The organism is Clostridium disporicum (genome assembly GCF_001405015.1).
GTDB lineage: Bacteria > Bacillota > Clostridia > Clostridiales > Clostridiaceae > Clostridium > Clostridium disporicum_B.
This window is the reverse complement of the sequence record NZ_CYZX01000022.1, coordinates 1-57,671: the sequence shown is the minus strand read 5'-3', so window position 1 is coordinate 57,671 and position 57,671 is coordinate 1. Positions and strand designations below refer to the sequence as shown.

The window sequence follows — 57,671 nt, the reverse complement described above, 5'->3', positions numbered from 1 at the left end:
GAAAGGAGAAAAAAAATGAATTCAACTTTTTTTCAACAGTTTTTAATGATTTCAGATTTTAAAACTGTATTATTTATAGGAATTTTAGTATTAATTTTCTTTGGAATCAGTTTTTTAGGTAAAGGCAAAACTAAGCTTAAATTTTCTACTAGAATGATTCTATCCACTATAATAGGTTTATTATTAGGACTATTAATCCAACTTGTAGCTAAATTCCCTGCAAATCCATCTGAAATAACATGGATTAGTGAAGTTTCTAAATGGTATGGACTTATAGGTAATGGATTTATTGATTTATTAAAAATGCTAGTAGTTCCAATAGTATTAATATCTATCATCAGAGTAATTATGAATATGACTCAAGATGATAATATAGGTAAACTTACAGGAGTATCTATAATAAGTCTTTTATCTATTACAGCTCTATCTGCAATAATAGGTGTTATTGTAGCAAATATAATGAAACTAGGTGTCGGTGCAAATGTTATTGCTGGCTCTGCTACAATTAAAGAAATCGAGCCTATAGCAGATACATTAAGAGGTTTATTACCTTCAAACATTGTAGATTCAATGGCTAAAGGAAATGTTATAGCTATAGTTATATTTGCAACTTTTATAGGTCTTTCTATAAGAAGATTAAAAGTAAAAAAATATGATAAAGTTAAGGTTTTTATAGATTTCATTGAAGCTTCTTATACAATCATAACAAGTGTTGCTATAACAATTATTAAATTTATGCCTTATGCCGTTGTTGCATTACTATCAAATGTAATAGCTTCACGTGGTATAAGTTCATTAAAAGAAGTATTTGGTTTCATAATTGCAATATATATTTCTACAGCTATTGCATTTATATTACAAATGCTTATAGTTTCACTGTTCAAATTAAATCCATTTAAATATGTTAAAAATGTTTTAGAAGCACTTGTACTTGCTTTTACATCTCGTTCAAGCCTTGGAACTTTACCTGTAACTATTAAAGTTCTAACAGAAAATGCTGGCATAAAAGAAGGTACTTCTACTTTTGTTGGCTCACTTGGTTCTAATATGGGTATGAATGGATGTGCCGGTATCTATCCTGCACTTATGGCTGTAACTTTAGCAAATATGGTAGGAAGACCTTTAGATATATCTTTCTATGCAACATTAATAATTGTCATCGTTATAAGTTCACTTGGAATAGCAGGCTTACCTGGAACTGCTATCATGGCTGTTTCAGTTGTTATCAGCGGTGTTGGACTTGGAGAATTTTTCCCATTAGCTGCAGGTATCATAGCTATAGATCCAATTCTTGATATGGCACGTACTATGATAAACGTTAATGGAACTATGGTTTCAGCAGTTATAACAAGCTCTATAACAGGTGATTTAGATAAAAATATTTTTAATAATGATGATAAATCAAATTCTAATATTGAAGAATAATTAGATATTTATTTTTTCAGCTAGTTTATAAGATTCACTCTTATAAACTAGCTTTTTTTGTATATACATAGATATATTTGTCAATACTCTATAAAGAGGTGAATTACTATATGAGTTTATTAAAATATACTCCTTTTATAATTTTAATATATTTCTCATTAAAACTTCTTTCTAAGTTTATTGAAGAAAATATTATCTCTCTTAAAGAGCAAATATCAAATGAAAAAATTGAAAAAGGAATTCTTTCTATAAAAGATTTACAACAAAGTAATTATGATAGATTTCTTAAGGCAATTAAATTTTATCTTTCTACTCATAATTATGAAAATATTATTATTTTTAAAGATAACTCTCCTGAGTTAACAAATCTTAAAGGTATATTAAATGGAGAGAATATCTATATAACATGTATTCAAAATGAAACAGCTACTGATTCTACTAATGAAACTTTATTTACACTTACTACAAAGAAAGACATAGAATCATTCTTAGGAAGAATGATTTCTAATGGATGTAAAAAGGGTATTTTAATTAATAATAGTTCATTTTCTGAAGATGCCTGTAATTTTGCCAGAGAATTAAACGAATCATCTAACTATGAAATTAAATTAGTTGATGGTTATGAGCTTACTAAATCAATTAGATTATATAAAAATTGTAATATTGAATTGGAGGTAAGTAATGAGTTTTAATAATGTTTATTTTTTTATTATAATTATCTTTTTTTGTCCGTTAATCGGCAAAATAATTTTTGAAGCATTAGAGCTTTACAATTTATCAAAAGAATATAAAAATGGGAATTCATTAATTAATTCATTGATAAGACTAACTGCAAAAGAATTTCAAATCTGGTGTGGTGAATATTTAGTTTATTTAGGATATAGTAATATAATATTTTCTGATGTATCTAACTCAAATTCTTCAATAATATGTACTTTAGATAATACAAGCTATTATGTTTATTGTAAAAAGACTCCTAAAGAAAATATGGTTAGCGAATTCGAACTAGAAAGCCTTTTAGGCATTTTAATATCAAAATCATTATATAATGGTATATTAATTACCACTTCTCCTTTAAGTTCTAAAGCGCTTGATTTTTTAAAAAATCTTCCTCATCCATATACAATAAAAATATTATCACTAGATACAATTATAGAAAAAGATTTAGGCACCTACCCCTTACAACTAAATAACTTAAAATAAGCTAATCTAATAAAAGATTAGCTTATTTTAAAAGTATATATCTGAAAATTCTATTTCCACTTTAGATACAAGTGTGTTTTCAAAGGTAAATTCGTCTTGTAATCTATAATAATCTTCTACATTATATTGTACTACAGGAAATTCTACTTTTACTGTTGTGCCTTTTCCTATTTCACTATCTATAACTATATTTCCGCCATTAATTTCTACCATAGATTTAACAAGGTTTAATCCAATTCCACTTCCTTCTGTTTTCCTATACAAAGTAGTATCTCCTCTTTCAAATCTATTAAATATAGATTCTATTCTCTCATTTTCTATTCCACAACCATTATCCCTAAAAAATATCTTTACTTTATCATTATCTTTTTCTATATTTATAAAAATAAAACCCCCATATTCATTATATTTTATAGCATTAGATATTAAATTTAATACTATTCTTTCTAACGAATCTTCATCACAGTAACAAAAAATTTCTTCTTCAGTTGTGTCAAAAATAACCTCTATCCCTTTAAAAGAAGCATAATCTATTATAGATTCTGTAATATTCTCAACTTTTTCCACTATATTTACTATCTTTTTAGCAGGAGAATAGTACCCACTCTCTATCTTGTTTATATCTAATATATTATTAATTAATCTTATAAGTCTAAAACAATTTTGTCTTATTGATGATGTATATTTTCCACAACCTGTTAAATTACCTTCTTCTATACACTTTTCTTGCATCTGCATAGCAGAATATATTACGTTTACAGGTGTTTTAAATTCATGAGATATATTAGTAAAAAATTGATTTTTCAACTTTTCATCTTCTTCCTTTTGCTTTAATTTTACTATCATATTCTCATATTCTTTTCTATACTTTATATCTCTCAATATAAATAAATATAAATCCTTATATGTATCTTTTAATTTAACTCCAATCTCTTCACACTCTATCGTTATTCCATTTATAGTATATGTATTATGTCTTGGTTTCAAAATATTTTCCTTAGATAGTATTTTATCTTTTTCTTTAATTTTTTCATAAGAGGCGCTATCTACAATATCATATATACTCTTTCCCATAAGATCATTTTTATTTTTAATATTAAAGAAATTTTTATAACTATCATTTATGTATATTATTTTATCATTTTCTCTTATAGTTACTGCATCTGGCATATTCTCAAATATCCCTTCATACCAGGATAATATATATCTTAACTTTTTATTTAAATTATTTTCTGTATTTATTAAATTATTGATTATCAATACTTTTAAAAGTGAGTATTCACCTACAATAAAAACTAATAAGATTAAATAGAATTTATAATCTCCTAAATCATATCTTTTGAAATACATAAACAACAAATATATTACTTTTGAAATTAAATAAATTAAAATACCTTTATAAGCCTCTTTTTCAAAATTTTCCTTAGCTCTATATACAAGAAAAACTAAAAATATAAACCCACATATAAAAAATATAGTTCTAATGGAATAAGCTATTGTCCCAACACTTACTTTAAATATATTTATTGAAATAAAGTTTACTAATAGCCCTAAGGATAATATCTTTATAAAACTCCTAATATTTTCTTTGAAATTATTTAGTGTATAAGCTATTAAAATTATTTGTAGCAAATAATATATATTATTAATAAATACAGTTTTATTTGATATTAAATCTAAAGCTATATTATTACTATATGTTGAATAGAAAATTGCTGATTTAATCATTGTAATAATTGCTAAAAATCCACATCCAACTGATATTTGTAAATAAAACTTATCTCCGTAATCTTCTGATAAAATACTATTACACTTATATTTAATTTTGCTTAACGAATAAATCATTAGAACTATATAAAACATACTGATTATAGTTTTACATAAATATTCTATAAAATATTTATCCACAATTCCATTTATAACAAAAGATGTAAAAAATAAAAATGTTATTATACTTAAAATATTTATTATATCCCTTGTACTTGCTCTTTTTATCATAAACCCCTGATTCATATCTAAATTACCCCACTATAACTACTATATTTAAGCAAAACTTCTTATCATTTTTTATTTACTTTTTCATACTTATAAATTTTACATCATTCTCACTTTTATTTCAATTTTTTCTTTAAATTACTATTTTTATTTATTTTTCTTCTTTTTACCACAAAATTTCATTCTAATTATAAAAATGACCTCTCGCCATTCTTTAATTACTTTCCTAATAAAAAAAGATGCTACACTTTTGTAACATCTTTAAAATATAATCTAAATTAATCTGCATCCCTCTGAATCTTGCTCAATTCTACCTTCTTTCATAAGACCACCTAACGCCATCTTAAAGTAGTTTTTACTAGTTCCAAAAGTAGCTTTAATATCTTCTGGTTTAGATTTATCGTTAAACTCCATAAATCCACCATTTTTTCTCATATATTTAACTATCTTTTCTTTCAGTTCATCTCTTTCATTTAATCTAGTTTTTCTTGGAGTTAATCCTATAACTCCATCCTCATATATTCTTTTAACTCTTAACTTCATTTCTGTTCCTGGGAATATTTCTTCATAATATTCATTAGGTAAAACTAATCCTTTATACTTTCCATCTATAGCAACATTCAATGTTCCTGATGGAGTTCTTGAATAAACCATCGCAGTAACCTCATCTCCAACCTTGAATCCTACAGACTCATCAGCTATTTCTATGTAGTTTTCTACTTCAGTAGTAGCTGCTAATCTATTTGTCTTATCTAAGTATATATAGAATAAATACTTATCTCCAGTACGAAGTTTGAATCGTTGTTCTTTAAGTGGAACAAAAATATCCCTATCTAATCCAAAATCTATAAACGCACCGAATTCTCCTTGATGAACAACTTTTAAGTACGCCACATCATATACTTTAGCTAATGGCTTTTTAAAAGTAGCTATAGGTCTATCTTTAGAATCTCTATAAATAAAAACTTCTCTTTCTTGACCAACTTCAACATTCATTCCTTCAGCTAAAGATTTTGGAAGTAATACATCTTCTCCACTCTCTTTATCTACTAAGTAAAAACCAAAATCTTTCTCTCTATCAACTCTTAGAGTATTATAATCACCTATTTTTAACATAAGTCCTCCTATTTTTTATATTTATTACTTAAGGCCACATAATTATCAGCAGATTTTTGAATACTCTTTATTTCTTCATCTGTTAATTTTCTAATAACCTTAGCTGGATTTCCTAATACTAGAACCCCCTCTTCAAAGCTTTTGCCTTGAGTTATTAATGATCCTGCACCTATAATAGTATTCTTACCAATTCTAGCTCCATTTAATATTATAGACCCCATTCCTACTAAAACATTATCTGCTATATTGCATCCATGAATTATAGCTCCATGCCCAATTGTAACGTTTCTACCTATTATAGTCTCATAATCAACATCTATATGAATAACTGAATTTTCTTGAATATTAGTATTTTCTCCAATAACTATTTTATTCATATCAGCTCTTAGCCTTGCACCAAACCATATATTAACATTATCTTTAATTAAAACATCTCCTATAATATCTACAGATTCTGATATATATGCTGTCTCATTAATATTAGGATACTTTCCATAAAACTCCTTAACCATTACTATTAAACCTCTCTCATTCCAAAGTTTCACTTTATTTTATCATCATTTATAATTGTTGTCATTATTTTAATACTCCTAATACTATATATAAGTATGTAATAATTTATTAAGAGGTATACATTTTGGGAAAAAAGAAAAGTAAAAATAATATAGTCTTTGATCAAAATAAAATTAGATTTTATTACGGAATACCTCACTGTCATTCAAATTACTCTACTGGTAGAGGAACACCTACTGAGCTTTATGAATACGCAGCCAAATGTGGCTTAGATTATTTATTTATAACTGATCATAATGATTTTCTTAATAATAAATCATCTAAAGACGGTTCATCAACTAAGTGGCAAAGTTTAATTAGTATTTGTAATAAATTTAAAAAGTCTCATGATGATTTTCTTCCAGTTGTTGGTTTCGAATGTAAAACTCAATCATATGGTGATTTTAACGTAATAAATTCAAAAAATTTTTTTACTGGCACTCTTAAAGACTTAAGACTTTTAACACTATGGATGATAAATAATCCTACTGCTTTTATATCTATTAATCATCCACATAAAAACATAATGGATATACCCTATGATCCAATATTTAATAATATAATTACTTCAATAGAAGTTTGTAATGGGAATCCATCTGCAAAGATTACTTACCATGAAAAATACTTTTTTCAACTATTAGATTGCGGTTGGAAATTAGGTGCTATAAATGGTCAAGATAATCATAGAGTTAACTTCGATGAATCTGATAACCTTACGGTATACATTGGAAATGAGCTATCTAAAGAAGCTTTAATAGATGCATTTAGGATGCATAGAACATATTCTACTGAATCTCGTTTTTTGCGATTATATTTTACAATAAACAATAATTTTATGGGAGAAAGTATTGTTACTAACAATAAAAAATTAAAATTTTTAATTTTTGCTGAAGATGTTAAATATAGAATAAAAGATATAGAAATAATAACTAATGGTGGTAAACTTATTAAATCAATAAATAATATAAATTTAAATAGCATTAAGTATCTCTATGAACATATTCCTGCTGAAAACGAAAGTTGGTATGTAATAAAAGTTTATCAATCTAATGGAAAAATCGCTATTACATCCCCCATATTCATTTATCACTATAATATTATTGATGAAAACACCTTATAAAAAAGATGAGAAGCTATACTTCTCATCTTTTTACTTATTGTCTTTTTGATTTTTTAAATGCTTAACTCTATTTGGCTTAGCCTTAGGTCTAATTTCTATTTGTTTTTCTTTCTTCTTAGGCCCTCCAGTAGTTTGAATTTCTAAGAACCATAAGAAAAATGTTACTGTAACTATTGTAAGAATCATACTTAACCATAAATTTTGCTCTTGCATAATCTTTGGTAAAAACATTTGTAAAACAAATAATGCTATTGATATTCCTAGTGGTATAAACTTATTTATTCTTACCTTTGAGAAAACATATTTTCTACCTAAGAACAGAATTCCAAATGTGATTGCTAATAATATTACAAAATATAATACTGTAAATAAAATGCCCATCCTCTGTTTGCTCCTTCCATATATATATACACTTATATATTACTTTTTATTTAACATATTTTCAAGTAATATTATTTTTCCATATTTTGATAAAACGTTAAATATTGAGTTATTATTTAAAAGATTTTATTTAATACTTCTTTTTTCTTATATAATTTGATAAAATATATTAAAGATATTATAAATTTATTAAAAGGGGTGTTAGTTTTGAATCAGAGTTATCAATTAGATGAACTAGATTTTCAGATATTAGATATATTAGTTAAGGATTGTAGAACTCCTTATTTAGAAATTGCTAGACTTTGTCATGTTAGTGGTGGTACAATACATGTTCGTATGAAAAAGATGGAGGAACTTGGTATAATTAAAGGTTCTCGTATATTACTTGATCTTCCAAAGTTAGGATATGATGTTTGTTGTTTTGTTGGAATATATGTTGATAAAACATCTTCATTTAATGATGTTTTTGACGAACTATCAAAAATAAAAGAAGTTGTTGAATTGCATTTAACTACTGGTGATTATTCAGTATTTGCCAAAGTTATATGTAAAAACATCACAGATCTTCAAGATATACTTTTAAATAAAATTAATGTTATAACCGGAATTCAACGAACCGATACTATTATATCTTTAAATCAACCTATAGACAGAAATATTACTATTTAGCGAATAAAACCTCCTTTTTATGGTTACTATAGCAACAGTATCATAAATAAGGAGGTTTTTTATGAAATTATTAGATACTATAATACTTGCAATAATTATACTTGGTTCTATTAATTGGGGGCTAATTGGTATATTTCAATTTGATTTAATTTCCAACATTTTCGGTGATATGTCCGTATTTACTCGAATTATTTATACATTAGTTGGTATATGTGGTTTATATGCTATTTCATTTTTTATGAAAAGCAAAAGTACAAGTAATGACAAATAAAAAAAATCCTTCTTTTTATCGAAGGATTTTTTTGTTTATAATGTTTTTATAATATCAAATAACTCTATTGCAGCTCTTCTTGGACCATCTTTTTCTTGTCCTTTTATTCCTAAACAAGTTTTAATCTGTCCTACCTTAATATTATTTTTAAACATAAGATTGAAATATTCTTCTATTAATACATCAGTTTTCTCTTTCATTTGAACTGGCCCAAAAGGATTTGCAAAGTAACTTTCTACTAACCCTTTTTCAGATGTAGTCCCTTTTGCCATTCTTGCACCACTTTTAAACACATTAATAGCTTCATCTACATTTCCAAAGAACTCTATAGATTTATCCTCAGCTTCCACCGCTGTATAGTTATTTGCATAAAGCATCATATCTACTTTATAGCCTTTAACTATTTCAAAGTATGGAGTTATAGGCATTACCAATCTAGCATTTATCTTATCTGGATTCATAAATATACTTCTATCTATTTCATTAAATGCATAACCTTGCTCTAAATCATCTAATCTAACAAATGCTCCGATTTCTGTACCATATCCAACTACTTCATTATCTGTATTTTTAAATATACCCATATCATCGAATATCACTGTCATATCACTTATATTATCTTTACCAAGTGCTCTAAAAGCTTCTAAACTCTCTGATTTTCCTGCTCCACTATCTCCCATAATTACAACATTGGCTTCTTTACCACTCTTAAGCTTAATATTAACCATTGCACCATGTATTGGTAGATATCCTCTTTTTATCATAATCAAATTGTGAAGAGTTAAAATCATCTTTTTCATATATCCAAAATAATCAATTTGATCTGAATGATTAATGTATCCTAACATAATATCATTTTCTACATCATCATAAAATACTGTCTTGAAGTCATCTTCTTTATCAGTTCCTCCAAACACATAGATTATATCTGGTTTTCTATTTCTACATTCATCTCTTTTTGCCATTTCAAAAAGATTACATAGAGTTATTCCATGCTCCATAAAATCTCTATGGAAATATACATATGCCAACAATTCTCCTACTTTCGCTGGATAGCAGAACCAATGTTCTTTATTTATAACACAATTTTTTAATGGATTTTCAGTTACCTCTGAGAATATTCCCGTTCTTGTATTTCTTTTTGGATAAGTTATAAATGGAGGTTCAATTAAAATACAATCAATAAAGTTTATTTCTTGTAGCATTCTATAAGATTTAGGCATTGGCCAATTCACCTTATTTATCATTACACTACAATTTCCCCCAACTGGTATTTGTCTAAATACAAGCGGTTTTTCTCCTAAAACATTCTCTTCTACTTTTCTATATAACTTTAATATTAATCTTGAAAAATTACTATTTGCTTCAGTAAAGCTCATAGCCGCAAGCCCCTGTCTCACTCTATCCGTATGGATAATAGTATATCTTTCTAGCCTTCTCCAAAAACGATAAAAATCTTCTATTACTTTTATAAATTCATTTCTATCTTCAAATAACCCTTTATAATTTATATTTACTTCTAATATTTCTTCTACAGTCATTAATGTTAACCATTTAAACACTGTAACAAGATTTTTTCTTATATATTGTATATCATTACTCTCAAGGGCCTCTGTTAAATATCTATATGAGTTAGATCTCTTGTTTTGCGCCTTCTTTAAATAAACTTCTAACGTTCTTCTAAACCCATCACTATCAAGTACCATCTCATAAGTTGTACAATATTTCGCTGTAAAATTAATTAATACTTTATCATTATTGATAGAAAATTCTTTTCGCATTTAGCAATCTCCTCCCCAATGTGGCTTTATCTTATATTATTTATTCAAAAAATACTCTAATATGCAAAATAAATAAGAAATTCTTACTGAATATAACAATTTTCACTTAAGTTATTTAATTATTAAAGTATCTTCTAACTTAAATATGATTTAATAATGTTTCTAACATCTTCATTTAAAGTCTTTTCTTCTTCTTTAGTTAATTCAGCAGTACTAATTGCATTTCCAAAAGTAACTTTAATTTTTGAAGGTTTAAATTTTTTATCTTTTTCAAAACTAGTGTAAGCACGATCTATTGCAATTGGTACAATTGGTGCCTTTGCCTTTGTAGCAAGCTTTAAACTTCCTTTTTTAAATTCTCCTATATTTCCATCCTTACTTCTAGTTCCTTCTGGGAATATAGCCAACGAATATCCTTTTTTTAATAATTCTACTCCATAATTAATTGTTTTAATTGCTTCTCTTGGATTTTCTCTATCTAATGGAATACAATGTGCCTTTTCAAGCCACGTTCCAATAACTGGAGCTTTCAACATTTCTTTTTTAGCTACAAAACCAACTAATCTATCTATTGTATAAAACATAATAGGTATGTCTAATATACTTGTATGATTTCCAATAAAAACACATGCTTCATCAGGAATATTCTCTAATCCTTTTACCTCTAAATCTATCCCAATAGTTTTTATTGTGTATTTTGCCCAAAGATACGCAGTTTTTTGAGCATATTTATCTGCTTCTTCTTGCCCCTTATACTTTTTTATCCACGAATGTTTTATAGCTTTCACTCTTACATTTAACATGTACGCCCCGTATAAAATCCCTTTTATTATCATTAACTTTCTCACACCTTTTTTATTTAATTGTTTTAATTATACTATTTAAAAGATTTTACTTCAAGAAATATGTTAATAAGTTTGTATATTTTTTCGTAATATTGTTAAGCATTAGTAATACCCTGGAGGTTATTATGAAATTTTACAAACTTTTATTTCTTATTTTTATTATCCTATTATATAGTTGCTCTAATACTTCAGCAAATTCTAATTCAATTATGACCGTGCATTTTATCGATGTTGGTCAAGGTGATGCAATTCTAGTGCAAGTTAATGATAAAAATCTTCTTATAGATTCTGGTCCTAAGGAAAGTAGTTCTATTTTTTTCAATTATCTTAATTCCATAAATATAAAAAAACTTGATTATATTTTGGCTAGTCACCCTCACGAAGATCATATAGGAAATATGTATTCAGTTATAAAAAGATATGATATCGGTGAATTTTATGCCCCTAAGATAACACATACTTCAAAATCCTTTGAAAAAATGGTTGAATCACTTATATCTAAAAATAAAAAAATAAACGTATTTGATATAAATACAACATCAATTGATTTAGGGGAAAATGTAAATATAATTATATACTCCCCACTCTTGAAAGATTATGGTGATAATCTTAATCTTTACTCTGCTGTATTTAAAATTGAATATGGTAATACTTCTTTTTTATTTACTGGTGATGCTGAAAAAACTAATGAAGAGGATATTTTAAATTCAAATACTTCTATTAGATCTGATGTATTAAAAATTGCACATCACGGTTCATCTTCTTCTACTTCTACAGCATTTTTTAATGCAGTATCTCCTTATATAACTGTTATTTCAGTAGGAAAAGATAATAATTATAACCATCCAACTTCTAAAACATTAAACCTATTAAATTCACGCTCTAATAAAATTTATCGAACGGATATAGATAATACTATAGTATTAATTTCTGATGGTAATAATATCTATAAAAAATTCTCCTATAAATGATAGATGCTCCTAAATAATTAGGAGCATCTATCATTTAAGGATGTTATCCTTAAATCAATATATTGATAATAAACATTATGCTTCTTCGTTCATTTCTTCTATCGGGTTAATATATTTTCTCCATGAAATAAACATAGAATATAAACTTACAACATCTTGTTCATTATACAATAATATATTTTCTATTTTTTCACTTGGCATTCTTTCAATATATTCTTTATCCTTCAATACCTTATGGAAAGTTTTAGCTAAATTTGAACCACTGATTAATTCACTTTCTCTATGTATACCAAATACTTTTTCTAGGTTTTTTAATCCTATAGATGTCTTTTTATCCATCTCATACTCTTTTTGAATATCCACAGATTCATATTCTTTTGTAAAGTCATAATATATACCATACTTATTAAATAAATAATTAATTACTGTAAAGTCATTATTGCCTGAAAATGTTACTATTGCTTTTTTTCCCTCTTCTTTCATTTTTATAAAATACTTCTTTGCTAATATCAATATATCTACCACATCATTTTTTCCTTCTATCATATATTGAGTAACATGAAGTTTTTTATCTTTTTCATCAAATACACATGCACCAAAAACACCTACACATTTAGGTTTTTTATACACGTAATGTTCTAAATCGAAAAATATTAATTCTTCAGGCTTAAATTTAACATCATCTCTTTCTAGAATATAATCTAACTCTTGTTCCTCTAACTCTATTATATTTTCTCTAATTATCAAAAATATCACTCTTTCTTGTTTATTGTTTCTTCCCCCTCAATTCAAATATACCAAACTTTCTTTTTCATTATATCATCTTATTTTACAAGTGAATATATAATTATTACTATTAATACAGCATTTTAAACTAATGCGAGATTTTAATATATTGACCCCTTATTAAAGTTTTGATATCATAAATATGATAATGATTTTCAATTTGAGGTGGAATTTATGTGCATTTGTGATTTAAAACTTGGAGAAAAAGGTATTATAGATAAAATAAATGGAGATTCCAAATTAGCTAAAAGACTTTCCGCTTTAGGTTGTATTGAGGGAACAGAAATTGAACTAAAAAGAATTGCTCCTTTAGGAGATCCTATAATCTTAAACTTAAGAGGCTTTGATCTTGCAATTAGAAAGAAAGATGCAAAAAACATATGCTTGACTAAATAAAGGAGATGACATAATGAAGACTATTGCCCTATTAGGTAATCCAAATGTCGGTAAAACAACTCTTTTTAATGCCTTAACTGGTTCAAACCAAAGAGTTGGAAACTGGGCTGGTGTTACTGTTGACAGAAAAGAAGGAACATTTGATGATGTGAAAATTATGGACTTGCCTGGTATATATGCTATGGATACCTATTCTAATGAAGAAAAAGTTTCAAAAGAATTTTTAGAAACTGGTGATGTTGATGTTATTTTAAATATCATTGATGCTTCAAATATAGATAGAAATCTTTATTTAACCACTCAATTAAAAGCTTTTAAAAAGCCAATCATTTTAGCTATAAATATGATTGATGTAGCAGAGAAAAAAGGAATTCAAATAGATTATAATAAACTTTCAGAATTATTACAGGTAACAGTTATTCCTATACAAGCTGCCAAAGGATTAGGAATAAATGAAATTAAAGAAACTATAAAATCTGATAATTTCTTAAAGATAACAGATGATAATAATTATAAATTTTCTTCAGAAAAGGATGCTTATAACTTTATTTCATCACTTTTAGATAAATGTAACAAAATACATATTTCGGAGAAAAAAACTTTAAAAGATAAACTTGATAATATTTTATTAAATCCATGGTTAGCATATCCAATTTTCTTTATTACCATGGCTTTAATTTTCCAAGTAACATTCAGTTGGATAGGACAACCTCTTTCTGATTTACTCGATGGATTTTTAAATGATACTATTATTCCCTATGTATCAACTTTATTATCAAATTCTAGTCCTTGGTTTAGTTCTCTAATTGTTGATGGGATAATTTCCGGTGTTGGTGGAATATTAGTTTTATTACCAATAATTTTATCACTATTTACTTGCATAACAATTTTAGAAGATAGTGGATATATGGCAAGAGTTGCTTTCCTTATGGATAAAATAATGAGAAAGATGGGATTGTCAGGTAAAGCGTTTATACCAATGATAGTTGGTTTTGGATGCTCAGTTCCAGCAATTATGACTGCTAGAACTCTAGAGAGCGAAAAGGATAGAAAACTTACTGCTCTTCTTGTTCCATTGATGAGTTGTAATGCTAGATTACCTGTTTACAGCGTATTTGCTGCAGTATTTTTCCCAAATAATATTGGTATTATTGTAGCTTCCCTTTATTTCTTGGGAGTCCTATTAGCTTTTCTAATGGGGATATTATTTAAAAATACTTTATTCAAAAAAGATGAAGAGCCATTCTTAATTGAATTGCCTGAATATAAATTACCATCATTTAAAAGTATTTTAAATCAACTTTATGAAAAAAGTAAAAGTTTTATCATAAAAGCTGGTACATTAATCTTTGCCATGAGCGTAGTTTTATGGTTCTTATCGAACTTTAATTTTTCAGGCATGACAGATGTTAATAACAGTATATTATCATCTATAGGTGGTTTCTTAGCACCTATATTTAAACCGTTAGGTTTTGGTAACTGGCAAGCTTCTGTTTCGCTATTAACAGGATTAATTGCCAAAGAAACTGTTGTTTCATCTATGAGTGTTATATTCGGCGGAGACCTTTCTGTCTTATTACCACTACACTTTACAGCATTATCTGCACTATCATTTTTAGTTTTTGTTTTACTATATACACCTTGTATAACTGTTTTAGGTACTATGAAAAAAGAATTCGGTTTAAAAATTACACTTTTCTCTGTTGGATATCAACTTGTTTTAGCTTGGATAGTATCTTTCTTAGTATTTAATATAGGTTCTTTAATCATATAAAGGAGATGTATATTATGGAGATTTTTATAACAATAGTGATAGTTTTAATAGCATCATTTATAATATATAAAAACATAAAAAAATCATCTAAAGGCAATTGTAATTGTGGAAGTTGTTCTTCTCATTGCTCTAAATATAAAAACGATGATAAATAAAATTCATATAAATTTTGATATAACTAATTACTATTATGTATAAAAAAAGGAGTCCATACACTCCTTTTTTTATACTTTTTCAATATTCTTTATTACTTCTTTATTCTTTTCTAATAGCTTTGAATAGTAAAACTTCATTGTAGCTGCTGTTGGAGATGCAAGTAACATTCCAATAGGTCCAAAGAATCCTCCACCAATCACTACTGCATATATAATCCAGAATGGTCTAACCCCAACTTTACTTCCTATAAGCTTAGGATCTAAATACCAACCATCAAACATCTGTAATGCAAATAACGTTAAGAACACTACTAAACCTTTAGTCGGAGAAACAAATATATTTATAAAAAATCCTACTATCTCTCCTATAAAAGGCCCAAAATAAGGTATCATATTAGTTATACCAACAATTATAGAAAGCAATAAAGCATACTCTGATTTTACTATAGTTAACAATATAAATGCCATTATCCCTATTATAGTTGAATCTATAGCTTTTATTCCTATATATGTACCTATCATATTGTTATATATTCTACCAAATTCAATAACTTGTTTTGCCCTCTTCTCTTTTAACACTAGTACTAAGACTCTCTTCCAGTCATTTATAAGTTTATCTTTATCTGATAAAACATAAATAGATACTAAGAATCCTAGAACTACTTTAACAAGTTGTGAGGATAAATTAAATAAAGTATTAAATGAACCTTCTAATAAATTCATTAAAACATATCCTATTTTTTCTATATATGACTGTATTGTACCTAATGTACCAGTAGAATTAATTAATCCATTAATATTATCGTTGCTAACTATATCATTTAAGAATCTCTGAGCTGAATCTATATAACCTGGCACCTTATTAATCATATCTCTAATACTATCAATTAAACTCGGTATTCCATATATTGATATAATTGCGATTATCGTAATAAACAATATATAAGTTACAGCTATTGCAAGACTTCTTCTCATTTTCGTTTTTGATTCAATTATCTTTACTATAGGATTTAATACATATGCTATTACTATTCCATATATAAATGACATTGATAACGAAATTATTTTTCCTAGAGTGCTTGTTATGTCATCTAGGTACCCGAACAATTTAAATGCTAAAATACTAAAAACTACTATCCATAATGCAGCTACCACTGCATCTTTATACTTATTGTTCTTCAAAAACACGTTCTTTGTGCCTCCTTTCATTTTACTCTTTGATTATAACAGAATTTATCCTTCCGATAATAAACTTTCTGTTATCTTTTTGTTAATATCATAAATTAACAAAAGTAGAAGCTATTTAGCATAGCTCCTACTTTCAAATCCTACATTTTTTCTACTACTTCTATACCTATTAATTCTAATCCATTTTTAATTACTTGACATGTAGATTTTACTAGCGCTAATCTAGCTGCCATTAAACTCTTATCTTCTAAATTTAACACTGAATGATTATTGTAGAATTTATTAAATGTCTTAGCCACTTCAATAACATATCTAGTAACAACTGATGGTTCTAATTTTTCAATAGCTAAATGAATGTTTTTACCAAAACTTTCTAATGCTTTAACTAATTCAAATTCTTCTTTAGAATTTAACTTTGTAAAGTCTGGAGCTTCATTTACTTCACCAGCTCTAGTTAATATACTATTTGCTCTTGCATAAGAATATTGAACATACGGACCTGTTTCCCCTTCAAATGAAAGCATTTCTTTCCAATCAAAAACTATATCCTTCTCTCTTGAGTTCTTAAGATAAGTAAATACTACTGCTCCTACCCCTATCTTTTTAGCTACTTCCTCTTTATTTTCAAGGTTTGGATTCTTTTCATTTATTACTTCTAAAGTCTTATCTATTGATTCTCTTATTAAGTCATCAAGAAGTATAACTTCACCTTTTCTAGTTGATAATTTTCTATCAGCAAACTTAACTAATCCAAATCCAACATGCACACAATCCTTAGCCCATTCGTGCCCTGCAAGCTCTAATACCTTAAATACTTGTTTAAAATGTAATGCTTGTGGAGTTCCCACTACATATATACACTTATAAAAGTCGTACTTATTCTTTCTATACATAGCAGCTGCTAAGTCTCTTGTAGCATATATAGATGCCCCATCAGCCTTTAAAACTATACATGGAGGCATATTGTATTCATCAAGCATTACAACTTGAGCTCCATTACTTTCAACTAGTAAACCTTTATCTCTTAGCTCATTTACAACTACATCCATCTTATCGTTATAAAAAGCTTCACCTGCATACGAATCAAACTTAACATTAAATATATCATATACTCTTTGGAATTCTTTTAAGCTTAAATTTCTAAATCTTTCCCATAAAGCTTCTGCTTCTTTGTCTCCATCTTCTAAAGCTTTAAAATATGCTCTTCCTTCATCTTCTAAAGATGGATCTTTCTCAGCTTCATCATGGAATTTAACATAGATTCTTAAAAGTTCTGCTATTGCATCTTTTTCTAGAGCCTCTTCATTACCCCATCTTTTATAAGCAGATATAAGCTTACCAAATTGAGTTCCCCAATCTCCTAAGTGATTTATACCTTCAACTGTATAGCCTTCTTTTTTAAATAGTTTATATAAAGAATTCCCTATAGCTGTTGTAAATAAATGTCCTACATGGAACGGCTTAGCTATATTAGGAGATGAATATTCAACACATACTGTCTTTCCTTCACCTATATTTGAGCTTCCATAAGAATCACCTTCAGCAAGTATTTTTTCTATTGTATTCTTAGTAAACGTCCCTTTATCAACAAAAAAGTTTAAGTAAGGTCCTAAGCTTTCTATTTTTTCAAAACCTTCCTTATCTAATTTTTCCTTTAACTCTTCTGCTATCATATTAGGCGCTTTTCTAAAAGCCTTAGCTAATTGGAAACATGGGAAAGCAAAATCTCCCATCTCTGGCTTTGGTGGAATTTCTATTAACTTTTCTATGCTTTCTATATCCATATCTACTTCTGTTTTTATAAGTTCTGCAACTTTCTTTTTATAATCCATAAAACTACCTCCAACATTTATTATCACAATAATATTTTAAATTTTCAAAGTACTCTAAGTTCTTCAAAAAAATTGTTATACTTTCTATTATTCCCTTAAAATAAAAAAAACCATCTCCATAAATAAAGAGACGGATATTCCGCGGTACCACTCTAATTGCATTTTTATTCAATGCCACCTCGACGCTTTAACGCAGCTACTACGGTTTATCCTACTTAATTCGGTAAACTTCTCCAAGGCTCTATTTCCTTTAATATATCTTATGAACCTTACACCATCGTTCACTCGCTTTAAGACTTAACTAAAGTACTTTTCCTCTTCATAGAATTTCTTTTTTCATTTTATTATAACTAATAAAAAGATTTTTTGTCAATAAATCATAAATTTTTATTTGAACTTATATAAAATTAAATGTACAATAAGATAATGTAATATATAAATTTAATGAGATAAGAAAAGGTGCGTTATGGTTAAAATTGGAATTATTCATATAAGTTCAAGTTCACTTAGACTTGTACTTGCAGAAATTGAAGAAATCGGGTATTTCAGAGTTGTAGATGAATTAAAAACCCCAATGAAGATTTGCTACAATTTAAATAATACTTGTAAGGTATGTAATGAAAAATTGCATTATATAATTTCCACATTAAAAACTTACGAGTCTTTATGTCTAGCTAGTTGCACTTCGAATATAATTGCTATAGCAACAAATTCATTCAACCAAATTTGTGACAACGAAATCATAGTTAAATCACTTAAGGATAACTTCGATTTAGACTTAAGAATATTAACTCCAAAAGAAGAAATATATTATAACTATTTAGGAATAGTAAAAAGCCTAAATGTAGAAAACTCTCTTGTTGTTGAAATAACTGGTACTTCAACAAATTTAACCTGGGTTAAAGATGGTAATATCGAAGAATGGTCAGTACTACCTTTTGGTAATATTAATTTAACATATAATTATGGATTAAACGATAGAATTTTATCTGATTCTATAGATGAATGTAATTCTTTCATAAGTAATCACTTAAAAGATGTTGATTGGTTAAATAATTCTTTTGAGTCGATAATTCTTATAGGAGATGTAGGTCGTAATATAGCTAAAATAGATAAAAAACGTAGACGTTATCCTTTTGATAATTTTAATAACTATGAATTATTAGATAATGAAATACATGAACTTTATAACATGGTAAAATCTAAAGATTTAAGACAACGTCGTAAGATAGAGGGTCTTGAGCAAGATATGGCTGATACAATATTTACTTCTTTAGCAATATTCCATAATATTTCTGATTTAGTGAGCTCAAGATATATAAAGATATCTAATCATTCATTAAGAGAAGGTATACTTTATGAATTCCTAGATAATAATTATGATGTAATTCATGATATATTAGACTATAGTTTATATGGTATACTACATTCATTAAACTGCAATATCGATCACGCTAATCAAGTTTATAAAATAACTTTAGATTTATTTAACGCTTTAAAACCATTACATCACTTAGATGATAATTATTTAAATATATTAAAAACTAGTTCACTACTTCATGATTGTGGTATAAGTATTAATTATTTACAGCATCATAAACATTCTTTTTATATAATTCTTAACTCTTATATAAATGTTCTAAATCATAAAGAGTTATTAATGAGCGCTGCTATTGCCGCATCACATAGATTTAATAATTATCAAATACCAGTTCCTCAATTCTCATCTATAATCAATAAGCTTGATTTAAAAGCTATATATGAAATTGGAGCTTTATTAAAGATTGCAGAAGGATTAGATAGAAGCCTAGTTTCTTCTGTTAAAGATGTTGAAGTAACACTTAATGATGAAGAAGTTATTATTCTCCTATCTTCACCACTTAATTTAGATGTAGAAATTCATCAAGCATTAAGAGCTAGAGATTTCTTTAGAGAAGTATACGATAGAGATTTAATAATACGTAAAAAGTAAGTAAAAATTAAATGCCCTTATTAAAACATAAGGGCATTTAAACTACTTACTTTTTTATTATATAAAGCTAAATATAAAGCTTACAATATATAAAAAGAAGTTAATTATATATGAAGAAACCATTGATAGTATTCCTCTACCAAGCACTATAACTAACATTAATATTATTAACTGATATTGATATATTTTATCCGCATACTTATAAAAATTCTTTGGTGATATTGCTCTAAATATATCAAATCCAGCTAAGCCAGGAAGTGGAAGTAGCGTAAATATAGCTAGCCCAACATTTACTGTAACTATAGCTCCTAACATTCCTGCTATTACAACAAATATACTGCCAGGAAGCCACATAAACAACTTATTAAATAAAACATATATTATTGCCCCTAAAAAACCTACTATCAAATTCGCTAAAGGTGGTGCTATTGCAACCTTAATTGAATCTTTATAACCTCTTTTAAAAGCACTTGGATTTGTCTCTACCGGTTTTGTCCAACCAAATCCAACTAAAAGTATCATTAAGAATCCTATAGGATCTAAATGTGCTACTGGGTTTAGCGTTAGTCTACCTTGAAATCTAGGAGTTTTATCGCCCAATCTATCAGCAACAAAAGCTTTTCCATATCCTTGTGCAGTAAATGCAATCATAACTGCTGGAATACTAAGTATAATATTTAGTAATATCCCTCTAAATGAACCCATCTTTTCACCTCGTGTTCTTATTGTTTTAAAGTTATTATATCATATATTAATTATTTTTTTATATTATTAATAAATTTTTAATAAAAAATGGAGATAAATACCTATCTCCATTTACTATTACAATATACTTAATCTTCTTATGTCTGTGGTTGTTCTTGTGATATATCTTCTGGTTGAACTGGATCTGTTGCATTTACAGGTTTATCAGTTCCATCTACAGGTTGTTCTGTGCCTTCACCTGGTTTCTCTATACCTTCATCTGGTTTCTCTGTGCCTTCACCTGGTTGCTCTGTACTTCCACCTGGTTGTTCTGTACCTTCACTTGGTTGCTCTGTGCCTCCACCTGGTTGTTCTGTACTTCCACCCGGTTGCTCCGTACCTTCACTTGGTTGCTCTGTGCTTCCACCTGGTTGTTCTATAGGCTTTTCTTCAACTGGCGGTTTTGTTATTTCCTCTTGTTTTGGTAAATCTTGATCAATATTTTCATAATCTTCTGGATTTATTCCATTTTGACTATTATATATATCTTCATCTGCAGCATATTGAGCTAACTTTTGATATAAAGAATAGTAATCAAATTCATCAGGATTAGGAATTTTATCATTATATATGAAATCATGAAGAATTTGAGCATTTTGCTCTCCATCCATTAAGAATACCCATCCTAAATCCTTATACAATCTTCCCTCAGCAAGTTCTGGCGTTGGTATTTGTAATTGTTCTGTAACTAAAGAAGGGAATTTATATATTGTATAAGCCATATTTAAAGCTTGCAGTGGATCAATGTTAGTTTTTATATAATCTAACATTTTATTCATTATTCCAAGATATTTACTTGGTTTTGTTTCCCTAAGCTTCTCTGCTACCTTCATTAAAACTTCTTGTTGTCTAGCAGTTCTTTCAAACTCATCACCTGTATTGTATCTTATTCTTGCATAAGATAATGCTTGTTTTCCATTTAAAACTTGCAATCCTGTTTGCGTTACTGGACAATCATTTCCGCCAGTAGATTCTCCAATGTACTTATTAAGTTCTTCAAGTTGATAATCTTTTACATCAACTTCTATTCCACCAATTTGATCTATTATAGCTTCAAATCCCCAGAAATTAATTACTACATATTTATCTATATGTATATCGTATGTATCATTTATAGTCTCTAAAAGTAAACTTGGACCACCTAAAGCATAAGCTGCATTTAACTTTTGCTCTCCATACCCAGGAATATTTACTAAGGTATCTCTAAATAATGATGTTAATTTAATTTTTTTAGTATTATTATCTAAAGTCGCAATTATTATAGAATCTGATCTTGACTGTTCATCTAAAGTCCTTGCATCTGTACCAATAAGCAATACATTGGTTATTCCAGGTACTTCTTGATACTCACTATCTTTTATAGAATTAGAATTATCATTACTATATATTTTACCTCTGACATAAAGATATCCGCCTAATAAAAGCATAATAATTGCTATTAAAACAGATATAGTAGATACAATTATTTTCTTCCTATTTGACCACTTTTTTCTCTTATCTTTATTCTGCCTTCTTTTAACTGTATTATCTTCACTCATTATTAAACCTCCATAATTAATAACTATAAATTTACGTATTAATTATAATTTTGAAACTTTTTACTTTTTACTTTTCTTCATAATTATTTTGTGAACAAATTAAAGTATTTATTATATTCTTAGTATATATTATCACATTTTTCACAAAAAAACTTAATAACAATATGAATTCTTTATAAATTTTACATTTATCGATTTAAAAAATATTATTTAGCCATTTTTAATCGGAAAAAAAATCCTAAATTTCTTAATTTTCTATCGTTTTCTTAATATTTTAATGGGCAGAATATTAGTATAAGGAATATATTATTACGGATAAATTACTATATTTTTTAAATTATTGTTTACTTCTAAAACTTTAAGTATTAATATATATTTATTGTTTTAAAAAATAAGTTGTTTATTGGAGGTTTTTTATGGATATAAGTATTATTGGAATGCCTCTTTTTTATGGTTGCGATAGACCCGGTGTAGAAAAGGGACCTGACATTTTAAGAGAAAACAACCTTGATAAAATATTAGGAAAGAATCATTATGTTACTGATTTAGGTAACATTGATGTGGATTATATAGAGTCAAAGGACAAGTTCTTAGAAAATGATAAATTAAAATATTTAAAACAAGTAGTTGATGCAAATAATAGACTTGCCTCTAAAGTATATGAAGCATTAACAAACAACACTTTACCTTTTATTATTGGCGGTGATCATTCATTAGCTTTAGGCTCAATTGCAGGTTCAAGTAAATATTACGGTAATGATTTAGGCGTAATATGGATAGATGCTCATGGAGATATTAATACAGAAACAACTTCTCCTTCTGGCAATATTCACGGAATGCCATTAGCTGCATCTATGGGGATTGGTTATGAAAAATTAACTTCAATTTTTTTTGATGATTTTAAAGTTAAACCTGAAAATGTATTTATTATAGCATGTAGAGACTTAGATCAAGGTGAAGTTGAATTGATAGAAAAACTTAAAATAAATGTTTGGAATATAGATGATATACAAAATGGTAATTTAGATCAAATTATCGCTGATTTACTATCTATGATTAAAGAAAATAATATAAAAAATATTCATCTTTCTTATGATATAGACTGTTTAGATCCTGAATATGTTCCCGGCACTGGTACTCCAGTAGAAAATGGCTTAACTTTTGAAGAAAGTAAAAAACTTCTTAAATCAATTTTAGGTACAAGCTTGGTTAAATCTATAGATTTTGTTGAGTATAATCCAGAATTAGATTTAAATAACAAAACAAAAGAAACTTGTATTGAGCTTTTAAATATAATTTCTGCTGAATTAAAATAAGATTTATAAGAAACTTCTTTTAGGAGTTTCTTATTTGTTTTTAAAAAGATATATGATATTATTAAACATATATCTTTTTATTTTGGAGGAAATAATGAAATTACTTTTTTTCGATACTGAAACTACTAGCGTAAAACCAGGTAATATATGCCAATTAAGTTATATAACTGTAGATACTTCAACTAAACCACAAACTACTATAGGTAAGAATTTTTTCTTTACAGTTGATGAAATGGATGAAGGTGCTGAAGCTATTCATGGATTTTCTTTAGAAAAATTATATGAATTATCAGATGGTCTTGAATTTTTTGATCAAATCCAAGAATTTATGAAAGACTTCTTTGATGCTGACTTTGTAATAGGTCATAATGTTCAATTTGATGTTAAATTCTTAAAACATGAAGTAGACTCACTTTATCAAGCTGGCATGATAGATACCAATTGGGAACCAAAAAGAACTTTCTGTACTATGGCTTATTATAAACCTATATGTAATATACCATCTGCTAATGGAAATGGTATTAAAAACCCTAAACTTTCTGAAGTTATAAACTTTTTAGGAATTTCTGATGAAACAATAGCAGCTAAAGCTGATGAATTATTCCAAGGAAGTGGAAATTACCATGATGCTAGATTCGATACAGCTGCGGTATATTTACTTGTTATAGAGGGTATGAAAAAGAAACTTATTAAACCTGGATTTTTTTCAAACCAACTAAATAGCTAATCACCTTAAGTTATACATACTTTTAAAATGCTGTTCGCAAAGCTCACAGGTAAAAAGTCAAATACATGGAAATAAAAAGGCTACTATCGTAGTAGGGAAAAGTTAACTTAAGTAATAGCTAAAAGTACTAATATATACTTTGCACTATTGCCACAATCAATGTTTTCCCTGTCACGTCAGTAACCTTTTTCTTTTTAAATTAAGTCAAGCCTTTTCCTAAATTTCTCAGCAATTTATTTAATTACCACTCCACACTTCTATACTATCATTATAACTTTCTACAATTCCAAATGTTCTATCAAAGGATTCATCTACTCTTATAGTTTGATAGTAATCCAAATAATCAGCTTCATTCTCCGTAGCTGGAACTACCTGATAACAATAATTTCCATTAAAGATATTTAACTTTACCCATGTAGGGATATATTGCGGTACATCAACTGTAACTTCGCCAGTTTTAAAATTCTTAGTTATATTAACAGATACCATTAATCCATCTTCAGTATAAGGGTTACCTATACTTTCTGTTCTCTGACTAGATATAAAATTTCCTAGGGAATATATTACCGCAGTACTATGGTTACCGTCATCTGATTCTAGAATATCTATAGGTTGAATTGTATGCGGATGGTCTCCGAAAATTATATCAACACCTTCATTAGCCAAAAACTGTGCTATTGTTAGTTGACTTTCATTTGGTTCTAACTGATATTCTTCTCCCCAATGCATATAAAATACTATTACATCTACCCCATCATCTTTCATTTTATCTATTTCCTTTTTCATTTCTAAAAGGTCATTGTCTAAATCATATGGATTAAAAGTATTCATTAAGCTATATAAATTATCAGGAATAGGTATTCCATTTAATCCTCTAGCTTCCTCATAAGCATCTGTAGTGTATCCATAGGCTGTAATTCCAACTTTTATATTTTTCACTTCTTTTATAATATATCTTGAGTCTTTTTCGCTATCTCTTGTTCCTATAACATCAAAACCTTTTTCTTTTAACACTTCTCTAGTACGGATAAAACCATATTCTCCTTTATCTAGTGAATGGTTACTCATATTACTAATTATATCTACTCCAGATTTTTTTAATGAATCTGCTAATTCATCTGGAGTGTTAAAACAAGGATATCCTGAGTATCCACTTTCTTCTCCTGCTAAAGTAGTCTCTAAGTTTGCTATAGTTAAATCAGCTTTGCTTAAATAATCTTTTATTAATTCAAAATTATAATCAAAATTATAAGTATCGTTACTCCAATCATACATAGCTTGTACAATATCTATATGCATTAACAAATCTCCTACAGCCATTATTTCTATAGTTTCAATTCGTTCATCTTCTATTTCATCTTTTTTTATTATTTCTTCATCAAACTTAATAGTTTCATCCTTAGTTTCATTTGAATTATAATTAGTTGCTTCATCTGAGTAAGTCGCTATATTCTTATTTTCACTTCTGTTTATATCTTTGTAAATAATTATTCCGATTAAACCTATTACAATAACAAAAAAAATACTTCTATAAATCATTTTAATTTTACTTTTCATATATTTCACCTCTAGTAAAATTATAATTCTTTGCAACTTTATTTTCCATTATTTTACATTTGCTTTTTCTTATATATTTCTACATTTCACACTAAATGTTTACAATATTTTATAATAACTATATACAAAGTATCATTTATATTTTTAATAATTACGGATATAATAAAAGATATACTTATTTATAAAAAAAGAGATGTACTTATCGTACATCTCCTTTTACAATACAATTATAAAAACTTATATAATTCCTTACATTTTTCCTTATCCATAGCTGGAATTCCTTCTAGTCTATATTTTATTCCCATAGTTTCATACTTACTTATACCTAAAAGATGATATGGTAATAATTCTACCTTTTCAACATTTTCAAGAGTTCTTATAAAATCCCCAAGATTCCTAATATACTCTTCACTATCTGTAATACCTGGAACTACAACTTGTCTTATCCATAACTTAGTACCACACTTTTTGCAAGCTTCTAAGAATTTTAAACTTTCATCAATATCACTACCTGCTAGATCCTTATATCCTTCTTTAGTAAGATGTTTAACATCAAAAAGTACTAAATCAACATATTTTAATATTTCTTCATAATTTCCAAAACCAACTCCAGAAGTATCTAACGTAGTATGTATATTCTTGTCCTTACATAATTTTAATGCTTCTATTAAAAATTCTGGTTGTCTTAAAGGATCTCCCCCTGAAAATGTTATTCCTCCTCCAGATCTTTCAAAATAACTTCTAAATCTTGAAACCTTATTTATTAATTCTTCAGGAGTCATAAGTAATTCTCCTTCACCTGACCAAGTATCAGGATTATGACAATATTTACATCTCAATGCACATCCTTGCATAAACACAACTACTCTAATTCCTGGCCCATCAACTAATCCCATACTTTCTATGGAATGTATTTTTCCCTTTATCATTTTCAACCTCCTGATAAATATATTAGTTCAATTAACTTTTCACATTAATATCCATATATTTTTGTTTATATATATCAAAATTATACACTTTTTATCACCTTTTGTTAATGTAATTTATTCCCACGATATTTCTTGCTGTTAATTCTACCTAAACAACATTTTTTTCCTTTTAACTATATAACTTTGATTTTTACTTGACATTTTGATAATATCATTATTCCCGATTTTTAACACTTTTTTCTTTTTCTTAGTTATACTAAACTTTTAATGCAATATTTTTAAACTCCAAATACCTCATATTCCATTAAACCCTTTCAACTCAACGTTTTTCATTGATATTTTTTTAATTTTTTTTTAACAAAAACATTGCTTTTCTTCCACATTATATATATAATACTATTTGTTTGTTTAGTAATTTTAAACCTTTAGTTTAGTAATAGTTACTAAACTTTTTTGTAGTAGGAGGTGAAAATATGGAGATAGGTGAAAAAATCAAGCGAATGCGAATCGAGAAAGGTCTTACACAAGAGGAGCTAGCTAATAGATGTGAACTTTCAAAAGGATTTATTTCTCAACTTGAAAATGATTTAACATCACCATCTATCGCTACCCTAATAGATATTCTAGAAATATTAGGGACAAACCTTAAAGAATTTTTTAGCGATGATAAAGAAGAAAAAATTACATATACATACGAAGATATGTTTGAAACAGAAAATGAAGAATTAAAATATAGTCTTATGTGGTTGGTGCCAAATGCTCAAAAAAACGAAATGGAACCAATTATGATAACTCTTGAACCTAATGGGCAATATATAGAAGAAGAACCTCATGAAGGTGAAGAGTTTGGGTATGTTTTATCTGGAAGTATTACCCTACATCTTGGTAAAAAGAAATTTAAAGTAAAGAAAGGTGAAAGTTTTTACTTTAAACCAAGATCAAATCACTATATTTCCAACTCTGGAAAAACTCCAGCAAAGGTGATTTGGATTAGTACTCCACCATCATTTTAGCATTAAGAAAGAGGTGTTTTATTTTGAGTCAAAACATTATTGAATTAAAAGAAATTTCTAAAACATACGGAGAGAATAAAGTTTTAAATAACCTTTCATTAAATATAAAGAAAAATGAATTTTTAACTCTTTTAGGACCTAGTGGTTGTGGTAAAACAACAACACTTAAAATAATAGCAGGTTTCGAAAATGCTGATGAAGGTGTGGTTCTATTTGCAGATGAAAACATCACAAATCTTCCTCCATATAAAAGAAAGTTAAATACAGTATTCCAAAAGTACGCTTTATTTCCTCATATGAATATATATGAAAACATAGCTTTTGGTTTAAAAATAAAGAAGCTTCCTAAAAATGAGATTGATAAAAAGGTTAAAGAAATGCTAAAACTAGTTGCTCTTGAAGGTTTTGAAAAAAGATCTGTTGAATCATTAAGTGGTGGTCAACAGCAAAGAGTTGCTATAGCTAGAGCTTTAGTAAATGAACCTGAAGTTTTATTATTAGATGAACCACTTGGTGCTCTTGACTTAAAGCTTAGAAAAGAAATGCAAATTGAGCTTAAGAAAATTCAACAAGAGCTTGGAATAACATTTATCTTCGTCACTCATGACCAAGAAGAAGCATTGACTATGTCAGATACTATCGTAGTAATGAATAAAGGGGTAATCCAACAAATGGGTTCACCTGAAGACATTTATAATGAACCAGCTAATGCTTTCGTTGCAGACTTCATAGGTGAAAGTAACATTTTAGATGGAATTATGCTTGAAGACTATAAAGTTGAGTTTTCTAATGTTATATTCCAATGTGTTGATGCAGGATTTGATAAAAATGAAAAAATTGATGTAGTAATAAGACCAGAAGATATTGAAATAACATCTCCTGAAAGTGGAATGTTACAAGGTAAAGTTAATACAGTAACCTTTAAAGGTGTACATTATGAAATTGAAGTTGAAGAAAAAAATCAAAAATGGATAATACATAACACAAAATCTGCTGTAGTTGATAGTATGGTAGGATTAAATATTGATCCTGAAGCTATCCACATAATGAGAAAGGTGTCTGAATAATCATGAAAAAAAACAATGGAAAAAGTATACTTCCAGCAGCACCTTATATTGTTTGGAGTTCACTATTTATTGTAATTCCACTTTTAATAGTAATATTCTTCAGTTTCACAGTAAGTACTTCAGATGGTTATAAATTTTCACTAGAAAATTTTCAGAGATTATTAGATCCAAATTACTTTACAGTCTTTAAAAGAAGTATCTGGCTTGCTCTTAAAGCTACTATAGGTTGTTTAATCCTTGGATATCCTGTAGCATATTTAATTTCTAAGATGAGACCTGGTAAACGTGATATGCTTATAATGCTTTTTATAGTTCCAATGTGGATGAACTTTCTACTTAGAACTTATGCATGGCTCCCTATCTTAGGAAAAAACGGAATTATAAATAATTTCCTTGCTTTTATAGGTGTTGGTAGAATCAATCTTCTATACAATGATTTTGCAGTACTTCTTGGTATGATTTATAATTTCCTTCCATTTATGGTGCTTCCTATATACACTGTTCTTACGAAAATGGATAAGGATTTAATAAATGCAGCATCCGATCTTGGTGCAAATAGAGTAAAAGTATTTACAAAAATAATATTTCCATTAAGTATGCCAGGTGTTATATCTGGAATAACAATGGTCTTTATGCCTGCTGTTTCAACTTTCGTAATATCAAGACTTCTTGGTGGTGGTCAATACATGCTACTAGGAAATTTAATAGAACAGCAATACACTACTATGGGTGACTGGAACTTCGGTTCTGCCATAGCTATATTTATGATGATTATAATCTTAATTTCAATGGGTATTATGAACCTATTTGAAAGTTCTGACGATAAAGAAGGAGGAGGAAGCATGTTATGGTAAAAAAACTTGAATCTTTTATAAAGAGATTTTATCTTATTTTAATATTTATCTTTTTATATACACCAATAATAACATTAATGGTTTTCTCCTTTAATGATTCTAAATCTATGGGTAAATGGAATGGCTTTACTCTTAGATGGTATAGTGAGTTATTTCAAAATGCAAGAATAATGAATGCATTAAAGTATACTCTAATAATTGCGGTAGTTGCATCAATAATAGCAACAATTATAGGGACTCTTGCAGCTATAGGAATTCATAGAATGAAAGGACTTCCTAAAAAAACACTGCTTAATATAAACTACTTACCAGTTTTAAATCCAGATATAGTTACTGGTATATCACTTATGAGTTTATTTATATTCCTTAAACCATTATTAAATATAGAATTTGGTTTTTTAACGATGTTATTAGCTCATATTACTTTCAATATACCTTACGTAATATTATCAGTACTACCTAAATTAAAGCAAATGCCTGCAAATATAACAGATGCTGCATTAGATTTAGGCGCAACGCCTGGATATGCTATGAGAAAAATAATATTACCACAAATTAAACCTGGTATATTCGCTGGACTTCTTATGGCATTTACAATGTCTATAGATGACTTTGTAATAAGTTTCTTTACTACAGGTCCTGGAGTAACTAACCTATCAATTGAAATTTACTCTATGGCTAGAAAAGGAATTAACCCTTCAATAAATGCGTTATCTACGCTTATGTTTGTAACAGTATTAATTTTATTATTAATTGTTAATAGAAAAGAATTTACTTCAAGAGGTGGTAAGGTTGAAAAAAATTAAAAAACTAAGTGCTCTTGCAGCTGCTACTGTTCTAACAGCTTCTCTTTTTACTGGCTGCGGAAATAGTAATGTTGGAGAAAATGGAACTATAAACTTCTTTAATGTTGGGGACTACATTGATGAAGCATTAATTCAAAAATTTCAGAAAGAGACTGGAATCAAAGTTAACTACGATACTTACGATACTAATGAAATAATGTATCAAAAGGTAAAAACTAATCCAGGTACTTACGATTTAGTTGTACCATCAGACTACATGGTTCAAAAAATGATTAATGAAGGTCTTGCTGAAAAGATAGATTTTAATAATATACCTAATTATCAATATATAAACCCAGAATTTAAGGATTTATCTTATGATCCAAACAATGAATATTCTGTACCATACATGTGGGGAACTGTTGGTATATTATATGATACAACTAGAGTTACAGATCCTGTAACTAGCTGGGATATATTATGGGATAGTAAATATAATGATGAAATATATATGTTCAACTCTCTTAGAGATGCTTTAGCTGTTGCTTTCTTAAAAGATGGATATTCAATAAATACTACTGACCCATCTCAAATAGAAGATGCTAAAAAGGCTTTAATAGAACAGTTATCTTTAACTAATCCTATATATGTAAATGATGAAGTTAAAGATAATATGATATCTGGAGAAAAAGCTCTTGCTACTGTATGGTCTGGAGATGCAATATACTGTATGGCTTCTAATCCTGATTTAGCTTATGCTATTCCTGAAGAAGGTTCAAATAAATGGGTTGATGCTTTAGTAATACCTAAAGATGCTCCTAATAAAGCAGGCGCTGAAGCATTTATAAACTTCTTATGTGATCCTCAAAATGCTAAAGAAAATGTTGATTATATAGGATATTCAACTCCAAATAAAGCTGCATTCGATCTATTAGATGATGAAACAAAAAATAATCCTGCTGCATATCCTTCAGATGAAGTATTAGATAAATGTGTATTATTTGTTGATCTAGACAAAAGTACATTAAAATTATATGAGGATGCTTTTACAGAAGTATTGTCACAATAAAAAAAGAAGCGAATTTTTCGCTTCTTTTTTATTTTAACCCTAGCAATCTAAAGTTAATTTGTATTTTATCAATTTCTTTGAAATTTGAAACGTACAAACTTTTCTTAATATCTTCACTAATATCTTCTATCATTTTTTATGGTATAATTAATAATAAATATTAATAAAAACGGAGGATGCTATGATAAGATACCATGTAATTCTAGATGGAAGAGTCCAAGGTGTAGGATGTAGGTTTTTTTGCCAAATGAATGCAACTTCGCTTTCATTAACTGGTTGGGTTCGAAACTTGGATAACGGTATGGTTGAACTTGAAGTACAAGGTGATGAAAAATCTGTAGATAAATATATTTCAATAATCAGTAAAGGAAATAGATTTATACGAATTGATGATTATTCAATTAAAAAGAAAGATATAGTTTCTAACGAACGTTCTTTTAAAACAACTTACTAACTTCTTAGTACTGCAAAAAAAGTGGCTTTTACAAGCCACTTTTTGCTTTGGAATCAAAAATCATTAGGTTATATTTTTGTATAACATTAATAAGTTTATCTGCATATATTTTTTCTCCGTTCTCATCTTCCGCTGTACTATAACCTGCATTTTCTAAAGCCTGTGCTTGGCTTTTATATTCTTTTCCATCAAACAAACCATTCACCCTATATCTTTCATTTTCATTCAAGAATTCACCATGATCTGCTATGGATTGAAGAATATTATCATACTTTCTAAAATTCGCCTCTATAATATCATCATAATTTTCTTTTGTTGTCATAGTTGCTATAGCTCCATCCCAACGACTATCTGCTTTTATTCCAAATATATTATTATGTTCTAATGCTAACTCAGACTCTCCCCATCCAGATTCTAATATAGCTTGTGCCATTGTTATAGATGGTAAAATACCATAATTATAATAATTATCTAAAGCAGCTGGATATATTTCGTTAATAAATGTCATTTTAGCTTCATCTTTATATAAATCCTTATATAAAGTATTATCATTTATTTCATTTAGAAAAGCTTTTACCTTCTCTTCTTCTTCATTATTTACTTTTAATCTTTCTAAAACCTCATCAACAGTAAATAATGTATATTCACCATTTTCACCATTTTTCAAAAACACTTTTGCTATCTTTGAAACAAGTTCATCTTCTTTACCATCATTAAGCACTTCATTTATAGCCGCAACTTCTTGCCAGTTTACTTGAGCTTTTCCTTCACTAACATTATCTGTCACATCTATATAATATTTTATTTTATCGTAACCTAAAGTATCGAAATCTGTTCTAGTAAAGAATATATTTCTTCCAAACAGTATTAAAGCAGTAAATATAATTACAACTATAAATGGATACAATTTAACCTTCTTTTTTGTTGTTTTATATCCATAGTTATTTATACCATTATATATAAGTTTTTCATTCACATAATCACCTCACATAATAAATATATGATAAAACTATTAAGAATATCTCATATATTTATTAAGAAATTCTTATGTTTTACCTTTCTAAATCTACTTCTACCTTATCTTTATTATTTTCTAAATTAAAAAAATCTCTTGTTTCATTAATTACTATCTTCCTTAACCCTATAAGCCCCACTAAATTTGGTAACGCCATAAGACCATTACAAATATCAGCTATAATAAAAATTATATCTAAAGGTAAAAATGGTCCTATTGCAACAAGAATAATAAAAACAACTTTATATGGCCTGATAGCATTAACTCCATATAAATACTGAATGCATCTTTCACCATAATAATTCCATCCAATTATAGTAGTAAATGCAAAAAATATGAGCCCTATATTAACAATATATTTCCCTATATTAAATATAGGTAATGCTGAGCTAAAAGCTGAAGTAGTTACTGCTGCACCATCTAAGCCAATATTATATGACTTAGTTATAACTATTGCTAATCCTGTTAACGTACATATCACTATTGTATCAATAAACGTTCCTGTCATTGATATCAAACCTTGTCTTACAGGTTCTTTAGTTTTAGCTGCTGCTGCTGCAATAGGCGCACTTCCTAATCCTGCCTCATTTGAAAATACACCTCTTCCAATTCCCCTTTGCATAACCATAAGAATTGTAATACCAGCAACTCCTCCAAAGGCAGCTCTAGGATTAAATGCACTTTCTATAATTAACATAATGGTTTCTGGTATTAATTTAATATTAACAGCTAATACCATTAAAACTCCTACTATATACATTATTGCCATAAATGGTACAATAGCTTCTGATACCTTTGAAATTCTCTTTATTCCACCTAATGTTACTAAAGATACTATTGTTGTAAGAATTATAGCTGTTACTATTATAGGAACATTAAAGCTTAGCTTTGCTGCATCTGCAATTGACTTAACTTGCCCAAAAGTACCTATCCCCAAAAGTGCAACTCCAACTCCAAACACTGCAAAAGCTTTTGCTAAAAACTTTGACCCAAGTCCTTTTTCAATGTAATACATTGGTCCACCAGCCATTTGACCATTTGAATCTACCTCTCTATACTTTACAGCAAGCACTCCTTCTGCATACTTTGTAGCCATACCAAAAAAAGCTGCTATCCACATCCAAAAGATTGCTCCTGGTCCACCTGCTACAATTGCTGTTGCTACTCCAACAATATTTCCTGTGCCTATAGTTGATGATAATGCTGTACAAAGTGCTGCAAAACTACTAACATCCCCTTCTAAGCCCTCTATTTCATTTTCATCTTTAGAAAACACATACCTAAATGCTAACTTTAATTTACTTATTTGAATAAATCCTAACTTAAAAGTAAAATAAATTCCAGTTCCCACTAATAAAACTAATAATGGTACTCCCCATACAATATTGTTGATAGTTGATAAAATTTTTTCCATAAAAAAATCCTCCTAATTTAAAATTACGGAGGAGACTTAGATACATTAATAATTTATAATTAACAATCTATAATTAATGGCTAAACCTTTGCTTAAATTACTTTTAAAGCTAGTCTATCTAATCTTTCACATTAAGTATTAATTATTAACTTTTAATTTTTAACTATCCTATCCCCTGTCCTTTTACCTGAGAGTTTGAGTTTAATAAAACTTAAACCTTGCTCCTTCGGTGCTCTCTTTGAGTCTCTCCAGAGGCTCGTCCAATAGCGGTCCTGTTACCTGAAAGATTTGCTTCTTCGGCGGACAATAATCTGTCTCTCTCCCACTACCTTCATCCGAACTCTATTAAATTATAAAATTATTATATTTACATTTGCTTATATATGTCAATATTAAATTTCAAATCTATTTTTTATTTCACCTCTAACTAAATAATGTGTAAAATACTTTTTTCTTGGTGCAGATGACGGGATTTGAACCCGTATGAGAACTTCTCACTACCCCCTCAAGATAGCACGTCTGCCTATTCCGCCACATCTGCTTGTTATCTATTATATAATCCTAAAATATTAAATCAAAATTTTTACCTTTATCTATCTCTTAATGATTTTAATATTTTCACTATATTATCTATATCTTCATCACTTAAACTATCATAATTATCAAGCATTAATTTAATTCCTTCTAATACTTCATTTTTATATGAATTATTTTTTTCCTTCTTCCCACCATTTAAAACTCTTAGAGCAATAGCCGTTGATGTTATTCCTATAAATCCAACTCCAAAAACCATAAGAATTACAGCTATACTTCTACCTAACTGTGTCTTTAAAACAACATCTCCATATCCTACTGTAGTAAAAGTTACAAAACTCCACCATAAAGCATCTCCTAAAGATATTCCTTCAATAAGCGATATTATAACAGCACCTATAACAATGATTGTAGTTGATATTATTAATAGATAATATACTCTATTGGTTCTAATCTCCTCTTTTGTTTTTACCTTAAACTTTATAAAAAATATTCCTAGCATAAATATTTTAAAGATTTTTATTATAATATTAGGTTCTATAATATAAGCTAAGTTAATAACTGCAGCTATTTTAACATAAGCTCTAAGTGGTATTATTGACAGTAAATCAATCATGTTATTTTTTATAAATTCTCTCTTACCTTTTGATATAACAAATCTTACTACATAGTCTCCAATAAAAATAAGCCTAACTATATTTTCTATATAATAGAAACTTAATGTTACCTCTTTAGGTAATGGAATAAAAATATCAATAACTAACATTAATGCTAATAGTAACGCTAATAAACCTATAAAAAATTCATATACAGTCTTTTTATTCATATACTCTACCTCATTATTAAACTAATAGATTATATTATTTTTTATGTAATCTTAGAACTAAAATACTAGTTAAAAGTTAATCGTTAAAAAATATTCTCTACTAATCAATAAAAAAAGCAATATAAAAAGCCAGCATTGCTGGCTTTAAAACTATTAACTATTCACATCTTCCATACATTTTAGTGTATCTATATATTTTTTCTGCCAATTCATCATCGTAACTTCCTTCAGATATTCTCCATTTCCAGTTATTACCTAATGTTGAAGGCATATTTATTCTTGTTTCATTTCCAAGGTCTAGGAAATCTTGCATTGTTGCAATTGCAAGATCTGATACACTACTCCAAACTCCTCTTATGAATCCCCAATTATATCCTTCTTCATCAGATAGAGCTAAGTATTCTTTACAATACTTCACATCATTTCTTGGAGCAGTTAAGTCATACCATCCTCTGAATGTATCATTATCGTGTGTTCCTGTATAAGCTACACAATTATTATTATAAGTATGAGGAAGATAATTACTTTCTTCTCTTTCATCAAAAGCAAATTGTAAAACCTTCATTCCTGGAAATCCTGAGTCTTCTAAAAATTCTTTTACTTCAACAGTTAAAAAACCTAAATCTTCTGCAATTACATTAACTTCTCCTAAAGCTTCTTTTACTGCATCAAATAATTTCATTCCTGGCCCTTTTACCCATTCTCCATTAATAGCTGTTTCTTCCCCATAAGGAATTTTCCAATAGCTTTCAAATCCTCTAAAGTGATCTATTCTGACAACATCATATAACTTCAAACTTTCTCTAACTCTCTTTATCCACCAAGAATAACCTTCCTTGTCCATATATTCCCAATCATATATTGGATTTCCCCATAATTGACCTGTAGCTGAAAAGGCATCCGGTGGACATCCAGCAACACTTATAGGTTTTAATGTTTCTTTATCTATTAAATAACTTTCTGGATTACTCCACACATCAGCACTATCTTCTGCTACATATATAGGAATATCACCAATTATTTTTATTCCTTTAGAATTAACATATTTCTTTAAATCATTCCATTGTTTAAAGAATAGGTATTGTATAAACTCCCAATACTCTATATTATCTTTAAGTAAAACATTATATTTTTCCAAAGCTTCTACTTCTCTTTTTTTAATGTCATCATCCCAGTCTTGCCAACTTACAAGGTTAAAATGATTTTTAATTGCCATATATAGTGCATAATCTTCAAGCCACCATTTATTTTCTTCTCTAAACTTTTCAAACTCTTCTCTTAAGTGACTTGATTCATTATTTATAAAATTATTATAAGCTTTTCTTAATACCTCATATTTTATTTTAAATAGTAATCCATAATCTATATAATTCTTATTGTCACCATAATTTTCATTTAAATATTCATCTTCTCTTAACAGATTATCTTTTGCTAGTAAATCAAAATCTATAAAATATGGATTACCTGCAAAAGCTGAAAAAGATTGATATGGAGAATCTCCATATCCCGTCTGCCCAAGGGGCAATATTTGCCAATACTTCAACCCTGATTTATATAAAAAGTCTGCATAATCATAAGCTTCTTGTCCAAAAGTTCCTATCCCAAACTTTCCTGGTAAAGATGATATATGCATTATTACTCCAGCACTTCTATTCATTTTTTCCACCTATCCCTCTCATTTTAATGCTTATACAATTTATATATTATTATGGCTAATTAATAACCATATAATTATCTAATTAAATACTACTACAAGACTCTCTTTCAATTAATTCTGTATCTAATAAAATTTGTCTGTGCTCACCTTTTCCACTTAAAAGTGCAAATAACAACTCTACACTTTTTAATGCCATTTCTTCTTTAGGTTGCTTCATAGTAGTTATTCCTGGATTATAAAATTCACTTATATCCATCCCATCAAACCCCATAATTGCTATATCTTTACCTACTACTAAACCACAATCAGCTGCTGCCTTTGCTGCACCAACTGCCATAATATCAGAAATAGCAAAAATAGCAGTTACACCATTATGTTGCTGTAAAAATCTTTTCGCCTCATTATAGGCTGTTCTAGTATCATAATTACCTATTAACATATTTTCTGTATCAACATCTATGTTACTTTCTTCTAAAGCCTTCTTGTACCCTTTATATCTCCACCAACTTATACAAAGGTCATTTTTTTCACCTAACATTATTGCTATATTTTTATGCCCTAATTTTATTAAATAATTTGTTGCGTCATAAGCTGATTTCAAGTTATCAATTCCAACAGTAGAATACTTGTCTTCTATATTAGGAATTACTGTATTTACAGAAGTTAAAACTACTGGTACATCAATATTTCTAAAACTCTCTTCATCGATGTCCACAAAATTTCCTCCTAGGCATATAACTCCTTGTAATCTTTTCTCCTTAATAAAATATTTTAATGTATCAACATCTTCTTCTAGTCCATAGTCATTTTGCTGTAAAATCATAGTATACTTGGACTCATTTATTTTACTTCCTATTACGTTAAGCATTTCGGAGAAAAACGGATTGAAAACCCCTTTAATTAACACTCCAATATTTTTTGTGTTATTTTGCTTCAATATTCTCGCACTATTATTTGGAATATAATTGCTTTCTTTTATAATTTGCATTACCTTTTCCCGTGTACTTTCTTTTACATCAGGATGATTATTTAATACACGGGATACTGTACTTACGCCAACACCTGATAGCTTAGCGATATCTCTAATATTCATCTTTCTTCTCCTTTTATAAAAATTCAGCTATAATTTCGGCACCGTTTCCAAAACTCTTTAAAAATTTTTATATTATTCTTTCTATAATTAACTAGGTATATTATTTGTTTAAGGTATAAAACCACAAATATGTGATTTTATACCCTATAAATTACATTTAATTCGGTATCGTTTCCAATATCAATTATAAAATAATTTGCAAACATTTTCAACTATTTTTAGTTTTTTTTTCCTTCCATAAGAAAAAAACTAATTTAAATATTACTGCATTATTAAATTCTCTTATATCATAAGACGTATATTTTTCAATTTTATCTAACCTGTAAATTAAAGTATTTCTATGAATATATAGTTCTTTTGCCGCATCACTTAAATTAAGGCCACATTTAAAAAATACCTCTATCGTCTTAATCATCTCAGTATCTAATTTTAAAAATCCATTATTAACTTTTTCAAAAACATCTTCCTTTACATAGTCTGAAACTGAATCTATTATACCTTCAAATATCATATTTCTATCATCAATTATAGATTCATTAAAATTATATTTTTTAGCTAACTCTATTTTAGCTATATTATCTTCAAACTCTTTATTTATTTTGTTTAAATCTAAAACCTTAGAATAACTAATATAATATTTCCCGGAAAATGTATTGTCAATAGTTTCTTTTATACTTTCCATATGATCTCTAGCATCTTCTAGCTCACCTATAATTATAATATTTCCTTTATAAATTACAACCTCAACTTCACTATCAGTATAACATTCTTTAATATAATCGTATATACTTTCTATATTGTTCTCCGCATAAATACTAACTAGATAAAATTCTTTAGTAAGTGCTGGTAAAGTTGCCTTTAATATCTCTGGTTCTATTTCTTCACCTTTTAGTAATGATAATATTATATCTCTTTTATGTAAAAATCCATCTTCTAACTTATCTTTTATACAAAAAATTAATAAATCTAAAATAGCACTAAATGCTGCATTAACTTTTATGCAGCATTTAGTATTTTCAAATTTAAAATTCTTTGTTAAGTAATTCTGTGATTTGTCAAAAAGAGGTGTAGAATATATTCCAAATCCATCTATATTTAGATTAAAAGGAATTTTCGAACTCTTATAAATATCATCTACTAATTTTTCAATAAATTTCACAAAATCACCTCAACCCTTTTATAATTACAAAATATATAATCTTACTTTCTAATTACTTAAACTATTTTTAATTCTGTTTCTTTATTAAATACATGTAATTTATTAGCATCTAAGAACAATTTAGCTTCTTGTCCAATTTTTAAAGAAGTTGTTCCTTCAACTCTTACATTCATATTATTATCTCCACATTTAGTGTAAATGTAACTTTCAGCACCCATAAGTTCAATTACTTCAACATTACCATTTATAACACTATGAGGATTATCTTTGATTAACTCATCTTTATCACTTATATGCTCTGGTCTTATTCCAAATATAACTTCCTTACCAACATATCCATCAGCTTTTAATACTTTAGCTTTATCAGCTGGAATATCTATTCTATTACCATTAAATACAGCTACTAATCCATCGCCATCATTTTCGATAGTTCCGTTTAAGAAGTTCATTTGAGGACTTCCTATAAATCCTGCTACGAAAAGATTTGCTGGATTATTGTATATGTTTTGTGGTGTATCAACTTGTTGAATAACCCCATCCTTCATAACAACTATTCTTGTACCCATTGTCATAGCTTCTACTTGGTCATGAGTTACATATATAAATGTAGTTTCTAATTTTCTATATAATTTAATTATTTCTGTTCTCATTTGAACTCTTAGTTTAGCATCAAGATTAGATAAAGGCTCGTCCATTAAGAATACCTTTGGATTTCTTACAATCGCTCTTCCTAATGCAACTCTTTGTCTTTGACCTCCTGATAAAGCCTTTGGTTTTCTCTTTAATAAATGTTCAATATCAAGTATCTTTGCAGCTTCATGAACCTTTTCTTCTATTTCAGCCTTTGGAACTTTTCTTAACTTTAATGCAAATGCCATATTGTCGTAAACTGACATATGTGGATATAATGCATAGTTTTGGAATACCATTGCTATATCTCTTTCTTTTGGTTCAACATCATTTACTAATTTATCTCCAATATATAATTCACCTTGTGAAATATCTTCTAATCCTGCAATCATTCTTAATGTAGTTGACTTACCACATCCTGATGGTCCAACAAAAACTATAAACTCTTTATCTTCAATTTCAAGATTAAAGTCTTTAACCGCAGTTACATCTCCTTGATAAACTTTATAAATATGTTTTAATGATAAATTTGCCATTCTTAACCCCTCCATTATTCTTTCTCAATATACTTAAATTTTACACTCTGAAATCATTTTCATCCATATACACTATTTACAAATATTAAGCATATTTTTTGTAATATTATCTAAATAAAGTATTTTATTCTCATACTAATTTTTACCTAACTTCAAATTTGTATATTGTCTGGCTTATATATTCTTCATCTTGTTTTAATATTGAATCTTCAACAAAGCAAGAATTCACCCCAATTGGTGGATTTTGAGGTTCTATTGCAACTCCATATCTCCACTGACTAGACTTACCATTCTCTAAAATTTCATCATCAGGATAATTGTGAGTATATACAACTATAGTCTTTCTATCTGTATAAACTTCCAATGCTCTTCCAGACTTTTCATCATAAAGTTCTAGATCTGGACCTTCCCCTCCTTCAATATACCAAGGAATATCATATCCTTTTCCTTGAAGTAATTGTGGATGATTACCATCTATACCTTTTCCTATTTTCTTGCTTGAAGTAAAATCATATTCTGTCCCCTCTATAAACATAAGTAATCCTGTTGGTGCTTGTACATCATTCAACTCAACAATGCTTTTGCTATTTATATATAAGTTGTGATTTAGTATGCTTTCTTTTCCATCTCCACTTAAATTAAAATAGCTATGATTTGTCATATTTACTAATGTATCTTTATCACTTTTAGCGTAATATCTTATCTTTAATTCATTATCCTCTGTTAGTATATATTTAACTTTAACTTTAAGATTTCCTGGATAATTTTCTTCCATATCAGGACTAACTCTACTTAACTCAATATATGCTTCATTTTCTAATGCTTCATATTTAACTTCATAGAACTTTTTATTAAACCCTTCATTTCCTCCATGACCTTGATTTGGATTATAATTTTTGTTTAAAACTAATTTTTTATCTCCTAAATCAACTTCCGCATTGAAAATTCTGCCTCCAGTTCTACCTATTAAAGAACCTAAATATGATGGATTTTCGATATAACTTTCCCAATTCTTATACTTAAGAACTATATTCTCTCTTTTATTATTTCTATCTGGCATTAATATATCAGTTATTATTCCACCATAATTTAAAACTCTAACTTCTACCCCTTTAGAGTTTGACATACTATAACAAATAATCTCTTTATTATTAAAAACGCCTAAAACCTTTTCAAAAATCTCCATATTATCCCTCCATAACCACTATTAAAAACATTATAACACATTTACGTAAACAATAATTATTAATTATCTTATCAAAAATTAATTTAAATATAAATCTACATTTTCTTTATCTACTTTTATATGCTTTGTTTTTATATATTTACCTTCTAATCCATCTACATTGCTTAAATCTCCATTTATTGCTTTTAAATACGCAATGTTAAAAATCCCTTCAGCTTGAGCCATAGAATTACTAATTACAGTTCCTAATATTTCTTCATTTTTCACGGCTTGTAACGCCTCTTTAACTCCATCTACACCTACTACTATCACATCATAAATTTTAGCATCATTTAATGCATCAACAGCACCTAAAGCCATATCATCATTATTGCTAAATACAACTTCTATCTCACTTCCGAATTCTTTTATCCAACCAGTCATCTTAGATTTTGCTTGTGCAAACTCCCAATTTGCCGTATCATCAGCAAGTTTTTCTACTTCAATTCCACTTTGAACAATAGTTTTAATACTATATTCTGTTCTTATAGCAGTATCTTGATGTCCATGCTCTCCTTCTAACATCACATATTGAATTTTACCATCTCCATTTTTATCAACAGAATCTTTATCCATATAATATTTATCAATTATTAAGTTGCCTTGAAGCTCTCCTGACTGTTCGGCTTCAGCTCCAACATAATACACTTCATTCCATCTTCTCATATCTTCTTCCACTGGCTCTCTATTAAAAAATATAATCGGAGTATTACTATTTTTAGCTTTATCTATTATAGTTGCAGCTGATGTTCTATCAACAATATTTACACAAATCACATCATAATCATTTAAAATAAATTTATCAACTTGATTACATTGATTAGCTAAATTACTTTTTGCATCTAAAATATCTACTGTTATTTTTACATTTTCCTCTATTTCTTTCTTTTTAGCTAGCTCTAGTATATTATTAGTTATTGTTGATATAAACTTATCATCTTCTTTATATACCGTTACTCCAATCTTGATTTCATCAATATCATTATATATTTCACTATTATTTGTGCAGCCAACTAAATAATTAAAGATAAAGATTATTGCTGCAAAAGTTGAGCATCCCCTCATTTTACCCATTCAAATTCCCCTCCTAGTTTGTATTTATCAATACTATCTAACAAATGGAAATAATAATCTTTGATTTTCATCTGAATACATATTAATTTTTGATATGATGGAAAAATCAATGTTTTTATTACTTATCTTTTCACCTTTTATAAGCCCTACTGCTGCTTGTACTCCTAAATATCCTACATTAAACTCATTCTGTACTATAGTAGAATTAATTATATTTTCTTCTAATAATGCTATTATCTTATTTGTACTTCCTACGCCATAAATTTCAATTTTATTAAATTCTTCATTCTCTAAAGTTAACTCTTTCTTAGCCTGTGCTAATATTTCTAGAGTAGATGGTTCTAATGCAACTACTATATCTATATTATTTTCTTTAACTCTTTTTTTAACATATTCTATACCTTCTAGCACATCACTACTTGTATCCCATAATTCATAATTATTTTTACTTTCCTTAATTACTTCTTCAAATCCTTTACATCTTTCTTTTACACTACTATAGCTTGTCTCACTATTAAAAATAGCAATATTATTTCTATAGTTTCCGGCCTTTATAATTTCTTCTGCCAAACTTTTTCCTAATTCATAATTATCACAAGAAACATACGGAATATTTCCAATGTTTTTTACTGTAGATTCTATTAGGACAACAGGAACCTTCTCTTTAGCACTTTTTATACTGCTTGACATTTTCTCATAGTCTACAGGTACAACTATAAGTGCATCTATCCCATCATCAATTTCTCTTTTTATTAGTTGCTCTTGCTCATCTAGATTATTTTCTTCAGAAAGTGTAATAAAACTTACATCTACATTCATATCAGAAGCAGCTTGGTCTATTCCTTCTTTTGTTATCATCCAACTTTCGCTACTTTTTCCCCTTATAATAACTGATATTTTATAAATTTTATTATCCTCTCCATAAATAAAATTTTTACTAAGCATAATTAAGAAAAATAGACTTAAAATCAATACAAAGAGAATTAAATACTGTTTTTTTCTACTTCTCATCTATTTTCCTCCTTTGATAAATAATCACTATAACTTATTTTCGGCATACAAATTCTTATAGTTGTTCCCTCATCTGGTTCACTAAATATATCTAGACCATAATCTTTTCCAAAATATAGTTTTATTCGCTCGTTAACATTCTTCAATCCTATTCCTGACCCCTTTTTAGAACTATTTTCATTAGTCAATAACTTGTTAACAGCTTCCTCTGTCATACCTAGCCCATTATCAATTATATCTATATATAAAATTTCATCTGTCACATAGGCTTTTACTACTATTTCCCCATCTCCATACATAAACTCCATACCATGATATATAGCGTTTTCAATAAGAGGCTGAATTATTAATTTGATACATGATAAATCCAGGATAGATTCATCTGCTTCAATATAATAATCAAACTTATTTTTATATCTTATATTTTGTATAGTTAAGTAGTTTTTAGCATGCTCTAGTTCATCTCTTAAAGTTATTATATTCTTCCCTTTACTTAAACTTATTCTAAAAAGTCTGGCTAGTGCTGTTACCATAACTACAGCTCCATCGTATTTTTCATTTTCTACCATCCATATAATAGAATCTAACGTATTGTATAAAAAATGTGGATTTATTTGAGCTTGTAATGCATTAAGTTCACTTTTTCTTTTAGCTTCTTGCTCAATAACTATGTCATCCATAAGTTTTTTCATATTATTTGCCATTGATTTTATAGCTTTACCTAAATGCTTTATTTCATGAGATCCTTTAATAGATATATCTACATCCATTATTCCATTCTCCAAATCATTTACTGACTTTTCTAATTCCCTTATTGGATTTGTAATTCTAGTAGATACAAAAATATTAACAGCCACAAGAATAAAAATTACTGCTATCAATATAAAAATAGCAAAAATCCCAACTTGAATATAGTTTTTTGAAAGTTCATTCATCGGCTTAACACCAACTATTTTCCACCCAGTATATCCTACAGTTTTTACTGTTATTATCCTCTTTTCACCTAAAAACTCCTCAATATGATTTCCATCTTCATAAAAAGCACTTTCCTTTGTATTTTCTTGAATTAAATTTGAATAAATAAGTTGTTGTCTAGGATGATATATTATCTCACCATTTCCATCTATAAGATAGATATATCCCGATTTACCCATATCGACATTCTTACATATCTGCTCAATTCCGCTGAAATTCATATCGACCAACAAAACTCCTGGCGTTATTTTCCCATTATAAGTAAGTTCCACAGCTCTACTTAAAGAAACTACCCATCTATATTTATAGTTATTATCTACAAATAAATTCTGTACATGCGGAGTTGAAAAATGTAAATTTTCTCTTTTTTCAACTGCACTAATAAACCATTCATTATTTCTTGGATCGATAGAATTTTTTAGTTGAGCAATAGGGGATGCAGCTATTACATCCCCATATTCTGAAAATAAACATATACTAACAAGTGAACTTTTATTTGTTTCATATAAAAGATCCATTTCTTTATCTATACTTTCAACTGCTAAATCTTTTCGTTTTATTACGTTATAGTATATCCCATCAGATACCTTCATCATATTACGTAAATAACTATCTAAATTTAAATTTACTTGCTCTATCATAGCTTTATTATTTTCTAAAACCATTGTTTCAGTTGTGTGTATAGACTTCAAATAAAATGATACTCCTACAATTAACATACATATTACTGCAACAACAGTAAATGAAAATGAAATAATATACCTTATACTAGTATGGTCATATCTATCTTTTATTTTATCTGCTATAAAGTTCAAAAATTTTTTCATATCTAATTCCTTCTGTATCTCGATGGCGCAATTCCATATTTTCTTTTAAATACGTAACTAAAGTAATTTGCTTCCTGATATCCTACCTTTCCTGCAATTATATACGTCTTATCATCTGTTGTTTTTAAAAGCTTTAAAGCTTCTTCTAATCTTACTGATGTAAGGTAGTTTACAAAATTCATTTCAGTTTCTCTTTTAAATATAGTAGAAAAATAAGTTGGACTTACATGAAGATAATCACAAAGTTTTTCTACTGATAAATCATAATCAGTATAATTGTTATTTATATACTCTTTAGCTTTTTCAACTAATAATTTTGATGAATTCATCCTTTCTTTTCTTATATTTAAATTAATTTTTTTAGCCTTGTCTGTAAACCATTTCTTAACCTCTTCTAAAGAACTAAACTCTTCTACACTGCTATAAGGATTAAAGTTATCTCCATAAATCTCACTTACATCTAAGTTATAACTTTGTATTAGTTTAAGCATAGCTATATTTATCTCTAAGAAATAAATTTTATACTTGTCCAAAACTAAGATAACCTCTTCTGTTTTTTTAAATAAATTATTTATTACTTCATCAATATCACTTTCTTCTGCAACCTTTATCGTATCCAACAACTTACGTTCATCTTGCTCAGTAAATTTTAATTCTTCATATTTATCAGGCTCTACATCCTCAATATAGATTACCTTTCCAGTTCCAAATAAGAATTTGTAATTCAAAGCATCTTGGGAACCAAGATAAGATATATTTAAATCATATGGATTATCTACTATATTTCCTAATCCTATTGATAGTTTTATTCCAAGAATTTTTTTATAAATACTACTAAAATTATTTAATCCTTCGATAAATGAAGCAATCTGTTCTCTTTTATCAAATAAAGCAATAACTATTACTTTACCATAATAAATAAAAGATATTGTTCTACAATACTTATTTATTTCATCATCTAATATTTTTTTTATACTTATATTAATAATATACTCTTCTCTACCGTCTAAATTTAGGCGATTTTCATCATCTTTTTCTGCCTCAATTATAGATATAGCTAAATGTTTACATTTTAGATTTACTCCTAACTTATCACATTCATTTACAAAACTTTCTTTATTTTGTCTTCCTTCTATTACAGAAGCTAAAAACTGTTCTCTTAATATTGGTAAACTTTCTGAATAATGTTTGTGAAGACTTTCTAAGTTTATTTTATCATTATATTCTTTATCTAATTTCGCTTTTAATTTCTTTAATATCTCAATTAATTCACTTGAGTTTATTGGTTTTAATACATATTCGATAACATTAATCTTTATAGCTTTTTGAGCATATTCAAAATCATCAGAACCTGAAAAAATAATTATTTTCGTCTCAGGCATTTTTTTACTTAATTCTTTTCCTAATTCTAATCCATCCATAAAAGGCATTTTAATATCTGTCATAACTATATCTGGTCTAAGCTTTTCTGCTTTTTCTAATGCTTCTTGTCCATTTTCTGCATCTCCTATAACTTTAAATCCATACTCTTCCCATGGTATTTTCTTTATTATTCCAAGCCTTATTTCCTCTTCATCATCAACTACCATAATAGTATATAAAGTCATAATAATCTCCTCCGATACAAATATGAATTTAATCCCATAATTATTCCACAATATTACATATATTATAATATATCACATCTGAGTATTTTTTGCATAAAAAAATCCCCTAGTGATATAGATTATTTTCCATACCACTAGGGAATTTTTATTATTTACATTATAACGCCTAAAATTATAGAAGAAGCAAGAACTATCATAAGTCCTATTATTACTTTATCCATTGTCTTAACAGATACATCTATTCTTCCATATATAGTATCTCTAACCGTTTTATTTTCTTCGTTTTTCTTTTTTTCTTCTATCTCCATTTAGCTTGCCTCCTTAATTTTGGGTTTTATACTTGAACTTATATTTAATTATTTCTTAGCTAAGTATTTTCTTACGTCAAGTGATACCGCTATAATTATTATTAACCCTCTTATAATGTATTGCCAATAAGCATTAACTCCTACGAAGTTTAAACCGTAGTTAATTACTTGAAGTAAAATTGCACCTATTAATACTCCTGGAATTGTACCAACACCACCTGAGAAAGATACTCCCCCAACAACACAAGCAGAGATTGCATCAAGCTCATAGTTAAATCCTGTCATAGTAGATGTTGAACCTGCTCTTGCTGCTTCTAAGAATCCTGCTATTCCATAAAGCACTCCTGAAATTATAAATATAAACATTATATTTTTTACTATATTTACTCCTGATACAGCTGCAGCTTCTGGATTACCACCAATAGCAAACATATTCTTACCAAGTTTTGTCTTATTCCATATAAACCACATTACAATTGCTGCAATTGCTAAATAGAATATTAAGTATGGTAATTTTATTGTTCCAATTTTAAAATATCCATTTACTAACTCAGTATATCTTTCATCTAAGTTTGCAATAGGTTGAGCCCCTAGAGGTGGTCTATCTATATATAGACAAGATATTCCGTATGCAATAAGCTGAGTACCTAAAGTTATAATAAATGCATGTACTTTAAGCTTAGCAACCCCAAAACCATTTATTGCTCCAAATATTCCTCCAATTATTACTGCTGCTATTAAAGGTAGTATAAGTGGTAGCATTGGAAGATTAGGATACATTCTTGAAGCATAACTAGTTGATTGCAGTAATGAAGCTGACACTATCGCTGTTAATCCTAAAATACGCCCTGCTGAAAGGTCAGTTCCTTGTAATACTATAAGTCCTGCAACACCAAGAGCAAGTATACCTCTTGTAGATGCTTGGCTTAATATTTTTGTAAAGTTATTAATAGAAAGGAATGTAGGCTCCTTAATAATAAACACTACTATCATAATAAATAAAACTATATATAATGCATAATTTAATAAGAAATCCTCTAAATTCAGTTTTTTTGTTTTATTTTGTTCTTTAATCTTTTCCATAAGTTGCACCTCAATTCTAAATATATTTTGCTGCTGATTCCATAATAGCTTCTTGTGATAATTCATCAGGAGTTCCTGCTCCAGCAATTCTACCATTTGACATTACAAGAATTCTGTCGCAAATTCCAAGTAACTCAGGCATCTCTGAAGATACAACAATAACGCCTTTACCCTTATTAGCTAAATCTATTATTAATTGATATATTTCATATTTTGCTCCAACATCTATTCCTCTTGTTGGCTCGTCTAGCAAAAGTACCTCTGGGTTAGTTAAAAGCCATCTTCCTATAATAACTTTTTGTTGATTACCTCCAGAAAGTGATTTTATAGGTGTCTTTTGACTTGGAGTCTTTACTTTCATAGAATCTATTACCCATTTAGTATCTTCTACCATTTTCTTTTCATTTAACATACCTTTACTATAATTATCTATGCTAGCAATTATAGTGTTAAATTTAATATCTAATCCTCCAAATATACCAGTTGCTCTTCTTTCTTCTGTCAAAAGAGCAAATCCGTTGTTAATTGCAACTCTTGAGTCTTTATTTTCAACCTTTTTTCCATGCAATATAAGTTCACCAGAACTATGATGACGAATACCAAAAATAGTTTCTAATAGCTCTGTTCTTCTTGACCCAACAAGCCCTGCAATACCTAATATCTCTCCCTTTTTAAGTTCAAATGATATATCTTTAACTGCTGGCTCATATTTACCAGTTAAATTCTTAACCTCTAAAATTACATCACTTGGTTTATTAGTTTTAGGTGGGAATCTATTAGTTAAATCACGTCCAACCATAAGTTTAATAATTTTATCAGTTGTAAGATCTTTAGCTTCTTCTGTAGCTATCCATTTACCATCTCTCATAATTGTAACATCGTCAGAAATCTCAAGTATTTCTTCCATCTTATGAGATATGTAAATAATTCCACAACCTCTATCTCTAAGCTTATTAATTATCTTAAATAAATGAGTTACCTCTTCTTGAGTTAAAGATGAAGTAGGTTCATCTAAAACTAATATCTTTGCATTGTAAGAAACTGCTTTTGCAATTTCAACCATTTGTCTTTGTGAAACAGATAGCTTTGCCATCTTTGTCTTAGGATTAACATCTATTTCTAGTTCTTTAAAGACTTTTTCAGTCTCTTCAAACATTTTCTTCGAATCCACAATACCTTTACCACCTGGATATCTTCCAAGCCATATATTATCCATTACATCTCTTTGTAAAACTTGATTTAATTCTTGATGAACCATTGCAACTCCATTATCCATAGCTTGCTTTGGATTTGAGAATTTAACCTTTTTACCATCTACATAGATTTCACCACTATCCTCTATATATATCCCAAAAAGACATTTCATCAATGTTGATTTACCTGCACCATTCTCTCCCATAAGCGCATGTACGCTTCCTTCTTTAACCTTTAAATTTGCATTATCTAAAGCTTTAACTCCTGGGAAACTCTTATTTATATCTATCATCTCTAAAATGTATTTAGATTCTGCCATAAAAATATCTCACCACTTTTCTTACTATTTATCGAAATTAAATTTAATTGTATTATAAATGTATTTTTTATGCATATTTGTTGGAGGTGCTTTTTTAAACACCTCCAAATTTTATTAATTATTCTAAATTATTTTGTATATGGTTGATATGGTATTCTTACAGCTACTCCAGTATCATCTATAGTATAAGAAGTACCTTCAGTAGGAGTTTTACCATTAGCTAAGTTCATTCCTATAGTATAAAGAGCTTCAGCCATTGCAGGAGCATCTTGAAGAACTGAACCTTGCATATAACCTTTAGCTATATAGTCTTTTGCAGCTTCTGTTGCATCAACACCTATAACTGGTATATATTCTCCATCACCTTTATTTAAGCCTTCAGCTTGTAATGCAGCAATTGCACCAAGTGCCATACCATCATTATTAGCTATAACAGCTTCTATCTTGTCACCATCTTTAGAAAGCCAAGATTCCATAGCAGTTTGAGCTAAATCATTTTGCCAGTTACAAATTTGCTGAGCTATTTCTTCTGTTTCAATTCCGTTATCATTTAAAGTAGATACAGAATATTTTGTTCTTGCAACTGCTTCTGGGTTATCAGGTTCACCTTGTAACATAACATATTGGATTTTTCCATCTCCATTTTTATCTAATGTGTCTTTTTCAGAATTCCATAAATCAGTTAATATTTTACCTTGCATAACTCCAGCTTCTTGAGCGTTAGTTCCTACGAAAATAGCATTTTCATAAGATTTTATAGCATCTGCAGCTGGTTCTCTATTGAATAAAACTACTGGAACTCCAGCATCTTTAATTTTATTGATAACAGTTTGTCCTGCTCCTGTATCAACTAAGTTAACTAGTAATAAATCAAAACCTTTAGATATTATTGTATCAATAGCATCATTTTGAGTAGCTTGGTCACCTTTTCCATCAAAGAATTCAAATTCAACTTTATCTGAATTTTCTTTTTGTATAGCTTCTAAACTTTGTCTAACTGTTGATATATAAGTATCATCAAATTTGTATAAACATACTCCTACTTTTATTACATCACTTTTAGTATCATCAGCATTTGCTTCTGTAGATGTTTCAGTATCATTACCTCCAGTACTTTCTGAAGTTGAGCTTGATCCACAAGCTACTAATGATGCAGTCATCATTAATGTTGCAACTGCAAGTGCAACTAATTTTTTTACCTTTTTCATAAAGTTTCCCCTCCATACTTACCTTTAATTTTATTCATTGTTTAATAACGTTTACAGTTATAATTATAATTTTTACCACATTTTAACTCCATACAAAATTCTTAACTCTTCTATCGAAATTCTAAGGTTTTCTATAAATTTGTTACAAATAAAAAATCACCTATATTTCAAGGTGATTTCTACTACTTATTATTCATTTAATTTTTTTAGTACTTCATCTATATCTATCCCATGAATCTCACAAGCATCTTCTAAACTTTCCATAGTAGCTGATGGACATCCTAAGCATCCCATTCCAAAACTTCTTAAGATTTCTTCTGCATTTTTATTCTTCTTTAATACATCTGCAATTATATCTACTTTTTTTATCATTTAATTACTCCTCCATCTATATTTTTCTTATAACTCTTGTATCATTATCTACTTCTAAATATTCAAAATCTCTATTTAATTCACTTACAAAAGCTTTAATCCAAAGACCTCTAAAATCATAGAAATACTTAACATCAATATTTTCTGCATCCCATATATCTTTATGCACACAAATTCTCTTCGTCCACTTAACTAATTCTTCTGAAGATTCCTCTATAACATTTACTCTGTCACAAGGCATACCATCTAATACATAATCATTCATTAAATTATATATCTCTTCAGCATTTTTATAAGATTTTCCAGATTCCTTAATCTCTTTTGCAGCTTTTATTCCTTGATCTATATATACTTTTTCTATCTTATTTATACCATTTTTACTATTGTTTATTATTATTGATGTCCATGCAGCCATTCTTCCTTCAGCAGAATTGATTTTAGATTGTAACCATCCATGAATATTTCCAGTATCAATCATATCTTCCAAAGGCTTATTATGTAACTTTTCTCCGTACTTTTTATTTATTTTATCATTTATTTCCTCTGTATATATTCCTTCGTCCTTTGCAACTTTTATAATATCTTCTTCTAAAATTTCAAACCATTGTATTTTATTAAATAACCAATAGTGTATCTTTCCTAAAAATAAACTCATATTACGTCCTCCCTCTTAATGTGTATTTAATATGAACTTTATATTGTATATAATATATCATTATCTTATTTTTTACAATACCTATTTAAAAATTCTTAAATTACAAAACGCTTATATTTAGTATGCTCAATGTATATATAATTATTAACATATATAATAAAGAGAGCAGATTATATTTACTCTGCCCTCTTTTATCAATAATATATTTTACTAGAAATATTATTTAATAGGTAATATTATAATAAATTCGCTTCCTTCTCCAACTTTACTAACTACACTAATTTCTCCACCATGAAGATTAATTAAATTTTTAGTTAGTGTTAATCCTAATCCACTTCCACCAAACTCTTCAGAAGAAACATCATAAACTTGTCCAAATCTATCAAAGATACTATTATGGTATTTCTCATCAATTCCAACACCTGTATCTTTAACAGTTATTTTAACTTTATCATCTAATTCACTAACAGTAACGATAATACTTCCTTCTGATTCTGTAAATTTTATAGCATTGCCAATTAAGTTAACTATACATCTCTCTATATCTAACCTGTCACAACTTATAGATAATTCTTCTACTTCTGGATCAACTATTAAATCAATATTTTTTGACCTTGCAAGTTCGACCATAGATAGTGCTGTATCTTCTACAAGACATACTATATCTACTTCTTCTTTATTTAATTTATATGCACCAGAATCTATTTTAGAGGTATCTATAATATTATTTATAAGATTTAAAAGCCTCTTTGAATTTCCACCTAAGGTATTCATATAATCTTCCATCTTATCGTTATCTATTTTCTTTCCTGACTTAACTAATGATCTTATCAGCTGTTCCATAGATAAAATTACATTTAATGGTGTTCTAAGTTCATGAGATAAGTTTACAAAGTAATTATTCTTATATTGCTCTGCTTCTATAAGTCTTTTGTAAAGTTTTTTATTTTCATGTAGCTTATTATTTAACTCTTGAGTCCTTTGAGTTACTAATGAATCTAAAATCTTAACTTGATTATAAAAGAAATATATTACTGCTAATACTATAAGTATGTATATAATATATGCAATAGGCGTTTTAAAAATAGAATTTTTAACCTTTATCTCTACACTTGATATATCCGACCAAACTCCATTATAATTTCTCCCTGCTATAAGCATTTTATATTTTCCAGGTGGTATACTTGCATATCTTGCATAGTTTTCAGTTCCTGAAAAAGTCCACTCACTATCCATACCTTCTAACTTATATGCATACTGCATTTGATTCATATTTTTATACTCTGGAATAAAAAACTTTATATATAATTCCCTAGAATCATACTCTAATACAACCTTATGTCGTAAATCTACTTCTAGTCCCCCAATTGTCTTTATACTATCTATTATTACATTGCTAGTCTCCATTTTAAGCTGAAGTTCTCTAGGGTTAAATTTTGTTACTCCATTTACCCCACCTACATAAATTTGCCCATCTTTATTCTTATGATAAGAAAATCCATTAAACTCATTCGTAGCAAGTCCATCAGCCTCGTAATATCTTACAAATTTTTCTTCATTTTGATCATACATAGATAATCCATAATTAGTAGTTGCCCAAATATTATCATAATCATCTACAATTACACCATAAATAAAATTATTTGATAATCCATCATTAAATGAATATACTGTAAACTTCTCTGTTTTTTTATTTAGCTTATTTAATCCGTCTTGAGTTCCTATCCATATATTCCCATAACCATCTTCAGATATAGATCTAACATTATTGAAGCTTAAAGAGTTCTCATTATTTTCATCATTTAAGTAATTTTTTACCTCTCCTGTTTCTCTATTATAACTTACAAGTCCGCCATCATTACCAAGGCCAAACCACATTATTCCTTCACTATCTTCGTAAATAGCACTAATTGTTTTTTCATATATCCCATTTTTCTCTAAAACTTCATTATAAGATGTAAAGTTCTCTTCCCTATCAAATGTAGATATTCCCCCTCTAGTTCCTATCCACAAAAGTCCATCTCTATCAATATATAAAACTCTTATTTCACTATTAACTACACTATTTTCATCATCTGTTTTTTTATATACAGTAAACTTTTCAGTATCTTTATCATACTTATTTAAACCATTGTCTGTAGCTATCCATATTTCATTTTCTATTCCAGTTATATCTTTTACTCTATTACTACTTAATGAATTTACATCATTTAAGTCATTATAATATCTAGTTACTTTATCTCCACTAACCTTATTTATACCAGCATTAAAAGTTCCAATCCAAACATTACCTTCATCATCCTCATATATCCCACAAACACTACTGCTGCTTAAAGAATTATCATCTGAAGGGTCATTTCTATATACCTCAAAGTCATTATTAGGGAAAAACTTACTTATTCCACTAAAGGTTCCAATCCATATTACCCCTAATCTATCTTGATATAAATTAATGATATTGTTATCACATATACTATGCTTATCTGTATTACTTGTATATGTATAAAAAGTCTCATTTTTCTCATCAAAATGAGCCAATCCTTGATCAGTTGCTAGCCACATATTACCATCTTTATCTTTAAGTATGTCTCTAATAAGATTGCTCGGTATAGAATTGGGATTACTAGGATCATGTGCATATCTTTTTATGCTATAATCTTTTAGGTTCATTATATTTAATCCACCAGTTTTAGTACCAATCCATAACTTACTATCGTTATAGTAAAGAGAAAAAATATTGTTTTCGCTAATTGTATTTTTATCATTAACATCATGATAGAAAGATTCTACAACATTTTTTTCATGATTATATTTAAATAGACCATCTCTTGTAGATACCCAGATATTCCCTTCACCATCTTCTGCAATATCTTGAATACCTTTATTCTCTAAGTACTCTTCTGCTACTTTAATAAAAGTATCATTTTCACTATCATATAAATTAAGACCATTAATAGTACATACCCATAGTCTTCCTTTGGTATCAAATAAAAGTTCATCTACAACAGTATTAGAATATAGCTTGTCTTCTTCCGAAACTAAATATCTAGTTATTTCACCAGTATATAAGTTCATTTTATTTAAGCCACCATCTGTTCCTATCCATAAATTTTTATTATTGTCTTCAACTAATGAACTAATCATATTATTACTGATACTATTATCATCATTTTTAATATTTTTATATACCTTAAACTCATTTCCATTATATCGATTTAATCCATCATTAGTACCTATCCATATATATCCAAAGCTATCTTGATATATATACTCCGCTAAAGATTGAGATAATCCATCATCTATACTTATACTTTGAAAATTTATATTACCTATTTTACTTGCTGAATATACATTTTCACTCCAAATACAGATAAATAAAAATATTAATACTAAAATATTTCTTATGCTTTTTTTCATATGTCACCTAACCTAAAAGAATTCTTTTATAACATTGTAACAAATTTATACATTTTTTTCATCATTTTTTCTATATTTTCTTTTATTGGATTATTTTTAATTAATTAAATTATAATTATATTGTAAAATATTCCTTTAAAACATTGCTTATTTGACTTTTTCAACAAAAGTTTTACTAAAAAAAACACTAGTTAACCTAATGTTTTCAAAATTATCCTATTAAATTTTATAGATTAAATTTACTTTACTGTATTTCAAAACCACCTTTAATAAATCTTACTCAGTAAATTTAACATTTCATTTTTTTATAACTTTTATCCTATTTTGAATCAATATAGCATTTCTACCCTTGTGGTATATTGATACTCTACAAGATCCATAAATACTAGTTTCTAAAGCAGCTATTACATAACATACATGTTCTCAAAAAATTTCATATCCATCTTTAATATTATATTATTTTTACAATCCCATCTTAACATGTGATATTAACTCTCGTAGAAATTATACAAAATTCATACAACACCTACTACTTTTTTGCTGCTAACTAAACACGCTACTTAACCCTAGAGTATTTTATAATAGTTTACTTCGATTATATTTTCCTATTTATATTTATCTATATAACTCCTCAATTATTACTATTTCTTAAATTAAAATCCCTTTTACTTTTATTTATGATAATTATTTTCAGTTTAGCATTTTTATTTTTTAAATATATCATCTTACTTTTCATTATTATTTAATTGTTCCTATACCCATCTATTTTCCAAATAACTCTAATAGTGTAATCCATAATTTAAATTTTAAACTTATTTCCACATCACTTTATCACATCAGAAAACATTATAGATTCCTTTATAACTAAACTTCCTAAAATAACTACATAATTAATTTATTCCGATTTTTATGCCAAAAAAGGGGCTGTCTCTGAAATGATTTTTAAAATCATTTCAGTAGACGGTCTTTTTATTTTTTATTCATATATTTATATGAAATTATTTCTAAATGAACAAGTTTTTTGACACGACAAATAGGAGGTTATAA

General features: G+C 27.9%; 51 protein-coding genes, 1 tRNA gene, 2 riboswitches and 1 other annotated feature. Of the genes, 19 read left to right on the top strand and 33 right to left on the bottom strand.

The annotated features are described in order from the left end of the window. Positions 1-15: 15 nt before the first annotated feature. The 3 genes from ARA56_RS13555 to ARA56_RS13545 all read left to right on the top strand — a co-directional run bounded on the left by ARA56_RS13555 (position 16) and on the right by ARA56_RS13545 (position 2,628). The gene (locus ARA56_RS13555) at positions 16-1,425 is read left to right on the top strand and encodes a cation:dicarboxylate symporter family transporter (protein ID WP_055267572.1); all 1,410 of its coding nucleotides are present in this window, start codon (positions 16-18) and stop codon (positions 1,423-1,425) included. 110 nt (positions 1,426-1,535) lie between these two features. Continuing rightward, positions 1,536-2,117, top strand: a complete 582-nt coding sequence (locus tag ARA56_RS13550; RefSeq protein ID WP_055267570.1) for a restriction endonuclease — start codon at positions 1,536-1,538, stop codon at positions 2,115-2,117. Continuing rightward, complete coding sequence (locus ARA56_RS13545; protein ID WP_055267567.1) at positions 2,107-2,628, top strand: restriction endonuclease; 522 nt, start codon at positions 2,107-2,109, stop codon at positions 2,626-2,628. Before ARA56_RS13550 ends, ARA56_RS13545 begins: the two co-directional genes overlap by 11 nt. A 27-nt stretch (positions 2,629-2,655) precedes the next feature. Here ARA56_RS13545 and ARA56_RS13540 read toward each other — a convergent pair whose 3' ends face one another. The 3 genes from ARA56_RS13540 to ARA56_RS13530 all read right to left on the bottom strand — a co-directional run bounded on the left by ARA56_RS13540 (position 2,656) and on the right by ARA56_RS13530 (position 6,251). Beyond that, on the bottom strand, positions 2,656-4,641 hold the full coding sequence (locus ARA56_RS13540) for a sensor histidine kinase (RefSeq protein WP_055267565.1): 1,986 nt from the start codon (positions 4,639-4,641) through the stop codon (positions 2,656-2,658). Positions 4,642-4,896: 255 nt separating this feature from the next. Further along, the gene (locus ARA56_RS13535; RefSeq protein WP_055267563.1) at positions 4,897-5,739 is read right to left on the bottom strand and encodes a CvfB family protein; all 843 of its coding nucleotides are present in this window, start codon (positions 5,737-5,739) and stop codon (positions 4,897-4,899) included. Positions 5,740-5,747: 8 nt separating this feature from the next. Beyond that, positions 5,748-6,251, bottom strand: a complete 504-nt coding sequence (locus ARA56_RS13530) for a gamma carbonic anhydrase family protein (protein ID WP_055267561.1) — start codon at positions 6,249-6,251, stop codon at positions 5,748-5,750. A gap of 125 nt (positions 6,252-6,376) precedes the next feature. Between ARA56_RS13530 and ARA56_RS13525 the strand changes: the two genes are divergently transcribed. Then, the gene (locus tag ARA56_RS13525) at positions 6,377-7,411 is read left to right on the top strand and encodes a CehA/McbA family metallohydrolase (protein ID WP_055267559.1); all 1,035 of its coding nucleotides are present in this window, start codon (positions 6,377-6,379) and stop codon (positions 7,409-7,411) included. A 30-nt stretch (positions 7,412-7,441) separates the two neighbouring features. Here the strand turns inward: ARA56_RS13525 and ARA56_RS13520 are convergent, their stop codons facing one another. Continuing rightward, on the bottom strand, positions 7,442-7,792 hold the full coding sequence (locus ARA56_RS13520) for a hypothetical protein (RefSeq protein WP_055267557.1): 351 nt from the start codon (positions 7,790-7,792) through the stop codon (positions 7,442-7,444). Between the two features lie 207 nt (positions 7,793-7,999). Here ARA56_RS13520 and ARA56_RS13515 point away from each other — a divergent pair, with 207 nt between their 5' ends. Beyond that, positions 8,000-8,461, top strand: coding sequence for an Lrp/AsnC ligand binding domain-containing protein (locus tag ARA56_RS13515; RefSeq protein ID WP_055267555.1), 462 nt, complete (start codon positions 8,000-8,002; stop codon positions 8,459-8,461). Between the two features lie 61 nt (positions 8,462-8,522). Next, positions 8,523-8,732 (top strand): DUF378 domain-containing protein, encoded by a 210-nt coding sequence (locus ARA56_RS13510; protein WP_055267553.1) that lies wholly within the window; start codon positions 8,523-8,525, stop codon positions 8,730-8,732. A 35-nt stretch (positions 8,733-8,767) separates the two neighbouring features. On the opposite strand, the gene ARA56_RS13505 is transcribed toward ARA56_RS13510, so the two are convergent. Beyond that, the gene (locus tag ARA56_RS13505; RefSeq protein ID WP_055267551.1) at positions 8,768-10,513 is read right to left on the bottom strand and encodes a hypothetical protein; all 1,746 of its coding nucleotides are present in this window, start codon (positions 10,511-10,513) and stop codon (positions 8,768-8,770) included. A gap of 134 nt (positions 10,514-10,647) precedes the next feature. Next, complete coding sequence (locus tag ARA56_RS13500) at positions 10,648-11,316, bottom strand: lysophospholipid acyltransferase family protein (protein WP_231072940.1); 669 nt, start codon at positions 11,314-11,316, stop codon at positions 10,648-10,650. A 167-nt stretch (positions 11,317-11,483) separates the two neighbouring features. Here ARA56_RS13500 and ARA56_RS13495 point away from each other — a divergent pair, with 167 nt between their 5' ends. Continuing rightward, the gene (locus tag ARA56_RS13495; RefSeq protein ID WP_055267547.1) at positions 11,484-12,329 is read left to right on the top strand and encodes a ComEC/Rec2 family competence protein; all 846 of its coding nucleotides are present in this window, start codon (positions 11,484-11,486) and stop codon (positions 12,327-12,329) included. A 75-nt stretch (positions 12,330-12,404) separates the two neighbouring features. Here the strand turns inward: ARA56_RS13495 and ARA56_RS13490 are convergent, their stop codons facing one another. Then, positions 12,405-13,076, bottom strand: coding sequence for a ribonuclease H-like domain-containing protein (locus tag ARA56_RS13490; RefSeq protein ID WP_055267545.1), 672 nt, complete (start codon positions 13,074-13,076; stop codon positions 12,405-12,407). 213 nt (positions 13,077-13,289) lie between these two features. On the opposite strand from ARA56_RS13490, the gene ARA56_RS13485 reads away from it, so the two are divergent. The 3 genes from ARA56_RS13485 to ARA56_RS16495 are packed head-to-tail and all read left to right on the top strand — an operon-like array spanning position 13,290 to position 15,440. After that, positions 13,290-13,511 carry a FeoA family protein gene (locus ARA56_RS13485; protein ID WP_055267543.1) on the top strand — a complete coding sequence of 74 codons (222 nt, stop codon included), beginning with the start codon at positions 13,290-13,292 and terminating at the stop codon, positions 13,509-13,511. Between the two features lie 13 nt (positions 13,512-13,524). Further along, positions 13,525-15,285 carry a ferrous iron transport protein B gene (gene feoB, locus ARA56_RS13480; protein ID WP_055267542.1) on the top strand — a complete coding sequence of 587 codons (1,761 nt, stop codon included), beginning with the start codon at positions 13,525-13,527 and terminating at the stop codon, positions 15,283-15,285. Between the two features lie 14 nt (positions 15,286-15,299). Next, positions 15,300-15,440 (top strand): FeoB-associated Cys-rich membrane protein, encoded by a 141-nt coding sequence (locus ARA56_RS16495; RefSeq protein WP_084759041.1) that lies wholly within the window; start codon positions 15,300-15,302, stop codon positions 15,438-15,440. 69 nt (positions 15,441-15,509) lie between these two features. Here ARA56_RS16495 and ARA56_RS13475 read toward each other — a convergent pair whose 3' ends face one another. Further along, positions 15,510-16,628, bottom strand: a complete 1,119-nt coding sequence (locus ARA56_RS13475; protein ID WP_055267540.1) for an AI-2E family transporter — start codon at positions 16,626-16,628, stop codon at positions 15,510-15,512. Between the two features lie 140 nt (positions 16,629-16,768). Beyond that, a complete protein-coding gene (gene argS / locus ARA56_RS13470; RefSeq protein ID WP_055267538.1) occupies positions 16,769-18,460 on the bottom strand; it encodes an arginine--tRNA ligase in 1,692 nt (563 codons plus the stop codon). A gap of 123 nt (positions 18,461-18,583) precedes the next feature. Continuing rightward, positions 18,584-18,792 (bottom strand) — a binding site (T-box leader). Positions 18,793-18,926: 134 nt separating this feature from the next. Here argS and ARA56_RS13465 point away from each other — a divergent pair. Next, on the top strand, positions 18,927-20,432 hold the full coding sequence (locus ARA56_RS13465; RefSeq protein WP_055267536.1) for a Ppx/GppA phosphatase family protein: 1,506 nt from the start codon (positions 18,927-18,929) through the stop codon (positions 20,430-20,432). A gap of 57 nt (positions 20,433-20,489) precedes the next feature. Here the strand turns inward: ARA56_RS13465 and ARA56_RS13460 are convergent, their stop codons facing one another. Then, a complete protein-coding gene (locus ARA56_RS13460) occupies positions 20,490-21,137 on the bottom strand; it encodes a site-2 protease family protein (RefSeq protein WP_055267534.1) in 648 nt (215 codons plus the stop codon). 137 nt (positions 21,138-21,274) lie between these two features. Next, positions 21,275-22,714 (bottom strand): LCP family protein, encoded by a 1,440-nt coding sequence (locus tag ARA56_RS13455; protein ID WP_055267532.1) that lies wholly within the window; start codon positions 22,712-22,714, stop codon positions 21,275-21,277. 416 nt (positions 22,715-23,130) lie between these two features. On the opposite strand from ARA56_RS13455, the gene rocF reads away from it, so the two are divergent. After that, positions 23,131-24,030, top strand: a complete 900-nt coding sequence (rocF, locus tag ARA56_RS13450; RefSeq protein WP_055267530.1) for an arginase — start codon at positions 23,131-23,133, stop codon at positions 24,028-24,030. Between the two features lie 94 nt (positions 24,031-24,124). After that, a complete protein-coding gene (locus ARA56_RS13445; RefSeq protein ID WP_055267528.1) occupies positions 24,125-24,757 on the top strand; it encodes a 3'-5' exonuclease in 633 nt (210 codons plus the stop codon). 237 nt (positions 24,758-24,994) lie between these two features. Here the strand turns inward: ARA56_RS13445 and ARA56_RS13440 are convergent, their stop codons facing one another. After that, positions 24,995-26,314, bottom strand: a complete 1,320-nt coding sequence (locus ARA56_RS13440) for a CapA family protein (protein ID WP_055267526.1) — start codon at positions 26,312-26,314, stop codon at positions 24,995-24,997. Positions 26,315-26,541: 227 nt separating this feature from the next. Then, positions 26,542-27,243 carry a pyruvate formate-lyase-activating protein gene (pflA, locus tag ARA56_RS13435; protein WP_055267524.1) on the bottom strand — a complete coding sequence of 234 codons (702 nt, stop codon included), beginning with the start codon at positions 27,241-27,243 and terminating at the stop codon, positions 26,542-26,544. 473 nt (positions 27,244-27,716) lie between these two features. On the opposite strand from pflA, the gene ARA56_RS13430 reads away from it, so the two are divergent. The 6 genes from ARA56_RS13430 to ARA56_RS13405 all read left to right on the top strand — a co-directional run bounded on the left by ARA56_RS13430 (position 27,717) and on the right by ARA56_RS13405 (position 32,485). After that, the gene (locus ARA56_RS13430) at positions 27,717-28,256 is read left to right on the top strand and encodes a helix-turn-helix domain-containing protein (protein ID WP_055267522.1); all 540 of its coding nucleotides are present in this window, start codon (positions 27,717-27,719) and stop codon (positions 28,254-28,256) included. 23 nt (positions 28,257-28,279) lie between these two features. Beyond that, positions 28,280-29,323 (top strand): spermidine/putrescine ABC transporter ATP-binding protein, encoded by a 1,044-nt coding sequence (gene potA, locus ARA56_RS13425; RefSeq protein WP_055267520.1) that lies wholly within the window; start codon positions 28,280-28,282, stop codon positions 29,321-29,323. Positions 29,324-29,325: 2 nt separating this feature from the next. Next, on the top strand, positions 29,326-30,177 hold the full coding sequence (locus ARA56_RS13420; protein ID WP_055267518.1) for an ABC transporter permease: 852 nt from the start codon (positions 29,326-29,328) through the stop codon (positions 30,175-30,177). Further along, entirely contained in the window at positions 30,171-30,983 is an 813-nt protein-coding gene (locus tag ARA56_RS13415; RefSeq protein WP_055267516.1) for an ABC transporter permease, read from the top strand. Before ARA56_RS13420 ends, ARA56_RS13415 begins: the two co-directional genes overlap by 7 nt. Continuing rightward, positions 30,970-32,031, top strand: coding sequence for an ABC transporter substrate-binding protein (locus ARA56_RS13410; RefSeq protein ID WP_055267514.1), 1,062 nt, complete (start codon positions 30,970-30,972; stop codon positions 32,029-32,031). The genes ARA56_RS13415 and ARA56_RS13410 overlap by 14 nt, the downstream gene beginning before the upstream one ends. 181 nt (positions 32,032-32,212) lie before the next feature. Further along, positions 32,213-32,485 carry an acylphosphatase gene (locus ARA56_RS13405; RefSeq protein WP_055267512.1) on the top strand — a complete coding sequence of 91 codons (273 nt, stop codon included), beginning with the start codon at positions 32,213-32,215 and terminating at the stop codon, positions 32,483-32,485. A gap of 28 nt (positions 32,486-32,513) precedes the next feature. On the opposite strand, the gene ARA56_RS13400 is transcribed toward ARA56_RS13405, so the two are convergent. From ARA56_RS13400 to ARA56_RS13310, 20 genes are all read right to left on the bottom strand, one after another. Next, on the bottom strand, positions 32,514-33,461 hold the full coding sequence (locus ARA56_RS13400; protein ID WP_084759040.1) for a glycoside hydrolase family 73 protein: 948 nt from the start codon (positions 33,459-33,461) through the stop codon (positions 32,514-32,516). Between the two features lie 76 nt (positions 33,462-33,537). Continuing rightward, the gene (locus ARA56_RS13395; RefSeq protein WP_055267510.1) at positions 33,538-34,914 is read right to left on the bottom strand and encodes an alanine/glycine:cation symporter family protein; all 1,377 of its coding nucleotides are present in this window, start codon (positions 34,912-34,914) and stop codon (positions 33,538-33,540) included. Positions 34,915-35,086: 172 nt separating this feature from the next. Next, positions 35,087-35,169: riboswitch (glycine riboswitch) on the bottom strand. A 2-nt stretch (positions 35,170-35,171) separates the two neighbouring features. Continuing rightward, positions 35,172-35,249: riboswitch (glycine riboswitch) on the bottom strand. 120 nt (positions 35,250-35,369) lie between these two features. Then, positions 35,370-35,455 (bottom strand) — tRNA-Leu (locus ARA56_RS13390). A 48-nt stretch (positions 35,456-35,503) separates the two neighbouring features. Beyond that, positions 35,504-36,274 carry a potassium channel family protein gene (locus ARA56_RS13385; RefSeq protein ID WP_055267507.1) on the bottom strand — a complete coding sequence of 257 codons (771 nt, stop codon included), beginning with the start codon at positions 36,272-36,274 and terminating at the stop codon, positions 35,504-35,506. Positions 36,275-36,431: 157 nt separating this feature from the next. Beyond that, positions 36,432-37,931 carry a 4-alpha-glucanotransferase gene (malQ, locus tag ARA56_RS13380; protein WP_055267505.1) on the bottom strand — a complete coding sequence of 500 codons (1,500 nt, stop codon included), beginning with the start codon at positions 37,929-37,931 and terminating at the stop codon, positions 36,432-36,434. A gap of 82 nt (positions 37,932-38,013) precedes the next feature. After that, on the bottom strand, positions 38,014-39,024 hold the full coding sequence (locus ARA56_RS13375; RefSeq protein WP_055267503.1) for a LacI family DNA-binding transcriptional regulator: 1,011 nt from the start codon (positions 39,022-39,024) through the stop codon (positions 38,014-38,016). A 208-nt stretch (positions 39,025-39,232) separates the two neighbouring features. Beyond that, the gene (locus tag ARA56_RS13370) at positions 39,233-40,183 is read right to left on the bottom strand and encodes a PucR family transcriptional regulator (protein WP_055267501.1); all 951 of its coding nucleotides are present in this window, start codon (positions 40,181-40,183) and stop codon (positions 39,233-39,235) included. Positions 40,184-40,239: 56 nt separating this feature from the next. Further along, positions 40,240-41,349, bottom strand: coding sequence for an ABC transporter ATP-binding protein (locus ARA56_RS13365; RefSeq protein ID WP_055267499.1), 1,110 nt, complete (start codon positions 41,347-41,349; stop codon positions 40,240-40,242). A gap of 142 nt (positions 41,350-41,491) precedes the next feature. Continuing rightward, positions 41,492-42,535: an aldose epimerase family protein gene (locus ARA56_RS13360; RefSeq protein ID WP_055267498.1), complete on the bottom strand. Its 1,044-nt coding sequence runs from the start codon at positions 42,533-42,535 to the stop codon at positions 41,492-41,494. Between the two features lie 78 nt (positions 42,536-42,613). Then, complete coding sequence (locus ARA56_RS13355; RefSeq protein WP_055267496.1) at positions 42,614-43,648, bottom strand: galactose ABC transporter substrate-binding protein; 1,035 nt, start codon at positions 43,646-43,648, stop codon at positions 42,614-42,616. Positions 43,649-43,681: 33 nt separating this feature from the next. After that, positions 43,682-44,659, bottom strand: coding sequence for a substrate-binding domain-containing protein (locus ARA56_RS13350; RefSeq protein WP_055267494.1), 978 nt, complete (start codon positions 44,657-44,659; stop codon positions 43,682-43,684). Further along, on the bottom strand, positions 44,656-46,461 hold the full coding sequence (locus ARA56_RS13345) for a sensor histidine kinase (RefSeq protein ID WP_055267492.1): 1,806 nt from the start codon (positions 46,459-46,461) through the stop codon (positions 44,656-44,658). Before ARA56_RS13345 ends, ARA56_RS13350 begins: the two co-directional genes overlap by 4 nt. Positions 46,462-46,463: 2 nt before the next feature. Beyond that, positions 46,464-48,068: a response regulator transcription factor gene (locus tag ARA56_RS13340; RefSeq protein WP_055267490.1), complete on the bottom strand. Its 1,605-nt coding sequence runs from the start codon at positions 48,066-48,068 to the stop codon at positions 46,464-46,466. Positions 48,069-48,220: 152 nt separating this feature from the next. After that, positions 48,221-48,376 (bottom strand): hypothetical protein, encoded by a 156-nt coding sequence (locus ARA56_RS16835; RefSeq protein ID WP_172675773.1) that lies wholly within the window; start codon positions 48,374-48,376, stop codon positions 48,221-48,223. Between the two features lie 48 nt (positions 48,377-48,424). Beyond that, on the bottom strand, positions 48,425-49,459 hold the full coding sequence (mglC, locus tag ARA56_RS13335; protein WP_055267578.1) for a galactose/methyl galactoside ABC transporter permease MglC: 1,035 nt from the start codon (positions 49,457-49,459) through the stop codon (positions 48,425-48,427). Between the two features lie 16 nt (positions 49,460-49,475). Continuing rightward, positions 49,476-50,972 (bottom strand): galactose/methyl galactoside ABC transporter ATP-binding protein MglA, encoded by a 1,497-nt coding sequence (mglA, locus tag ARA56_RS13330; RefSeq protein WP_055267488.1) that lies wholly within the window; start codon positions 50,970-50,972, stop codon positions 49,476-49,478. A gap of 128 nt (positions 50,973-51,100) precedes the next feature. Beyond that, positions 51,101-52,180, bottom strand: a complete 1,080-nt coding sequence (locus ARA56_RS13325; RefSeq protein WP_055267486.1) for a galactose ABC transporter substrate-binding protein — start codon at positions 52,178-52,180, stop codon at positions 51,101-51,103. A 189-nt stretch (positions 52,181-52,369) separates the two neighbouring features. Then, positions 52,370-52,552: a DUF1858 domain-containing protein gene (locus ARA56_RS13320; RefSeq protein ID WP_055267484.1), complete on the bottom strand. Its 183-nt coding sequence runs from the start codon at positions 52,550-52,552 to the stop codon at positions 52,370-52,372. Between the two features lie 16 nt (positions 52,553-52,568). Continuing rightward, positions 52,569-53,207: a hypothetical protein gene (locus tag ARA56_RS13315; RefSeq protein WP_055267482.1), complete on the bottom strand. Its 639-nt coding sequence runs from the start codon at positions 53,205-53,207 to the stop codon at positions 52,569-52,571. A gap of 219 nt (positions 53,208-53,426) precedes the next feature. After that, positions 53,427-56,624: a ligand-binding sensor domain-containing protein gene (locus ARA56_RS13310; RefSeq protein WP_055267480.1), complete on the bottom strand. Its 3,198-nt coding sequence runs from the start codon at positions 56,622-56,624 to the stop codon at positions 53,427-53,429. Positions 56,625-57,671 lie beyond the last annotated feature (1,047 nt).

Coding starts and splice junctions, on each gene's coding strand:
- feoB (WP_055267542.1), top strand. CDS start 13,525: ATGAAGACTATTGCCCTATTAGGTAATCCAAATGTCGGTAAAACAACT.
- malQ (WP_055267505.1), bottom strand. CDS start 37,931: ATGAATAGAAGTGCTGGAGTAATAATGCATATATCATCTTTACCAGGA.
- ARA56_RS13395 (WP_055267510.1), bottom strand. CDS start 34,914: ATGGAAAAAATTTTATCAACTATCAACAATATTGTATGGGGAGTACCA.
- ARA56_RS13520 (WP_055267557.1), bottom strand. CDS start 7,792: ATGGGCATTTTATTTACAGTATTATATTTTGTAATATTATTAGCAATC.
- ARA56_RS13460 (WP_055267534.1), bottom strand. CDS start 21,137: ATGGGTTCATTTAGAGGGATATTACTAAATATTATACTTAGTATTCCA.
- ARA56_RS13430 (WP_055267522.1), top strand. CDS start 27,717: ATGGAGATAGGTGAAAAAATCAAGCGAATGCGAATCGAGAAAGGTCTT.
- ARA56_RS13455 (WP_055267532.1), bottom strand. CDS start 22,714: ATGAGTGAAGATAATACAGTTAAAAGAAGGCAGAATAAAGATAAGAGA.
- ARA56_RS13405 (WP_055267512.1), top strand. CDS start 32,213: ATGATAAGATACCATGTAATTCTAGATGGAAGAGTCCAAGGTGTAGGA.
- ARA56_RS13375 (WP_055267503.1), bottom strand. CDS start 39,024: ATGAATATTAGAGATATCGCTAAGCTATCAGGTGTTGGCGTAAGTACA.
- ARA56_RS13505 (WP_055267551.1), bottom strand. CDS start 10,513: ATGCGAAAAGAATTTTCTATCAATAATGATAAAGTATTAATTAATTTT.
- ARA56_RS13535 (WP_055267563.1), bottom strand. CDS start 5,739: ATGTTAAAAATAGGTGATTATAATACTCTAAGAGTTGATAGAGAGAAA.
- ARA56_RS13555 (WP_055267572.1), top strand. CDS start 16: ATGAATTCAACTTTTTTTCAACAGTTTTTAATGATTTCAGATTTTAAA.
- ARA56_RS16835 (WP_172675773.1), bottom strand. CDS start 48,376: ATGGAGATAGAAGAAAAAAAGAAAAACGAAGAAAATAAAACGGTTAGA.
- ARA56_RS13340 (WP_055267490.1), bottom strand. CDS start 48,068: ATGACTTTATATACTATTATGGTAGTTGATGATGAAGAGGAAATAAGG.
- argS (WP_055267538.1), bottom strand. CDS start 18,460: ATGGATTATAAAAAGAAAGTTGCAGAACTTATAAAAACAGAAGTAGAT.
- ARA56_RS13315 (WP_055267482.1), bottom strand. CDS start 53,207: ATGAGTTTATTTTTAGGAAAGATACACTATTGGTTATTTAATAAAATA.
- ARA56_RS13465 (WP_055267536.1), top strand. CDS start 18,927: ATGGTTAAAATTGGAATTATTCATATAAGTTCAAGTTCACTTAGACTT.
- ARA56_RS13365 (WP_055267499.1), bottom strand. CDS start 41,349: ATGGCAAATTTATCATTAAAACATATTTATAAAGTTTATCAAGGAGAT.
- ARA56_RS13510 (WP_055267553.1), top strand. CDS start 8,523: ATGAAATTATTAGATACTATAATACTTGCAATAATTATACTTGGTTCT.
- ARA56_RS13420 (WP_055267518.1), top strand. CDS start 29,326: ATGAAAAAAAACAATGGAAAAAGTATACTTCCAGCAGCACCTTATATT.
- rocF (WP_055267530.1), top strand. CDS start 23,131: ATGGATATAAGTATTATTGGAATGCCTCTTTTTTATGGTTGCGATAGA.
- ARA56_RS13440 (WP_055267526.1), bottom strand. CDS start 26,314: ATGAAAAGTAAAATTAAAATGATTTATAGAAGTATTTTTTTTGTTATT.
- ARA56_RS13350 (WP_055267494.1), bottom strand. CDS start 44,659: ATGAGAAGTAGAAAAAAACAGTATTTAATTCTCTTTGTATTGATTTTA.
- ARA56_RS13540 (WP_055267565.1), bottom strand. CDS start 4,641: ATGAATCAGGGGTTTATGATAAAAAGAGCAAGTACAAGGGATATAATA.
- ARA56_RS13325 (WP_055267486.1), bottom strand. CDS start 52,180: ATGAAAAAGGTAAAAAAATTAGTTGCACTTGCAGTTGCAACATTAATG.
- ARA56_RS13495 (WP_055267547.1), top strand. CDS start 11,484: ATGAAATTTTACAAACTTTTATTTCTTATTTTTATTATCCTATTATAT.
- ARA56_RS16495 (WP_084759041.1), top strand. CDS start 15,300: ATGGAGATTTTTATAACAATAGTGATAGTTTTAATAGCATCATTTATA.
- ARA56_RS13550 (WP_055267570.1), top strand. CDS start 1,536: ATGAGTTTATTAAAATATACTCCTTTTATAATTTTAATATATTTCTCA.
- mglA (WP_055267488.1), bottom strand. CDS start 50,972: ATGGCAGAATCTAAATACATTTTAGAGATGATAGATATAAATAAGAGT.
- ARA56_RS13485 (WP_055267543.1), top strand. CDS start 13,290: ATGTGCATTTGTGATTTAAAACTTGGAGAAAAAGGTATTATAGATAAA.
- pflA (WP_055267524.1), bottom strand. CDS start 27,243: ATGATAAAGGGAAAAATACATTCCATAGAAAGTATGGGATTAGTTGAT.
- ARA56_RS13345 (WP_055267492.1), bottom strand. CDS start 46,461: ATGAAAAAATTTTTGAACTTTATAGCAGATAAAATAAAAGATAGATAT.
- ARA56_RS13310 (WP_055267480.1), bottom strand. CDS start 56,624: ATGAAAAAAAGCATAAGAAATATTTTAGTATTAATATTTTTATTTATC.
- ARA56_RS13320 (WP_055267484.1), bottom strand. CDS start 52,552: ATGATAAAAAAAGTAGATATAATTGCAGATGTATTAAAGAAGAATAAA.
- ARA56_RS13500 (WP_231072940.1), bottom strand. CDS start 11,316: ATGTTAAATGTAAGAGTGAAAGCTATAAAACATTCGTGGATAAAAAAG.
- ARA56_RS13445 (WP_055267528.1), top strand. CDS start 24,125: ATGAAATTACTTTTTTTCGATACTGAAACTACTAGCGTAAAACCAGGT.
- ARA56_RS13415 (WP_055267516.1), top strand. CDS start 30,171: ATGGTAAAAAAACTTGAATCTTTTATAAAGAGATTTTATCTTATTTTA.
- mglC (WP_055267578.1), bottom strand. CDS start 49,459: ATGGAAAAGATTAAAGAACAAAATAAAACAAAAAAACTGAATTTAGAG.
- ARA56_RS13385 (WP_055267507.1), bottom strand. CDS start 36,274: ATGAATAAAAAGACTGTATATGAATTTTTTATAGGTTTATTAGCGTTA.
- ARA56_RS13360 (WP_055267498.1), bottom strand. CDS start 42,535: ATGGAGATTTTTGAAAAGGTTTTAGGCGTTTTTAATAATAAAGAGATT.
- ARA56_RS13545 (WP_055267567.1), top strand. CDS start 2,107: ATGAGTTTTAATAATGTTTATTTTTTTATTATAATTATCTTTTTTTGT.
- ARA56_RS13355 (WP_055267496.1), bottom strand. CDS start 43,648: ATGGGTAAAATGAGGGGATGCTCAACTTTTGCAGCAATAATCTTTATC.
- ARA56_RS13530 (WP_055267561.1), bottom strand. CDS start 6,251: ATGGTTAAGGAGTTTTATGGAAAGTATCCTAATATTAATGAGACAGCA.